The sequence below is a fragment of the Halogranum amylolyticum genome (assembly GCF_900110465.1).
Classification (GTDB): Archaea; Halobacteriota; Halobacteria; order Halobacteriales; family Haloferacaceae; genus Halogranum; species Halogranum amylolyticum.
The window spans coordinates 1-57,671 of the sequence record NZ_FODV01000024.1 but is presented as its reverse complement, the minus strand read 5'-3'; the positions used below and the strand labels follow the sequence as shown (position 1 = coordinate 57,671).

Below are 57,671 nucleotides of genomic sequence, written 5' to 3'. Positions count from 1 at the left end.
AACTGGTACGACCTCTCGTTCGACGAGCGCGCCGAGTTGATGGCCGGCCACGGCGAGGTCGGCAAAGAGTACGCCGGGAAGATCAAGCAGGTGATCGCCTCCTCGGTCGGCTTCGACGACCACGAGTGGGGCGTGACGCTGTTCGCAGACGACCCCGCACACATCAAAGACATCGTCTACGAGATGCGCTTCGACGAGGCCTCCTCGCGGTACGGCGAGTTCGGCCAGTTCTACGTCGGTCGTCGCTTCCCGCCCGAAGACCTCGGTGCGTACCTCGACGGCGAGTCGGTGCCGACCAGCGAACACGGCGGCGGGAGCCACCACGGGCACGGCCACGGCGAGGACAGCCCGCACCCGCACGGCGGCGAGAACGAGCAGCACGGCCACGGCGAGGACGGTCACCACGGCGAGGGTGGCCCCCACGACGACGCGGCGGGTCACCACGGCGGCGAAGACACCGAGAGCGAGTCGGACGACGCCGACATCCGCGGAGAACTCGAAGAGCTGAACATTTACGCGGGGAAGCCGCACGGCGAAGACGTCTACGCGACCGTGCTCTACTCGGAGACCGACCCGGAGGAGCTGTTCGAGGAGGTCGACGGCCTGCGCAAGAACTTCGATCACTACGGGTCGCACGTCAAGACCGCCGTCTACGAGGCCAACGAGCGCGACCGTAGCGCGGTCGTGAGCGTCTGGCAGACGGCGAGCGCCGCCGACACCGCCGCAGGGTTCCTCTCGGAGCTGCCCGGAATCGTCGAGCGCGCGGGCGAGGAGTCCGGCTTCGGCACGATGGGGATGTTCTACACCGTCAAACCCGACTACCGCGAGGAGTTCGTGGAGAAGTTCGACGTCGTCGGCGGACTGCTCGACGACACCGACGGCCACTACGAGACGGACCTGATGGTCAACCGTGAGAACGAGAACGACATGTTCATCGCGAGCCAGTGGCGCTCGAAGGAGGACGCGATGGGGTTCTTCCGGTCGGACGCCTTCCGCGATACGGTCCAGTGGGGCCGCGACGTGCTCGCGGACCGACCGCGACACGTCTTCCTCGCCTAAGCAGTCTCGACACCCCGTGCGTGATTTTTTCGAGACTCACACGTAGCGGGTGAACCGAAAGTAGCGCGACGAAAAAAGCGGGTTTCAGACGGATCTCAGTCGCCGGCGCGGACGTAGCCAGCGACGCCGAACAGCCCACCACAGAGCGTCGCGAGCGCCCACTTCGCGCCGTCGTCGCGGCCGGTGTAGCGGGCGTGTGCGACGAGCAGCGTCGCCAAGACGAGGTGGACGACGAGCGTCAGGGCGGTGAACGCGCCGAGCAGTCGCCGGAGCGTGCGGTCCATCTAGTCGTCGGCGACCTGCTTGTCGACGCCGGCGTTTCGGATGTCGTCGCCGCCAACCGACGAGCGGAGGCTGTCCATCCCGTCGTCGCGGTCGACGCCGAAGTTCGTCTGGTACAGCTCCTCGACGCGCTGGACCTCCTCGTCGGAGAGCGGCGGCGTCTCGGAGGCGGCGGCCCACTCGCGGATGTCGTCGGCGGTGTAGAACGTCGGCGTGACGGAGGCGACGGCGTCGTGGCTGAGTAGCCACTGGATGGCGGCCTGTCCCATCGTTCGTTCACCGTCTCTCTCCAGGAAGCGCAGCGTCTCGAGTTTCTCCCAGCCCGTCTCGTACCACGCGTCGGGGCGGAAGCCGCGGTGGTCGCCGTCCTCGAGTTCGGTGTCGGGACGGACGTGCTCGTTCAGGAGCCCCGAGGAGTGCGGAACGCGGGCGATGACCGAGGTGTCCGCGCCCGTCTGCTCGATGTGGTCGAGGACGTGTCGACCGGGCGTCTGCTCGAAGACGTTGAAGACGGTCTGGACGCCGTCGAACTCGAGGTCGACGGCGCGTTCGTGTTCGGCGAGCCAGCCGATAGAGGGACCCATCGCCCAGCCGAGTGCGTCGACGACGCCCTCCTCCTGGAGTTGTTCGAGCGTCTCCAGCACGTCGGGCGTCACCTCGTCGGCGTTGGCGTTGTGCAGTTGGAGATACTCGACGTGGTCCGTGTCGAGTCGGTCGAGACTACGCTCGACGCAGGTGCGGATCCAGTCGGGGTCGAGGTTCTTCGGGATCTCGCCGTGACCGGCCTGCGGGTTGTTGTAGAAGTCGTAGCCGATCTTCGTCCCGAGCGTGATCTCGTCGCGGTGCTCGCCGAGCGCGCGGGCGAGCAGTTTCTCGCTCTCGCCGTGACCGTAGACGTCACCCGTGTCGAAGTAGGTGATGCCCTGGTCGAGCGCGAGTTGGACCATCTCGATGGTCTCCTCGTCGCTGCGGTCTCCCCACCAGTCGGTTCCGACGACCCACGCACCGAATCCGACTTCGCTCACTTCGACGCCGGAGTCACCGAGAGTGCGGTAGTGCATATGCGGGTGGTGGGGTGCGGCGCACTTAGCCGGACCGGTTCGACCGAGCCGTCGTCACCCGTCGAGAGGGTCACGACGGTCGCGCCGACTGCGAATGAATCACACGCCCGCAGCGGGGTCTGACGCGTTTTTCACACACCCGAATCCATTTGAACGGTCCCGCCGAACGAGGTGTCATGACCAAGCGACACGTCTCCCTGCCGGTAGAGGCCGAGTCCGGCCTGCAGGCGTTTCTCGAAGAGGTCGACGAACGACTCTCCTCAGACGAGAGCACCTGTGATGTGGTTCAGGACACGCTCGTCGACCTGTTCGGCGACCGCGACGCTTACGAACGCTGGCAGGCGGGCGAAGAGGTCACTCCCGCCGAGCGCGTCCGACTCCAGGGGTACGACCCCTGCAACTCGACGCTCGAGTCGGAGTACTACGCCGAGAAAGACGAGGAGAAGTATCGGCGCTCGAAGCATCTCCAGTGGCTGTGGCGGCAGTTCGACGCGACGCCGATGGCCGACAATGTCGAGTTCGCGCTTCGGTTCCGCCAGATGCTCGCCAACCACCTCTTCGAGGAGGCGGGCGACGGCCTCCGCATCTTCAAGGGCGTCAGTTTCTCCTACGGACACAACATCAGCGTCGGCGACAACACCGTCATCCACGACGACGTCCACCTCGACGACCGCGGTCGGCTGACCATCGGTGATCGGGTGTCGATCTCCGACGACGCCCACCTCTACACGCACGACCACGACGTCGTCGACCAGACCGAGGTCCGGAACTTCCATACGGTCGTCGAGGACGACGTCCGCATCACGTACGACGCGGTAGTCCGCGCCGGAACTCACGTCGGCGAGAACTCCATCGTCGGGTCGCGAGCGAACGTCCAGGGCGACGTCCCCGCCCACCACATCGTCGTCGGCGCGCCGGCGAAGAGCGTGAAGATCAAACCCGGCTTCGAAGACGAGGCCGAGGCGATCGACGACGGAAGACTCGAAAACCACCAGGACGAACGCGAAATTCCCTACGACCTCCCCGAGGACCTCGACGTCTTCGACGAGTTCCAGCGCGACGTCGGCGGTCCGATCAAGCCACACAAGCGACCCTGAGACGGCAGTCGGCTTCTCCGTTCGTGTCACGTCCCGTAGCGACGCGTCTCCCGACGTCCAACCGGTGACGCGCAGTATATAAAAGAACTGACCGAAGCAACAAAGTCCCTTGACAACATAGTGCACGATATGGACTGGCTGGCCTGGATATTCCTCTACGCGGTGGCCCTCGTGGTCTTCCAGGTACTCGTCTACCGGTACCTGTGGACGCGGGAGGAGCCGTTCGAGCGGACGACTCCACAGGCCCGACCGAACGGCGACGGCGACGCCGTCGACGACTCCGGTCGACGCGACCACGTGCGGACCGACGCCTCCACGGGCCTCTGGGTCAATCCGCAGTCAGTGTCGACGCTGAGCGAGCGGCACTGCCCCCACTGCGGCGAGGAGAACGAACCCGACCCTGCGTACACGTTCTGCTGGAACTGCGCCGGGCGGTTGGCGTGACCACCACGTAGCGGGAGAGACGACGTTTTTACCCCGGTGGACGTAGCGACTCGCATGTCACGACGACCGCGCAGCATCGCCATCAACGTCGGCGCGAACACGAACCTCCCCGGCATCCGTGGCCCGGTCTATCCGGACGGTCGGTTCGAGTATCTCCCCATCCCGGAGGAACAGCCGACACGACGGCCGGTTCCGACCTACGGTGACCTCGCGGTCGACGTCGACCTCCCCGAAGACGTCCGCGACACGCCCGTCCACCTCGACCCGGAGTTCGCCGAGTATCCGACCTGCGAACGCTACAGCTACGGCGACGACCACGGCGTCAAGGCCGGCCCGCTGTCCGAGCTCGAAGCCGGCGACTTCCTACTGTTCTACGCGACGCTGACGTTCCACGGCGACCCCGACGAGGCCGCCGACTGGATCGCATCCGATTGGGGGGCGTACCTCGTCGGCGAGTTCCGCGTCGCCCGTGCGATCACCGGCGAGACCTACGAGACGCTCTCGGCGGACGAGCGGGCCGCCTTCGACAACAACGCCCACGTGAAGCGCGACCCCGTCGACGCGAAAGTGTTGGTCGAGGGCGACGACTCGTCTCGCCTCTACGAGTACGCGGTTCCCCTGTCGAGTCCCGACGCCGGGGCGACGGCGAACCGCCTCGTCACGGCGTTGTCCAACGATTCGGGGAAGGGACCGTGGTGGCGACGACGACTGTGGTACGACGCCCACGCGACGGCGGAGCTGCGCGATGTCGTCGAGCGGTGGCCGAACTGTTCGCTCGGGTGACAGACGGTGTTATTCCCCTTGCGCGCTACTGTCTAGCTATGTCCGCATCAGGGAGAGACCGATCGACGAACGTCGAGCACCGGACGATTCAGGGTCGGGAGACGCTCGTGCGGGAGCTCCCCGACGAGCTGTACATCGAGTGGCGACCGGGGCGACCGGTGTACTTCGGTGTGAGGGTCGGCGACCGGATCAAGGACGCCGACCGCGACGTCGAGTCCGCCCACATCACCGAATGGGAGGTCGTCGAGATTACGCCAGACCGCGTCGTCGGCGAGAACACGAAGACAGGCGAGCGAATCGAGTGGGACCGCCGCGACCTCGAGGAGGCGCTCGTGCTGCATCGCTACGCGACGAACCTCTCGGAGTTCGCGACGCTGACGATCCACCCCATCGGCAGTTGGACGGAGTACGACTCGGGGAAGATCGCCCACGAACCGTACCTGCACGTCGTCGTCTTCGGTAACAACGGCGAACGCTACGGTCGACGCTACCGCTTCGTCGAACAGGGAGAGACCACCGACGTCGAACTGTCGGATCAGGACGCGAGCGTCGACCGACTCTCGGCGGATCTCCGGCGACGATTCGACGAGCGGGTCCGACGCGCGCTGGAAGAGGACGGCTACGTGGTTCAGTCAGTAACCCACGAGTGAACTCGTGGGCTTGTCAGTGGACTCCCTTTTCCTGCGAGGAGAGAATCCCGCCGTTTACGGCGGGAGTGAATCCGACAACTCCTACACAGACCACCGCCGATTGCAGGCCGGATATTCCACGCCAATACGAATTATTAAGTAGGTTTTCCTACATAGGCTATGTATGGCGATTGAGGTCACTCGCACCTACGTTGGTTCCATCCAGAACCACTAACAGGTCTGCGGTGGCCTCGACTCGCTCGGAGACTCAGCCTCGAAAATCTGGAACGTCGCACGATGGACAGCCGACCGCGTATGGGATAAAATCGGTGAAATCCCAGACGAAGGTCCGCTCAAATCGTACATGAAGAACCAAGCGTGCTGGAAAGACCTGAACGCGCAATCCAGTCAGAAAGTCATCGAAGAACTTTCCGACGCTTTCCAGTCATGGTTCGACCTGCGACACAAAGACTCGAAGGCGAATCCGCCCGGCTACCGCAAACACGGCGACACCCGCCCACGGAGTACGGTCACGTTCAAACAAGACGGGTTCAAACACGACCCTGAGAACAATCGCGTTCGTCTCTCAAAAGGCTCGAACCTCAAGGAGTATTGGTCGGACTTCCTGCTCTGTGAGTACCAAACCCGACCCGACGTTGACCTCTCAGAAGTTAACTCGGTGCAGAACGTCCGCGCCGTCTGGAACGGCGACGAGTGGGAACTGCACTTCGTCTGCAAAGTTGAACTCGAAACCAACGACTCAGCAGGTGATGGAGTGGCAGGCATCGACCTTGGCATCAAGAATATCGCCACGGTCGCGTTCCCCGATGAGTACGTCCTGTATCCCGGCAACTCGCTCAAGCAGGACAAACACTACTTCAAACGTGCCGAGTACGACACGGAAGGTGAGAACGGCCCGTCGGAGAAGTCGATGTGGGCACGGCGAAAACTCGCTGACCGTGAGACGCACTTCTACCACGTTCTCACGGAAATCATCATCACGGAGTGTGTCGAGCGCGGTGTTGGCACGCTCGCGGTGAGTTGGCCCGAAGACGTGCGCGAATCTGATTGGGGCAAGACCGGCAACAAGAAACTCCACACATGGGCGTTCGACCGCATCTACCAGTACCTCGAATACAAAGGTGAGATACGTGGTGTTGAGGTGCTGAAAGAGAACGAGTGGGATACGTCAAAAACCTGCTCGAAGTGTGGTGACGACACGAAGGCGAACCGTGTCGAGCGTGGGTTGTACGTCTGCTCGTCGTGCGGATTGGTCGGGAACGCAGATTGCAACGGGGCGGAGAATATGCGCCAGAAGATAACTCCGAGTCCTCATGGTGAGGATAGGAGTAACGGCTGTGTGGCACAGCCTTCGGCATACTTGTTCGATTCAGAGAGCGGATGCTTTGCACCGCGAGAACAGGTCGTGTCGTAGACCAGCAAATATCCCAACTGCGGTACGGGAAGCCCCGTCGTTCACGACGGGGAGGATGTCACCACTCGTGGGTTCTGATGTGTCGGATCGGATTCCTCCCACCCGTAAACGGGTGGGCTTCCTCCTCGAATCCCTGTGAGTGGGCTACTCGCGGTCCGCGACGGCGGCCGACGATGTAGACCCGCCAGCGAACAGGCCGTCGACCACCGCGAACAGACTACCGACGACCACGCCGGCTACTGTACCGACGAGCAGCGAGACGAGCGCTCCGCCGACGCTTAGCTGGATGACACCCAGTGCGAGCAGCGTCACGGCGAGTGCGAGGAGCGCGACGGTCAGGTCGTCGGTGGTCGGCCGCCCGTGCGTCGCGAGCTGGTGTCGCTGGAGCACGTAGCCTGTCGCGACGCCGACTGTGGTCACGAGGAGCGGGAGCGACGAGAGCGCGCCGAAACCGGCGACGCCGAACGCGAGCAGCCCGGCGACGACCGCCGCGACCACGCGAGCGAGGTCGACGAGGAGTGAGACGATCGCGTCGTCGACGCCCCGTCGCCGTGCGACGGCAGTGACCAGTCGAGGGACGAGAAGACGTCCGAGACCGTAGACGACGGTGAAGACGACGAGCGCGACGACGAACGGGCCGACGAGCCGGAGGAGGGGGTGTACCGCGTTCTGTGCCTGAAGTGGGACCATCTCGTCTCTCGTTCGGACAGCGAGTTGATAAGTGTGGTCGTCGGCTCAGACGACGCGAACGGAGAGCTGTCGCGTCCGCGGCCCGTCGCACTCGACGAACAGGAGCGACTGCCACGTCCCGAGGTCGAGTTCGCCATCGGAGACGGGAACCGTGACGCTGTTGCCGACGAGGAGCGCCCGAAGATGCGAGTCGGCGTTACCGTCGAGTTCGTCGTGGGCCCATCCTTCGTCGGCGACGGTCTCCGAGAGGAACCGTTCGACGTCGTCGACGAGGCGACGCTCGTTCTCCTGGAGACAGATGCCTGCGGTGGTGTGTCGGACGAAGACGGTACAGAGGCCGTCGGCGTCGGCCGGGAGCGCGTCCGCGACGCGGTCGGTGACGTCGACGACGCAGAGACGCCGCTCCGTCTCGACGGTGAGATCGAGGGAAGTCATACCGACGAGAGGCGACGAACGGCCAAAAGGATGGTCTCCCGAGACGCAGAGATAGAGGAAGAAGAGAGTAGCGGACGGCAAGTCCAGTCCGTCGGTTCAGGCCGCCAGGAACTCCTCGTACGCCCGGAGGAGTTCCTCGGTCAGGTCGCTCTTGCTGTGGGTCGTCATCAGGTGGACGCGGAGATCCGTGCGTTCACCGTGTGCCAGTCCACAGAGCGGGCAAGTCGACAGTTCGTCGACCCCCGCTGTTTGGTCGTCGGTCACCACCTCTCGTCTCTCTCTCGCGAGTTCACCACCGAGCATGGTTGTCCGTACCATTGGCGTAGAGCACGATATAATTTCGCACACCACCTCCTGAATTGAGCAGTATTCGAATCGTGAAGCTCTCGCGGTGATTTTGGGAACGAACGGCGAGGAGACCCGCGGACCGGTCGACACGTGAGAAGGAAGCGAACGAAGAACTGTGTCGTCCGGAGAATGCGCCGTCCGGGAATTGAACCACGGTCGCTCACGCTGTTCGCTCTCTGATTCAATTCCCGCTGGCGGTCTCACCTCACCCTGTTCGGCAGAAATGCGCCGTCCGGGAATTGAACCCGGGCTAGTGGCTTGGGAAGCCACTGTCCTACCACTGGACCAACGGCGCTCGCACACGGGACTACTGTGGGACCCTACTTGAACGTTGGCGTTTCGTGTACTGGACGTCTGTCCACCGAACGCAGGCTGAAGGGTGGCTATTAGTCCCCTGGTTCCGTACGACTGTTCGATGAGCAACGAGAGCTCCGTTCTTTCCGACACGGCTCCGTTCGACCTCCGACTCTCGGAGACTGAACTCGAAGCGACTCGCGACCACGTTACGACGTTCATCCGCGAGACCGTCGAGACCGCGGGAGCCGAGGGCGCGGTGCTCGGTCTCTCCGGCGGCATCGACAGCACGCTCACCGCCTATCTGGCGGTCGAGGCGCTAGGCGAGGACGGTCTCCACGGACTCGTGTTACCCAGCGAGGTCAATACGGAGGGCAACATGAGCGACGCCGAGCGCGTCGCGCAGGAGCTCGGGATCAAGTACGACGTCATCGAGATCAACCCCATCGTGGAGTCGTTCTTCGACGCCTACCCGGAAGGGGCGGACGACCAGATGGCCGCCGGCAACGTCCGAGTCCGCGTCCGCGGCGTCCTCAACTACTTCGTCGCCAACCACGAGAACCGCCTCGTCCTCGGCACCGGCAACCGTAGCGAGGCAATGACGGGCTACTTCACGAAGTACGGCGATCAGGCGGTCGACTGCAACCCGATCGGCAACCTCTACAAACAGCAGGTACGCCAACTCGCCGACCACGTCGGCGTCCCCGAAGATCTCGTGACGAAGACGCCCTCCGCCGAGATGTGGCTGGGCCAGACCGACGAGGAGGAGATGGGGCTCACGTACGACACGCTCGACGCCGTCCTCGCGCTGCACGTCGACGGCCCGCTGTCGACGGCCGCGACCGTTCGGTGTCTCGACGTCACTGAAGAACAGATCGCCCGCGTCGTCGAACTCGTCGAGGGAAGCGAACACAAGCGTCACATGCCGCCCGCACCCGCCGCACTCGACCTATAGACGGACCGACCCGTCGGGGTCACTCCCTCTCGCGGTCGGCCGCGATGTCCGCGGCGTGGGCGCGCACCAGACGCTCGAACGCCGCGGCCTCGGCGCGCTCCTGCTGCTCTCGAGGCGCGTCGTCGCGCATCCGGGCTTTGACGACGGCGAGGGCGTCGGGTTCGTTGGCGGCGACTTCTTCGGCGACCTCGCGAGGGTCGGCGACGACGCGTGAGACGAGGCCGATCCGCTTCGCCTCGGCGGCGTCGACGACGCGACCGGAGAGCGCGAAGTCCAGCGCGTCCCCCTCGCAGAGCGCCCGCGGGAGGCGAGCGGTGCCGCCCCAGGCGCCGAACAGGCCGAACTGGACGCCCGGTTCGGCGAACGTCGCCGCCGGCGTCGCGATCCGGAGGTCGCAGGCGAGTGCGAGTTCCACCCCGCCGCCGCGGGCGGCCCCGTTGACGCCGGCGACGACGACGCTCTCGGCGGTCTCGATGGCGTCGGCGACGCGCTGGCCGTGGCGTGCGAACGCCGCCGGATCCTCGAGGTCGGCGACGACGTCGAGGTCCGCCCCCGCACAGAAGGCGTCGCCAGCGCCGTGGAGGTAGACGACGGCTGCGTCGGTGTCGGCGACGGCCGCTTCGAGGTCGTCGAGGTCGACGGGTCGGAGCGCGTTGCGTCGCGACGGGCGGTCGACGGTGACGACCCGGAGCGACCCCGTATCTGTCGTGTGAATCATGGAGCCATCTGTCGCTGGCTTTCCAAAGGTCTTTGCCCTTGCCGTCGCTAGAGCGGGTCAATGGAAGACGCCGTGCGGGTCCGTGATGCCGCGCGCGAGGCACTCGTCGATATCGAACCCACCCAGTTACACGAGGCGCTCGACGACCGGTTGGTCGACGCCTCGATGTCGCCCGGCGTGCTCGTCCTCACGAGCGCCCGGGCGCTCGACCCGGGGGTCGACCTCGACGGGATCGCCGAGCGGGCCGCCGGAGTGCAACTGATCTACGAAGGACTCCGCCTGACGCGAACGCTGGCCCAAGACGAGCCGTGGGTCGGTGAGGCGGACAACGACATCGACGCCGACCTCGACATCCTCGCCGCCGACGTGCTGGTCTCCCGTGGGTTCTATCTTCTGGCACGGACCGAGGCCGCCGACCGCGCCGTCGAGACGGTCCGCGCGTTCGGCCGCGACCAAACGCGCCAGATGACGGCGCAGCGTCCCGCCGAGGGCGACGACCGGAACCTCGAAGCCGACGTGTTCGAACTCGCCGTCGTCGCCGGGACGACCGCCGTCGGCACCGAGGCACCGTCCGCGCTGTTGGAGTTCGTCGCGAGTCTCGCGCACGAACACGACGGCGATCTCCCGCCTGCGACGGTGGCGCTCCCGGAGACGACCGCCGAGCAGATCGCCTCGCTCTCCGGCGACGACCGGGTGACCTCCTCGGCGACCGACCGATAGCGTCCGTCGCCGACCGTCGTTTCTCTCCGCTACTCTCCGGCCGAGTGTGGCCGCGACGTCACGCCATCGTGGTACGCCACCGCACGACATCCAAGACGCGTTTCACCACATATATATACGGTACTGCAGTACGTTTGGATGCAGAAGGCGGTACGCGGGAATAACGCCCGACGTGCCTGGGTAGCTTAGCGGTAAAGCGCGTCCTTGGTAAGGACGAGAGCCCGGGTTCAAATCCCGGCCTAGGCTTACTGTATTTTGGTTAAATCCTGCGTATAAAAAGCCCAAGAGTGGCGATGCGGCCGTTCTGGGGGTGTTTGCATGAGTCGCAAGGTACCGGTCGAGCAGCAATGCTCGATGCCGACTTGCGAGCAGGAAGCGACGACCGCAGTTGGACCCGGAGCGCTCTGTGACTACCACAGCAAACAGCTGAATAGTGATGCGGACCAAGTCGAAGAGAGCGCGTCACAGGGCGCCTCATCCTCCGCACATTCGATTTCGCAGACAGAAGCGACTACGAACGCCAGTCAGGAACTCGACTTCCAGAGCGTTGAGCCCAACACCTACCCCACTGACCTCGTCGAGAACGGTGCTCGGTGGTTGCTCTGGCAGTACAGCGACGACCGGAAAGTCCCCCGAAATCCGACGTGGGGCTACTCGGACCGTGACAGCGGTTACTCATTCGTCGGCGCGAAGAGTCCTGAGGCGTGGTTCAACTTCGAGACCGCCCACAACTGGGTTGAGCATGACGACGAACTCGGACTCGCCTACTATCTCACCAGTCCTGAGAGTAACGACTGGGACAACGACGAGAAGTACTCGTGGGTCGACACTGACGAAGACGTCCCAGACGAGCCACACGTGGGCCTGTTGGACTTCGACGATATCCGAGACCCAGTGTCGGGCGAGGTCGCCCCAGCCGCTGCTGAGTTGTTGGAGCGGGTGGCTGCGACGTTCTGTGAGTGGTCACCTTCGGGAACCGGCGCACACGCCCTTGGCGGGTTTTGTCTTCCTGAGGGCGTGAAGTCGCTCACCATCGACCTCTCTTCACCCGACTGGCCGGATGCAGAACTCGAGATCTACCCTGGCCGTCGCTACACCACCGTCACTGGCGACCATATCCCCGGGACTGCCACAGCTACGAGAGACATCCACGGTATCGTCGAGGAGATCATCGCGACGCGTCCCGGCGTACTCGATGCCGCGCGTGCTTCGACTCCCGAGGGACGCCCAGAGGAACTCACCTCCGAACCGGAGATGTCGAAGGACGACCTGGCGGACATCGAGACCACGGCCGAGATGCAGGATGTGTTCGACGCGATCCAGCATACTGGTCCATCTGATATCACACTCCGGTCGACTGTCACGCACGAACGATGTGATGATAGCAAGGACCTCGACCCGAGTTGGGCACAGTCCACAAGCGGAACTCGGCTTGCGCAGGTTGGCGACGGCTGGGTCTACCGGAAAGGAATGCACGGCCTCGATGCGCTCCAGGTCGTCGCTCTCGAAGAGCGCATCCTCACCTCGGTGACTGAGTACCCGAGTGGTGAAGACTTCTGGGACGCTGTCGACGCACTCCGCGACCGCGGTGCTCACATCCCAGAGTTCGAACCCGAATCAGCCGACCCCGTGAGTACACTTCCGCTCGAGAAGCTTGACGCTCTCAAAGACGACCAACGGCAGCGGGCCGCAGCTGCTCACGATATCGAGTGGCCGTCGACTGGTGAAGCCCGTGACCGTCTACGGGACCGTCTCCTCGATGCTGTCCGCCACCAAGAGCAGGTCGTCATCGACGCTCCGACTGGACTCGGCAAGAGCTACACGACATCGACCGAGCCGTGGCTTCGCCACGCCGATGTCACGGGTGAGCAACCAGTTGTTCATCTCAGCCCAACCCGAGACTCCCGTGATAGCGCAGCCGAGCATAGCAACGAAGCTGAAGGCGTGACCCATGCCGTCCTTCGTGGCCGGAAGGAAGCCTGCCCCGTCGCCCACGGCATCCACGATCCCACGGAGGGAGAGGACGACAACGGCGTCGTTGCCGTCACGATGAACCGAACGCCTGCCTCGGAGTGGTTCGACGCTGTCTGTGACGGTCGTGGTGTCCCGTTCTCGACAGCCCACGCCTACCTTGCCGAGCACAACGACCAGGGTATCGAACTGCCATGCTCGCGAGGAGACGACCCCTGTCCTGCAATCGGTCAGTGGGAAGGCCTTCCTCGAACCGAAGAGGGTAACACCGCGGTCGACGTGATTCATGCGACACACCAGTTCGCGCATGTCCCTGGGCTCACACAGTCGTGTAACGTCATCTTCGACGAGCGTCCGGACTTCGCCGTCGACGGCGAGTATCTCACGAACGACCGCATCCAGCGTGCCGTTGCCGCGTTCTTGCAGGAAGTCGGCGCGCCAGTCACCACGTGGGAATCGTTTGTGGAGACCGCACGGAGAGCCTACGGACAGAGCGTCGAAACCGACCTGCTCCGTGAGGCACAGGCGACACGGGCAATGTTCGACTACGAGCCCGACCGCGAATGGTACCTTGAGAACCCCAACGCCCACATGCTCGCTCCCGCGTTGGTCGAGGCCGTCTGGTTTGCGCTGGCCCAGGGCTTCGACGAGAATGGTCGCGCCGTCGGGACGACGACTCACAGTCCGCCCCGTCTTGATGCCAGTGCTCGTGACGACGACAACTGGTCGCGAACGTGGGTGACCGTTGTCGTTGACGAGGCCAACCGTGTCCGGACGGTTCGAAGCGTCCCCGACCTCTCGGGAGCGCGGTCTGTGGTCGGTCTCGACGCCCACCCCAGCCTTCCGCTGTGGCAACGAAACACGACGACGGACATGGTTCCCGATCACGTCCTCGAGGCCGAGGAGCGCCGTCTCTGGCGGCGGTACGAGCGCGGGCTCAGAGTCGTCCAAGTCGGCGACGCAGTTCGGCCACTCGCCAGTGGTGAATACTTCAACCCCGACGCGACGCGCGTCCTCTTGGATCATCTGCAACACCACTTCGGTGACGCGTTCGATACCTGCATCACCGCTGCGAGTGTCGAGCGCGAGTTAGAGTTCCTGATGCGCGAGGTCGGTGTCGATGACCCCGCGACCATGCACTTCGGTGAGGAACGCTCACGCGACGACTTCGGTGATCGTGACGTTGGACTTGTCCACGGGAGCATCGACCCCGGCGACGACTACGTCATCAATCTGCTCGCCGAGTGTGACCTCCACGCTCAACCCGAGACGGTCGAAACTGAGGACGGAGAACAGCGTCGTGCCCACGGTCGCGAGTTCGTTGGCCCTGACGCTGACACCGCCAGTGACATTCTTGCCTCCGTTCGAGAGAACCACGTCGCTCAGGCCGCTGGCCGATACGCACGGAACGCAGACGACCCAGAGAATCAGGCAACCGTGTTTGTTCACTCGAGTGCGATGCCGGCTGGGTTCGCTGACTATCAGGTCGCTGGAGTCGAGTGGGTTGCAACCGACGCCCAGCGGGCCATCATTAAGGCTCTTCGAGAACAGGAGTCTGCCACGGCCCGTGAGTTGGCCGCGGCAACGGACGTGTCGAAGCGTCACGTTGCGAAGACGCTCTCTCGCCTACTCGATGAGGAACGCGTCACCTGCCGTGAGGATGTCGGAGACCACGGAGCGGATGTCTTTAGTGCCGAAGACGGCCCGATGAGTGGTCTCGTTGACCTTACTCCCGAAGAAATCGCGAACAACTCCGTATGGGGCTCTAATACGTGGTCGTTCGCGATTACCGACGTCGAATTGCCACAGGTCACGCCAGCCCGGTGGGGTGACGAGCCGTCCACGATCCGAGCTGTGTCGCTGGCGGCGTTTCAGGAGGGACCACCACCGAAATAGGTACACGATTCACGTCGCTTTCCTGTCGTCTTGAGCGGTAGCGCTGCAATTCACAGCCATAAATGTATGCTAATTAATTGTCATAGTTAAACGTTGGAAGAAATGCCCCGCGGACATTCGCTAACAAGAGATAACAGTCCTCAAATCGTGCGTTTTTGCCGGCTACTCCTCATTCACAACGTCTATCGTCGGCTCCCGTGTCCTGATAGCGGAATTCTTCCCGAACAGATATTCAATTCCCGAAATCAGGAGTTCGGTTCCAAGTTCGGGTGATTTTTCGCCCTCCATTTTCAAACCTTCCCACTCGTAATTGTTATTATAGGTAACCGTACCGTCTTCCGCAATCGTCTTTTCGCGGGTTATTGTGAAGCCACGAATATCGAAGGATGGCATGCTCTGCAGAAACGTCACCCATCTATATATAATTTTTTATATAATTAATTTGTCCTTTTGTCCTACAGTATCTCCCGAGAGCTCTTCAGTCTTCAAGCTTTATCAACAATCAGTTGTAGTTCCTCTCGTTCGTCTTTCAAAGAGTAGCTAACTCATTCACACGTCTTCCACAGTAATTGTCAACAATGGCTTACGCTCTTGTGTAGGAGTATTGTTGATGGAGAGCCATCTTGCGAGTCTATGATGCAACCGATGAAACGAGCGGGTTGTTGGTAGGTCGATCGGCTAACCTCTATTCTGATTCTGATTCAATTGGAGAAGACGACATCAACAATCTCCTATAGATAAACGATAGCTTATGTTTGATTTTTGAATTATTTGTCTGTATCGAGAGGCGGCGCGTACTCAACTACGCTTTTAATTGTTTCAGGATCAGCCTGGAGATACTCATAGATGTCATAGCAAGCATTTCTCATCAGATCTACGTATCTCTGAGACGTATCTACACTTCGATTGTGGCTTTCGTTACTACTCCAAGTGCTACCCTCACAGTGCTTGTGAATAGTTGAAGCGTCAGTTCCTCGATAAAGCGCAGTTGCATGAATTGCACGAGAATATGCTTCTTGTATGTGATATTTGTCTTCTCGGTGTGCTATAAATCCAGCTACTGTGAGTAGAACACTAGAATGCCTCTTAGCAGAGTCTTTGTGCGCCTCAGGTAGACGACCCTCACATACAGACCGCAGCTCTTCCGGTGCATTGTAGGGCCAGTCAGGGTTTGTACGTAGGCTTTCTCTTACGTCTTTTAACGACATACAAGTAATGATAGACGTGTTAGAAGATGGTTGCTTCGAACTTTGGACCAATACTAGACTAGACGTGATGCTTACTAGCCTTACTAGCCTTACTCACCACTAGCTGCTCGAGGATCAGTACGTATTTCGTAGAGTGCCGTGCTCTCGTGGATATTCTCGATGTAGCCGACCGCGGTGAGGAGCTTCAGTCGCTCGTGAATCTTATATCGGGGTTCACCTGTCGCATCCACGAGAAAGCCCTGGGTACGTGCCCCCTCGTTGAGCTCGTCAAGGATCGCTTCATCGAGGGTTGTGAGTTCCATTCTCCTTTGTCTGGACACGCCCCCCATATCATTCTACACCTTTCGTAACTCTCGTCGTCAAAAATCCGAGCTTCAGATCCTAGTAAAAACCATACAACGATACACGGGATATAAGTCTCTGTGATTCGTACTACGATTCGTTGTAGGAACCATGATGAATAGGAGACTACGTCCGAAACGGGCTGGCTTTGCACAGATGACTATGCGACCGCTAACAACCTACAGTAACGAATCGACGGCAGCGCAGCGGCCCAATGGAGGGCGTCTATGAGCACTCACTGGAGGGCTGTGGTTCAACGAGGTCACAATCACGTGGCAGCCCACGTTGCCGCTGGTGCGCGAGTCCTGACCCCCACTGTGACAGTCATGCTCGGTCTCGCCGCGATGACTGGCATCGCTGCCGCCCAAGGAGACGGTGGCCTGTGTGGCACGCCTGCAATCGACCTGTTCGAGTGGGCGGCCCGAACTGGCGCAGGTGTGTTGTTCCTCGGTGGGCTGCTCTACGGCGGCTTCAAACACGCTCGCGCTGGAATGTCCCGCAACCCCGAACGATCGAGTGAACATCGACAGACAGGCACCATGGCGATGATTTCCGGGCCTATCTTCGGCCTCATCATCGTCCTCGGTGAGCAGGCCGCTGGGGCTGCTGGCTTCAACGTCGCCCAGTGTGCGCAACTCACGCCGTGGTTCTGACTCAGGCAGACCGCTCTCTGGATGGCCCCAGCCGCACCACAACTCACATTTTCACAACTCAGTCTTATGCCACCGACCACAGACGCTGACACCAACTTCAACGTGCGAGTGCGACGGTATGCATTCGTCCTTGTTGCGGTCGCTGTCATCACAGCGGGATTCGTCACACCGGTTCTCGCCTCCCCAGTGACCACCTCTCCGAACGGTCCGAACAGCACCCGGGCAGCAGGCACACCAACACCGTCGACACCGAATGCGACGGTGCTACTCCAGAGTCAGTCCCCACCTACGCCTGACTCGGGCAATGGTTCCGAGAACGCGACTTCGTACGCCGCGTGTACCGGAAAGGGGCCGATCAGAGGTGCGATCTGCAACGTCATTGAGAACGCTAAGCAAAGCATCCTCGGTGGTGCGCTCGACGCAACGCAGGATATCGCCCGAAGCACGCTCGAACTAATCCTCAGACGTCCGGTGCCGAAGCGAGGCGGCGAAATCGTTGTCTTCCGCCCCCCGACAAACCAGCCACTGGCTGGCGCATACGACGGGTGGACGTCGGTCGGGCTGCCGCTCGGGTTCCTCACCTGGATACTCGGTGTCGGCATCGCCCTCACCAGCCGATTCCGTCCTGAAGCGTCATTCGCCACGCAGGGGTTTCAGATCGAGCAGAAGCTCGGGCGGAATCTGTTTCTCACCCTTGGGTCGTGGTGGGTCGGTGCGTTCATCCTCCACGTTGCGAACGGCCTCATCCTCGCCGTCGCCCCACGCGGTGACCAGCTCGTAATGGGGCCGCAGTCCGGCATCGGGACGCTCCTCGGGACTGGCCTCCTCGCTGGGTTGCTGTGGGTCGCCACCGCCGCTATCGTGACCATCCTTCTCATCACGACGCTGCTGGCGTACGTCCTCTGTCTCACGTTCATGGTGTTCCTTCCGGTGTTCTCGGCACTCATGCTGTTCGACACCGGAGGCGTCCTACGAACGATCGGACAGTTCGGACAGAAGGGCTGGGACATCTTCATCCGCGCTGCGTTCTTCCCCCTCCCGGCAGCGCTCGTCTTGGGCTCGGGGACCTACGTCGCCGCGGGGACGATGGGCTTCGTCGAGAGCGCCGTCGCGATTGGTGGCTTCGCTGAAGTGGCTGGCACGCTGGCATTCGCCGCCGTCACGTTCGTGACGCAGCTGGCGGCGCTGGTTGCCACTCTCTGGATGCTACTGGGGTCGCGAGCAGCGAAGACTGCCGGTGGCATCATGGCTGGGCTCGGCGGGGCCGCGATGTACTCACGAGCGAAGGCGGGTGCAAAGACGCTCGCCGGCAAAGCCTCGATGCCAAACGTCGGTGCCACGAGGTCCGCTGCGAGTGCGGCCACTGGCACTAGCATCCCCAGCGATCTGTTTGACCGGGTAACGTCTACTCGTGGCACGAGTGGAAGCGGTGCCGCACTCGGAGCTGAGAGTCAGACCAACGTCGCCGGTGCGCTTGGCCCCGGAACGTCTGGTAACAGTGGCGATGGTCTCGCTTCCGTAGGCACGCCAACCGGTGGTCGCCCAAGCTCTGGTACCATCACGATCGGAAGCAGTGCTGGTGCCAGAACTGACGTGAGTGCTGCTGCAACCGACGGGTTTGACCTCGTCGTTGTCGACGGAGAGGGAGACATGACGGACGGACAACGGTACCAGCCCGGCTATGTCACTGATGGTGAGTTCCAGCCAATCGAGTCTAAAGGACAGACTCGACAGCTCATCGTTCGAGAGCACGACCGATTCGCGACAGCCTATGACTCAGATGGCGACCATCCAGGGGTCCTCCATCGTGGCGAAGCGGATGGATCCTTGTACGACACGAAACCGGTTGCTGGCGAAGACTGGGGCGTGAGTGCCGCTGAGGAAACGAAGATCAGTCGTGATTCGGTATTTGACGCTCGCGGAACAGGCGGGGGGTCGCAATGACGGGCCTCGGTCCCAGAGGCGATGATCCGGAGCGCCGCATTCTCGATGATGTTGGCTCCAACTCCGGGTTCCTCGCGTTCACCGATGTGTCGAACGCCGACCTCCTGTTCCTTGTACCAGTGCTCATCATCGCGATGATCACACTGGAGGCCGTCGTCATTGTGACTGGCCGATTCTTCGTTGGCGTCGCACTCGCGTTAGCTGTTCTCACTATTGCTGGCGTGTACGTGCACGTCTGTCCCGACCACCGAACACCGCTTGGTCTCATCACCTCGTTCGTCACTCACCACCGTCGAGAGAATACTATGACATTCACCAACACAACCACTGAAACAGGTGCCGACACACCGCCGGATGCTCGGGAGCTGACCCACGTTCGCGCGGTTGAACCAGAAGCCGATGCGATTCGACGCCAGGACGAGACACTCGTTGGTGCCGTCCGCATTGACCCCGCAAACCTTGCGCTTGCTGACCAAGCACAATGGGACAGAGCGGCCCGCGGACTCGGTGCCGTCCTGAACACACTCGACTATCCGGTGCAGGTACACTCGTCGGCACGGCGTGTCGATCCCGCTCGAATGACTGCCGCGTACGACGACCGCCGGACCGACCCTGACGTCAGGGCGACGCCGGCACTCACAGAAATCGTCGAAGTGTACCGACGACGTCGGCCACAGGAGTTCCATGAGCGCGGGACGAGCGTTCGCCAGTACCATGCGATTGTCACGGTCGGGATTCAGGAGGTCAGTCTCGAAGACAACGGATGGGTTCGTCGCCTGCAGAGCGTCCCGCTTATTGGCGACCATGTTGGCTCTGTCGTTGCAGATGTGTTACTGCGAGACGAGCGACGCGAGGCTATCGAAGAGCGGCAACGCGCTATCCTTCGGGACCGGCGCACTCACTTCACGGAGCAGTTGACCAGCATCGAAGGCGTTACCGCTCGTCCAGTTACCGCGACCGATCTCGTCACACTCGTCGAAGAGTATTGGTCGGGGAATCGGACCGAGTACCCCGACGCCGGTCCTCACCTTCGTACGACGCCGGTCGTTATGAGCGACCACGATACCGATGTATCGCATTCGCCGACCGACACCACCACTTCCAGTGTAACGCGGGGTGACCGAGCATGAACGTACTCTCTCACCTCACTGCTCTTCTCCCCAGAGACAGGAATGAGACAGAAGCCAGTGACGACACTGGGGGTGAGCCTACTGACGATAGTGCTCACGCTCACCGGGAGTGGACGCACGCGACACGCGTTGCCCCATCGGGCGTTCGTCTCGAGACCGATACGGCACGAACAGAAGACCGATGGGTGAAGGTTCTCTTCGTCACAGGATTTCCAGAGACGGCAACGCCGGGGCTACTCGACCGTATCTGTACGCACCCAAGTGCGGACGTCGACGTGACAATCTATGCAGACCCTGAAGATCCTCGGACGTCGTTGATGCGGTTCGAGAGTGCTATCAAGTCGCTCAAAGTCGATCACATCGAGGCACAGGACCGCGGTTCAGCAAAGGCAACGGTGACGGAACGTCGTATCCGTGACCACGAGGCAGTATACACGCAGTTGCACGAGAACGCTCAGCGCATCCTCGATGTCGGCGTTTATCTGACCATCCGTGGCGACTCGAAGGAACAAGTAGACACCACCGTTTCCAGTATACGTGGCGAGTTGCAACGTCAGCGATTGACGACGAAGACCGCGGCATATCGGCAGGGTGATTCGCTGGTCACGGGCAGCCCAGTCGCAAAAGACAACCTTGGACAGACAACGCCTATGCTTGGGCAGGCCGCCGGTGCGCTGTTCCCGTTCGCCGCGACCACCACGATCGAAGAGAGCGGCGTCCTCTACGGCTATCACGCTACCACGGATGCGCCAGTGTATCTCGACCGGTTCCTCCGGGAGAACGGTCACAACGTATTGGTCGCGGGTGAGATCGGTTCTGGGAAATCATACGACACCAAGCGGCTCCTGCTCCGCCGCGTTGCAAAGGACCGTGACACAGCCATCGTCATGATTGATCCAGTCGGTGGCTTCGCCAGTCTGGCCGCCGGTCTCGACGCTGAACACTACGTCATCGGTGGGACTCGGACGGTGAATCCACTCGAGATACGACCAACACCTGACCACCTGCTTGAACAGGAAAACGTCAGTCCGTTCGTCGAGCGAATCAGCGCCGTGATGGCGTTCTTTGAATCGTTCTTCGCGTTCGTTGGTGCGCCACTCGGTGACCGTCGGCAGGTCCTTGAGCGGTGTGTCCGAGAAGCGTATCTCCAGAACGGTATCACAGCCGACCCGATGACCCACCATCATGAGAGTCCCGTGGTAGGCGACGTGCGAGCTGTTCTTGGCGATGTCGCTGCCAACCCGACCGAGGTTCTCAACGGCGACGATTACTCAGACGGCGAACTCGACAAGTGGCAGAGCCACGCTGAAGACCTCCGCCTGAATCTGGAACCGTTCACTCCTGGCGGTCAGTTCGCGTTCCTGAATGGGCAGACCGAGGTCGACCTCACCGGAAGCCGTGTCATCTATCTCGACTTGAAACAGTTCGGAGGTGGCTCTGATGAGGCACTCGCCGGACTCGTGATGCAACCCATGTACGACGCCGTCTACGAACGTCTCAAGGCTGCGACCGGAAACACCATCGTCGCAATCGACGAAGCACACTATCTGGTCGAGTCGCCGGGGAGTGTCGAGTGGCTCAAACGGACGACCCGGCACTCACGACACCTGAACCTCTCACTGCATTTCGTCACACAGGAACTCGCCGATTTCTACGACACCGACGGAGCCGAGACGTTCATCAACCAGTCGTCGATCAAGCTCCTCCACCGCCAGGGGAACCTCACTCCCGAACACGCCGACGCACTCGGTCTGACCGAACCCCAGGCCTCGTTCGTTCGCAATGCTGTTGTCGGGAAAGAGGGACTCGGGTTCAGTACCGCGCTCCTTGACGTTGATGAGGGCGGAACCTACCCACTTCGCGTTACTGCTCTTCCTGAAGAAGAGACAATCATCGAAGCGCAGAAGGCTTCCTGTGACTCGAACGGAGGGTCAGACAAGTGACCGATTCTGTTCTCTGGGGGATGGTTCTCAGCGACGAGAATTTTGGCATGAGAACCAAGACAGCTCGCACGATATGTTTCCACATGGACCCCGACAAGTACACGCCCATCAAGGAAACACGGCGGACGTCAGACGTCCGCACGCCCCTAACGCTGGAATACGACCTTCCAGCGGTGATGGAAGAAGTACTTGGACGGGAAAGCGCTACTTGTGAAGCTTGTCAGCAGACGGTCCACCATCCCACAGGGGGGGATTTGGAAGGAGGTGAGCCGTTTGTCATTCGAGACATCGTTGACAACGTCTACAATGTCGCGAATCGGGTTCTTCTGTGCCACTCGTGTGCGAACCGCCCCACTGATGAATGGAAGGCTGACGTCTGCGCCAAGCGAGTGCGTGAGCGTGAGCGTTCCCCATCGTGGCGTGATTACGTTGCATACTGGCTCTCAGACCCAACTGCGACGTCGCTCTTTGCACGCCGCATCGCAGGGTGTCTCACCGGACTGGTTGTACTCGTCGCAACCCTGGCTGGCATCGTTGGCGCTCTCAGCGCCACAGTCGCTACCGGGTGGGCTTGGGCCCGAACAGTCGCCATGGCAACCAGCACAGTCATCTCCACAATCGCTACGCATCCGTGGATTGTCGGTAGTTTCGTCGGTATCGCGTACATTTCCCATGCAGTCGAACGCGTTCGATATGACCCCCGCGGATACTGTTCTCGGGGACACCGACCGTGGGCGCTGCTAATCCTTGCTGGAGTAACTGCAGGAATCGGCGCATTTGGACTTTTGTTCCTTGCAATCGGCCTGCTTCCTGCAACACGCCTAGTGCAACTAGTCGTTGCTGTCGTCTGGTTAACCGGGGCTGCTAGCGTTGCCTGGTATATCGACCTCGCAATTCGTCATGACCTCGCCATCGGGATTTGGCGGCCTAATCGCGGGCTGTGGATAATCGCTGGTCGCGTTGGCCTCTTGCCGGGACTCGTCGCCATTGTCGCTGGCGTTCCATTCCCTAGTGTCCTTGCTCCGACCACGACAGGTATCCTCGCCGCGATTCCCGCTGGCGTTGCATTTGCGTTCACTGGTTTGCGACTGCCATACGACTCCCGCGCACGCGACGCCGTCCTCGACGTGATTCCCGAGTGGATACTCACGGCTCTCTCCGATGAGCGGCGCCGAGACTAGCACGCCAACCACCTACGCCCACCACAACGATGTTCCCAACCACCACGACAGCTACGCCGACTAGCATCGAACTCACACCAGACCTACTCGAACGGACTCACGGAGCGGCCGCCGATGAACCGTTGATTCGCGTTCGACCCTATCCCGAGACCGACGGGATTGCAGCTGGTCCACGGTTCCTCCGTGGCTTCCATACCACACCCGCTGGGTCACTTCATCGAGGAAACACACCGATCTACGCTGCTGAGATTTGGTTCACGGACGGCAAGCTCAAGTTCTACCTCCGTGCCCCCGACCCACAGGATGCGATTGCCCTCGTCAACGCACACTATCCCAACAGCGACACACAGCAGGTTACCGGGGCTGGGCTTCCGGACATCTCCCCAGGACAGTACGTCGCTGGCTGCCACCTCGAACTCCGACACGACGCGGTCTACCCGGTCAAACACCTCGACTCCCTGCCGCCACTTGATGACGACCCATACCGGACTATCCTCTCTCGACTCATCGGCGGTGACGACGAGACGGTGATCCTCCAGATTGTGTTCATGCCGGTCGCCCAGACGTGGACGCGTAGAGGGCTCCTTGGCCGGTTCGGAAGTGGCGACGTCGCGCACATCGCAGAATCCCGCCGACAGGGTACGGTTGAGGGATATTTCTATCCCCGAGTGTTCCAGTCGAAACACGATACCCGAGCCGCAGACGATATCGTTGCGCAACTCGGTCGCCCGGCGTTCGCGACGACTATCCGTGTCGTGACCGCTGCACCCAACGCTTCGACAGCTGAGCACCGACTCAGCCGCGTTGCCGACGCGGTCACCACACTTGATCACGAGCACACCAATCAGGGCTTCACCCCTCGATATGCGTCTGCCTCTCACCTTCCGGCGGTCCTCGAGGCCGCAGGGATGCGCGCTCTCACTCCAACCAGTCGACTCAAACGCACCCTATGGGGGCGGCGGAATGTCCTCACACTACGCGAACTCACCGGACTCGTCCACCTCCCGAACGAGGAAGTCGAGAACCCCACCGTAGACTGGTCACGGACCGCTGCCGGTGTTGGCGTACCTGCTGACGTCCCTGCATTCTCTGTGCCCACGTCCGCCGCTGACGGTGTCCGGCTTGATGACCAGACGCGAGCGCACTACGATGACCCTCACCGAGAGCCAACTGACGAGAGCGAGTTCGACCCTTTCGTTTCCAATCCAGACCTCACTGGGAGCGGGGTCGGGCAGAGAGGTGAGGATGATGTTTGAACGGTTCTTCGGGAGTGACGAGTCCTCCGAACCAAAGACAGAACCAGTAGACGTCACTCCAACTGGCGACGGTCCCGTTGTCCCCGAGGTCGACTCCACGGCAATGGGTTCGACCTCCGTGCCAGACGCGACTCTCCGTTCACGACTGGGAGAGTCGTACGATATCTCAGTCACCAATACTGCCTCCGTCGGTGGGAAACCCATCATCACCGACACAGCAACCGAGGGTATCGTCGCGGGCTCACATGTCCGCGACATGTTCGAGGCAAGTGCCGAGACCGCTCGTGCTCCACTCTGGATTGGTTACGACGAGGATGCTCATCGGGGATTCCGCGAGGCCCCACTCCGCTTCGACTCGCTGTTCCGGCACATTTGGATTACGGGCACGACCGGCTACGGGAAGACCACAGCCCTGCTCAACATGATGATCCAGTGGGCGTACGCCGGCTATGGCTTCGTCTACGTTGACCCGAAGGCTCGTGACTCCCGTGAACTCCTGCGGATGCTCCCTGAGCATCGTCTTGACGACGTCGTCTGGATCGAACCCGGTTCAGTCGAACACGACCGCACAGTCGGGCTGAACTTCCTCGAACTGCCCGACTGCACCACCACAACGGAGCGTGAGAACGAGATTGAGAACCGCATCGAGAACCTGAAGGCAATCTTCGACACGGACGAGTACTGGGGGGTGAACATGGAGTCGATTACCGAGTCGATGGCGCGGGCGATGATGCAGTCCGACAAGCCGTTCTCGGTGATCGATATGTACTTCACGCTGTTGAACGCCGAGCGGCGCGAAGAGTTCGCCCTCGACGTCGACGACCCCTACGTGCGTGAGTTCTGTCTCGAAATCGCCCAGATGGACGACGAGACGGTGCGGCCGCTGCTCAAGCGTATCAAATCGTGGGTCGAGAACGCCGTCATCCGGCGGATTATCGCTCACCGTGAGAGCACGATCGACTTCCGCGACATCGTCGCCAATGACCGGATTGTCATCGTCTCCACGCCCGTCGAGAATACGGACATCAAGAAGATGGTCACACTCGGTGTGATGCGGAACCTCTGGAGCGCCATCCAACATCGGTCCTACGGACAGGATGCCGAACCGGACCCGTACTTTGTCCTCTGTGACGAGTTCGACGATATCGCGAGCGAAAACCTCGATATCGAGTCGATGCTCGCTCGCGCTCGCTCGATGCGCCTCTCGGTCACGCTGGCATCCCAGTATCCTTCGCAGTTCGACGAGAGCACGCTCAAATCGATGCAGAACAACTGCGACACGCTCATCTCCTTCTCGGTGAACGACGTTGACGACGCCCAACTCCTGATGAAGCGGTTCCGGGGCTACACGGCAGAGGATCTCATCTCGACCGACCAGTATCAGGCGTGGACGAAGCTACCGCTTGGTGGCGGCCAGTATTCCAACCCCGTTCTGCTTCAGTCGTTCCCGCCGTACCCACCGCTTCGGTCGTCCGATGCCGTCGACGACATCATCGAACAGAGTCTCTCCCAGTACGGGACTGAGCCACTGACCGATGCTGAGATTCTGCAGAATCTCCTCTACAGCGACTCGAACGACGCTGCCAACCCGGACAAGTTGTTGGCCGAAATGATGGCGGAAGCGATTCGCGCCGTTCAGATTCGGAAGGGCGTGCGTGCTGACAATGGGTGGGTCGACGTCACCGCTGTCGACGACGAACTCATCGTGCGGCTTGAGTCAGCTAACGAAGACCACTCCAATCTCGACGTCGATCCGGCCAACCTCCCGGACATCCGTGACACGTCGCGATTGATCGAGGCCGACATCGATCTTCAAACGGACACCGTCGTCACTCGCCTCTCCGATGCTGGTGCGGACGCGGTTCGTCCCGAGACTGGTGCTGTCCGGTCGGCTGGCGACACAGCTCACGACGCACTGCTCGCTGATGCGGAAACAACGCTCACCGAACAGGGGTTCAGCGTCAGTATCATCGAGCAAGACGGGAGTTCCCAACCCGACGCCACCGCGACACACTCCGAGTTTGAGACGGACTTCGTCATCGAGTCTGAGACAACAACGCCCGAGCGCCCGGCGAAAGTTCTGCAGAACCTCAGCCGTGCTCACGAATCAGACCGAGTCCCGATCTTCGTTGTTCGTCCCGGAGACTCGACAACCCAGCGGGCCGCACGCATCGAGAATATCTGTTCACCACCGTTGCGTGAACTTGCAGATGGGAGTGAGCTGTTCTACAACTGCGACGAGATTGTGACGTTCGGCGGTGGCGCAACTTCCCACGGTGGCGTGACTGCCGTCCGTCCCCGGACGTCCGACTCGAATCGAACTGTCTGGATACGCGATGACGGAGACCGGGTTCTCTCGGATGGCGAGACGGAATTCGCTCGAGTCCCAGAGGGGGATGCTCTTTCGAAGGACAGCGTCCCGGCCTACTACAGCTACGACCGAGAAAGCGAACAGTATACCGTCTACACACCCGGTGAAACACAACGGTACGACTCGAAAGACGACTTCGACGCCGAGTGGATTCCAATCAAACGCCCGTTCATTCCACGAGAGCAACTACCCGCCGATCTCTCGCGCGAGGACTACCTCATTTTAATTCTCCCAGACGACGGCTCCCCAGTTCTCTATCAAGAGGAATCGATGTATCTCCTATCAGACTGTCTTGACCACGGTGAACTTTGGTCCACCAGTGTCGACCCGCTCCAGATGGATTCCGAAGCGAGTGACGAACCAGCATCCGACGCCGACGTTTCCCCCTCATTGGATGGTGACCCCGAGGGCGATGCTGTGGAAGTCTTCGCTACTCTGTACGTACGACAGACCGATGGCTCACGCATCTCGGAAGACGCTCTGTTCCAGGCGTACTCCTCTTGGCTCAACGAAAACGATATTGACGGTACTACAAGCAAAGGGTGGTTTACACGAAAGCTTGGGAATGCCGTCGACTTCGACACCAATCGACGCAGAAGAGATGGCGAGCGAGTGCGCTTCTATGTCGGCATCGAGCTCACACCTGACGGTCACACATTCCTCGACCCATGACATCAACCAATATCCTGACACAGAATAGCGACGGTGCAACAGGCTCCACCAATCGATTCGAACCAGTCTACAGCATATCCCGCTACACGCCCTCTATCCGTCTAGATTCGACATTTGAGGTTGCTGTCCCAGCAGTTCGGGTAGCCATCGTAGCTGTCCTTGCAACCATGTCCCGACAAAATCGCATTACGAGAATACTGTCCCATCAGTATCGGCGCTCAAACCAACTAGTACATACTAGATTGCATCCGCAAAAGGACGAGGCGATGCAGCAAGGGGACAACCTCCCTCTTCGACGACGGTTGTCTCAGAAAGTTGATGTCGTCCAACGACTGGGTTCACGAGCCTCCAGCGGAGGGGTTTGATGACGAACGAGGACTTCACTGTCGACGCGGCAGTCATCCCGACGACGCTCCGCGACCGCGACCAGTGGGTCTGCTGGCGAACTGAAGAACGCGATGGGAAGGCAACGAAGATTCCGGTGACACCGGGAACAGGGGTGTTCGCGTCAGCGACGGACCCAGAGACGTGGGACTCGTTCGAGGCAGCACGTGACTACGTTGAGGCTGGCAAGGCCGCTGGTGTGGGCTTCGTCTTCACCGACGACGACCTGTTCGTCGGCGTCGACCTCGACGACTGTCGCGACCCCGAAACCGGCGACGTCGACGACACCGCACGGGACATCATTGAGCGCCTCGACTCCTACACGGAGATCTCACCGTCCGGGACGGGCTACCATGTGCTCATCACCGGTGACCTCCCTGAAGGCCGGAATCGACGAGGAAGCGTCGAGTTGTACGACTCTGCCCGGTTCTTCACTGTCACCGGCAACCACGTTGACGTCACTCCTGGCTGGATTGCCCGTCGACAGGGTGCACTTGTGGCGATTCATCGGGAGTACGTCCAAGACTCCAAGTCTGAATCGTCGACCCAGGCAGACCAGCACAACAATACCGACGACGGCAGAGCTGGATCTGCGGCTGAGGTGACTCTCGCCGACGAGGAACTCCTGCGAAAAGCACGGAACGCCTCGAACGGGGCGAAGTTTGATCGTCTCTGGAACGGCAACACATCTGGGTATGAGAGCCAGTCGGAGGCAGACATGGCGTTGTGTTGTCTGTTGGCGTTCTGGACCGGTGGCGACCAGTCGCAAATGAATCAACTGTTCCAGCAGTCCGGATTAATGCGCGAGAAGTGGGACGCGGTGCACTATACCGATGGCTCAACGTACGGTGAGAAGACTACCGAACGAGCTGTTGCGACGACGTTTGAGTTCTACGAACCAGCGTCGACAACGGAATCCAATTCGGCAGGTACTACAGCGGAAATCCTCCGCGATGGCGTCAGAGACGGGTTTGGGAGCAACAAAGCGTACCTTGTGGAGAAGAACCGAGTGTTGCGAGCGCGAGTTTCTACACTCGAGGCGTCGCTTGAGGCGAAAACTGAACGCATCAACACACTCGAAGCAGCGCTTGAACGTCTGGAAACGTTCCAAGCCACTCGAATTGAGTTTGAGATGTCGGCTGATCAAGCTAACGACTCTTCTCAGACTGATGTCTGTAGTGAGGTCAAATCTGTGAGTTCGTCGCTTTGGACCCAGACGAAGCGATTCTTTAGGGACGTTCCGAAGTAAGAATGTGGTTCCTCAGCATAGAACACCGACTATACACACCCCCTCTTCTCGATTTGCCTCAGTAATGACAAAGATGTTGTAAAAGGGAGCATACTGAACGAAGGGAGTGTATCCAGAAGTAGGCTTCACCGATTCTGGTAACCCGTCTTTGAAACACCTGACGAATAGATTTGCTTGATTGAGAGCAGGCTTTGTACAGTATAAGGTCGATATCTCTAACAATAGCTGGGAAATCCGCTACTCAGGTTCGGTCCACAGAATGTCCCCTATCTCAGATGCGAAATCTTGTCCCCCTGATCCTTGGTGTCTAAGGTCTGCCTGTAAGTCTCTGGTAAATGCGGAATTCAATGCCTGACGATATTCATCACCGCTTGCTCGTCTCTCATGTTCATATTCGATACAACGGACAAATAGTTCAGAATATTGCCATAGCAGTGATCCTTCATCGTGAGTGCGAAGTTCTGCTGCCTTGGTGAAGACCTCTTCTGTGATGTATTCCTTGAATTGTCGTGGAATCTCATCGGTCGTAACGATATGTCTGTGGCAGGAAATCAGACAAATTACGGTCGCTTTAGGGATATTGTTCCTTGTGCGGTCAGCGTCTATTGATTCTAATTTAATGAAGTCCATGTACTTCCCATCAGAACCGTCACCGGAGATGATATCGTGCTCATCGTCTACTCTCATCTTTTCAACTGCGTCCAGCCATCGGGTCATATTGTCAACCATCTCAAATAGAAGGAGAGAGTAATCGTTGGGGTACGTCCTGTCTGACTCGGACTGGGAAGTAATCTTGAAGTTACGGCAGATATGTTTGGTTATTGACTCATAGTAGAATAGCCAGAAGTGCCATGTCATTCGCTGATGGAGGGCTTCTTTTAGCATGATGTCGAAATAGGAAATTGCTACGAAGAGAGGGTCGTTAAACCGGTCAGCATTATCCGACGTTGAGGAGGTGAACCCTCGACCATTGTATCCGTCTTCCTGTTTATTACTCTGTTTGAGGATAATCTCTTCAGCTTTGTCTCCAATGGGTTTATACACGTCTAAATCCTCGGCTCGGTTACAATTAGAAAACAGTGCGTGCATCAATCGGTTCTCAGATTCAATTGAGTACCTTCGGCTAGCTGAGTGATTCCCGAGCTTCTTGACTTCTCGGTAAAGCAGGCTATTTTCTGTTTTCAATAGCGTCTTGAGAAATCGATGTACAATCTGTCGACGATCGATTCCCTCTATTGAGTCGTCTTTGATAACGTCAATTCCAAGTCCGGGGTCAAGAATCGGATATTTAGCCCCAAACTCTGGATCAAGCAGTAGCGACTCTGTGTATTCATTTGCCTGCTCAGCTGTCTCTGCAAATGCGTATCGAAGTTGACTAACCCGATAATCAGCCCGACGTCGCCATGATTCCCACTTGTTTCTAAGCTTTCCAGCTGCTCCATTAGCTCTATATTTAGTGGCTGATATTTGACTGCCAACTTGGTCCAAAAGCACCTGTCCTATTGATTTGGCCCACTTGTGGAGTCTGCTGACTAAATTCTCTAGTTCCTCAGTATCTTCATTCTCGTTGGCTGATTCTGGCCCTTTGGAATCATCGTCTTCGCCCTCCAAACTTTCCGAATCTTCGTTTTCTGGTGTGGGAATTGCACCAGTTTCTCTCAGTGTCTGCATATACCTCTCTTGTGCTTCATCTTCATCGAGATCCAACGCCTCATTCATGACCTCGAAAATACGCCGGCGTTCCGGATCTTGCGGCTTCTCTGGATGATTGATGAGAGGAGTATGATTCTCTCTAATAACGTCAACCAGGGCACCGTACTCTTCTCGGTTGTATAAGTGGCGGAGCTTGGAGAGAAGAACCTCCTCGTTTCGGATGCGAACACTTCCTTTGGCAAATAGACTAACGAAGATGGTGACAATTCCTAGGACGGCAACTAATTGGATGAGGTCTATGCTTACTTGCGTTAGTTCTAATGAGATGGACCTAGCAGAAACAGTTCCAAGAGAGTCCTTGTTCTGTGGTTGTAACAATAGCCCGCCCACATATGTGGATATGATAACCACTGCAAATGCAGAGAGAATCAGAATCGGTAAATGGCTCATGAGTCCATACCCTACTCTGAGCTGGCGGTGTTTTGGAAGAATTCCGTATACCGCTACGAGAGACGCGAGAAGGGTAAAAACGAAGAGTTCTGTCATCGTACTGAAGGTGTTCTCGCTGTGTATAATTCTGTCCGTATTCAACTCCTGATATCTAGTGCCCCGTTATCAGTGAGATTGCCTGTAAAACTACGATTGATGCGCGTCCTGTATTCGGTACATCCAAGCAAACCATAACTAATCAAAAACTTGACAGTATATCTGTGAAGTCAATATATTGTCCGAGAACCCGTGATTCTCACCCAAACTCACCTCAATCAGACCGCTCAAACCACCCCCACTCGAACCATCCTTTAAGTATCATTGTCCGGAAAGCTAGAATAGAGGACAGCCATGCGACTCGACCCCTACCCCACCCGCGACGACGGCATGCGTGTCTGGCTCAGCGCCGACGAGATGCAACAGCTCATCGACGAGGCCGACGGCCCTCAACAGAAGATCGCGTTCTTGCTCGGCGGACACTGTGGTTTGCGGCGGAGTGAGATCACTCAGGTCTGCCCGAAGGACTTCGTCACCGGTCCCACTGGGAAGCACGTCCGCATTTGGGAAGACTACGCCAAGCGCGAGCACTATCGCGAGCCGCCTGTTCCCGACAACCTGTACAGCATCGTCGAGACATTCGCTTGGGACCGCGACGATGATGCACCTGTCGTCGACGTCCCCGACAAGTACGTCTATCGCTGGGTACGACGTGCAGCCGACCGACTCCAGGAGCAAACTGGCGACGAAGGCTGGCAGTTCGTTGGCCCGCATGACCTCCGCCGGACGTGGGGAACGCACCTCCTCGAACAGGGTGTGCTTCCGAGTGTTGTAATGGCCTTCGGTGGTTGGGACGACTGGGATACGTTCCGCCGGCACTATCTCGGCGAGTTCTCACCCGAGGCGATCCGACGCGAGTGCGCCAAAGTCGATTTCCTCGGTGGTGAACCCGAAGCAGATCGGCCACAGCTCGGGACGATGCCACGGTCTGGGACACAATACAGTCAGTGACGTCCAGATACCGTACTCATTCCCGAATGTAGTGCCACCCAGACATTCAACGAGTAGATATGGAGTTCGACCTTCCACGAACGGCAGGGATTTTAGTCGCGATTATCATTCTTGGCGTCGGTGGTCTGGCTGCAAGCGGCGTCATGACCCCTCCAGACGGTCCTTATGAGGTGCTTCCGTCGATGGCTATCTTCGCGGCAGCTGCGTTCTGGCTCGGGATGAGATACGGCGAGCACCGGTCACCTCAGTAATTCCTCGCGCAATTCAAAGAGCCCAGATCGGCAGGGTGAGGGTTACCACATGGCTCCTCGAAGTTGAACAGAAGACGCGGATCTGTAGCACTCTCAGTTATGTCTTCGATTTGTCGAATGCCCATAGTGCCATATCGATTTCCCTCACAGAGAGAGCCTGCTCCTCAGCAATCTCCCGAAGGTGAGTCATGTAGTACTCATATGTCTTCGCCTTCCTGAGATACGTTCGGAAATGCTCTAGAAATTCGGCGTATGTAGCATACTCTTCGGGGGATACTATTTCGGGTTTCGCAGCCGCAAGCCCTCGGAAAGCGCGGTAATCAATGATAGCGAACTCAGTCGGCTTAGCAACTGTAAGAACGGTTGAGGCTACTGGAACACCGACTCCCGAGAGCTGAGTCAAACTCTCAATTGCTTCCGTATCATTTGATGCTTGTAGAGCAATCCGACTCCGACGTTCTACCTCAGATGTCTCGTTTTGCTTTATTTTGGAATCGTTCCTCTTCCCCTGCAATTTCCACTGACTGATCTTTAGTAACTCATCAGCCGAGATTTCACCACGCGATTGAATTGCTGCAGATATGGAACTAAACAGTGGATCTGGGTCTTCTCTCCAACGTCCGGACTTGTCCAAGAACTCAATTGGCTTGTTTTCCCACTGCTCCTTGAATTTGCCCACCCACCTCGGAAAATCGATCCCCATGTGATTGGTATCTATTCAATACAAATAAGTCTCGGTAATTCGCTGGATATGGCCTCTGTATTGCACGCGACTTCTGATAGAACCAGAGTGAGCTTCTGTGGTTGTGCTAGACTGAGCGCACAAATTCAGTAGCGCGACATACCGGATTCAGTTCGGCGCACTAACTGTCATTGGATCATAGCTCGAAATCAGCGATAATAGGGGCGTGATCACTGTGTTCCTTTCCATCGACGTCGTAGTAGCATTGGCTCACATCAAGTGACTTCGTGGCGAAAATATGGTCGAACCGCTTGCTCCTCCAACTTGTGTCTTCGATCTCAAGTCCGCCATATCCGTGTTGGGCCCGAAACACGTCCACCATCCCGAGATGACCGAGCCCTTTCAGTATGTTTAGCTCAGCGTTGACGTAGCGCTGCCGTACCTCACGGTCCTTGTTGTATCCGAACGGAACTGCCTGACCATCAGCGAGTTCCTCATCGGGGGTATTGAAATCGCCCACAAGGATCCGGGTTCGATTGTCAGTGTCGGTGAGCCTGTTGTATACCGTCTCGAATATTTTGATCTTCTCTTCACCCCATGAATTCCCGGGGACTGCCCGAACATTCCAGAGTTCAATTGTTCTGCGGGGTGTTTCAAGCTCCGAGACGAGTATCTTCTCAGGAAAGTTGGTGGAAAAAACGCTCCGGTCGCTTGATTTCAATCGCTCTCGAATCAGTTGGTCGTTCAACTGTAGGTCCCAGGACTGGCTGGCAGCCGTGATGTGTCCATTGTCATGGCCGATATCATCGTGAGGTGGGACCGATGACGAAGCGAGCTCTGCGGCCCAGTCCAAGCTATCCTCAATTGTTCCCAGCCCAATTTTTGCCAACTGTTTTCGCCAGTGTTCCGCCCATTTCATATCTCTCCCGTGGCGGACTTCTTGCAGAAGGAGTATATCCACGTCCTTTGACTCGATGAACGCTATCTGTTCGTCGATCCTTCCTTTCCTGTTGGAGGGCTTGTTCACGTTCCACGACATCACCCGCATAGTTATAGTCGACTTTCCAGGCGTTGTGACACAAGTTTTGGGTCTACGCTCTTCTGTAGGAGATTGTTGATAGCGTTCAGCTGTGGCTCTGAAATCGAAGAGGGCAAGGACACCGCGCTAGCGGTGTCCGACACGAATGATTCCGCTGGATGTGTTTAGCTCGGAATCGCTCGCAGCGGACCTGCTCCAACAGGTTCGCTGGCGTGACGGCGTTTCCTGCCCTCGCTGCCGTTCTGACCTGACGGTCAGAAACGGCAGCTATGGGGCGTTTCAACGCTATCTCTGTAAGAATTGCGACCGCACGTTCAACGATAAGACGGGCACAATTTTCGCCCACTCGAAGGTTGCGCTCCGCAAGTGGTTGTTCTCGATCTACGCGTTTCTGCGGTTCAATACGAGTCTCCGCCAACTTCACCGAGAGATCGGTGTGACCTACAAGACGATGCACCGGCGCGTCGAGCGCTTCACCAGAGCGCTCGACGCGCCTCAACTCGACCTTGTTGGACCAATCGAAATCGACGAGCTGTACGTCTCTGCAGGGTTGAAAGGCCGCGAGCGCGACCAACCGTCGCGCTCGCGTGGCCTGTCCACGCGCGGACGTGGCTCGTATGAGGGAGACAAACCACCCGTCTTCACCATCGTTGATCGTGGAACGGGACAGCGATACGTCGTCCCAGCGAAATCCGCCGACGAATCGAGGGTGCGACTCCTCCTCGCGGATCACGAGGAGGAGTCGTTAACCGTCTACACCGACGGATTTCGGGCATACGACCCACTGGAGGACGACGAGGAGTTCGACCGCGAGTACGTCGTCCACGGTGACGGAGAATACGTGGATGGAGACGTTCACGTCAACACCTGCGAGAGCCACGCGTCGCTGGCGCGACGCTGGCTCTCGCCGCATCGAGGCGTCTCGAAGGACAAGTTGACACAGTATCTTCGCGCCTTTCAGCTACGCAGCGAACTCTTCGAAAAATCTGGGCGAGAAGCACTCAAACACGCTGTCAAAGCGACTCTCTGAAATCAACAATGTGCTACACATGAGCGTTGGGTCTAATAGGGAGTGTCCTCCGATAGAGAGTAAGAGAGACAGCTTCAGGATGAGTGTTTCCGGTCAGATTGTGTGAGAGAATCCGTAGCTTCGGGAGGTCACCGCGATTCGCTGCCTGCATGATCCGATGGCCCGGTTTGTGAAATGAGTCGTTGCGGTTCCGAACCGCGTAGATAATTCCAGAACCCAGAATCGAGGAGCACCGTCGCCACAGTTAGTTCAGCGAGGCTTCTGTCTCCTCAAGTGCGTTCGTCTCCGGCCCATCAACGGGCGTCGGTGGCTTCACATCCTCTCGCGGTCGCCACCACAGAATCACCGATCCGCCTTTCTTCCGTTTCACGAGACCACGATCAGAGAGCGCTTCTAGACGGCGACGTGCGATATCCGTCGAGCACCCAAGGATGTTCGCGATGTTGCTCGTCGTCGCCGCTGGTGGCTCAATCGCATTGAACACCTCCAGAACATCTTCATCTGTGACTTTCACATCACCACTACTTGTATTGGAATCGCACATATGGCGTTCTTAGAGACCACATCGAAAATACGTTCCCTGACACTGTAACTACGTTTCTCCCTATAGAAACAGAGTTGTTTGACGCCTTCACTGACGGAACTACTTCGTTAGGAGCGAGTACCGACCTCGGTCCCGGGTGTGAACTCGGTCAGCTCTTCGATACGTTGTTCGAGTTCCTCTACCTCGTGGCGTAACTGCTCGGCTTCGGGTTCGTCGCTACCTGCAAGTCTGTCTTTGAGTCCTTGCAGCCGGGTTTGTTTGTGTTCTTCGTCGACGTCGGCTTTGCGGACGTATGCACTCTCTTCGATATCGAAGACTGCTGCCTCTGATAGACCGGTCACGTCGAGTGCGTCGTCGACTTTCGCGCGGTCAACTCCCAGCACTTGCTCTCGGGGAACACCTGCCTCTTTGAGCACACGCAGTACCTCCTCGTCGTCCTTAAGGGTGCGATTACGCCGTGTCGTCCGCTGGACGGATCCGTACTGACCGTGGACGGGTTGGTCGTGATGGAGCCGGCTAAGCAGGAGTTCACGGACGGTTTGGCGAAGGTCACCCGCGTTGCGCTGGACATCCGAACAGAGCGTGTAGAGGTTGATGAGCTCCGGCGTCTCGCACTCTTCAAGTGTTGTTGAGTCGTGCCGTTCGAGGGCATCGATGAGAAGCAGCATATCGGCGTAGACATCGAGATCCGGCTCAACGCGATCCTGGTTTTCGGTTGCAGCAGGCCGACTCTCGACCAACTGTGAACTCGTCGGGTCATCGGTTTCGGTAATCGTCTCCGCCCGCTCGTTGCACTCGTAGCGTGGATGCAAACTGAGAACTGTCGCATAGGGCTCGGCGTCCGGTGGAAGTCGGCTCAGATCAAACGTGCCACCGACTTCGGTGATTCGCTCGGTGAGTGTGGCGAATTGCTCACGCTGCAGCGGCTGTGAGTCACCGGACTCGACGAACTCGATAATGATGCGATGTGCTTGGCTGTCGGTAATGTGGAATCGCTTGTCCGTGAGCGGCGTCACGAGTGTTGCCCCATCGGGAAGCGCGTCGCATTCCTCGAGCAGCGTGTGCCAACTCGCGCTGAATGGCATATCCGATACTTGCTGTCTGGCGATAAAACATCTCGGCCTCGATTTCTGGAGGGTGGGTCTGGACGGATTCGTCGACCCGATACCACTCCAAATTTCGCTGCTCTGGCGACGACTGATGCACCGCTCCTCTGCTGGAGCTCCGGAAACGGTGGTGTGTTGCTATCGATGAACGGCAGTGTATTAACCAACAGATCGTGTTGAGGTGGCTTGTGTTGGTTAATACGCCGGCGGATGCTTGCTGTTGCAGAGAGACTGCTCTTCAGACGACAGGCCTGATACCGTACTTCGTCTCGATTCACTTCGTGATTTTGAGCCCGTGTTTGGACTCGTAGAGATACCCTTTCAACAACAGCTGCTCAAGTAAACTCTGCGCCTCTGGCTGCTCAAAGCCACCATCGACGATGTACCCAACTGCTGTCTCCTGTTTGACTGACTCGCTCTCGTCATCGATACCCTGCGTGATCTGTTTGAGTGCCGCCTGTTGGGACGGCGTGAGGGGAGTCGATGGGTTTCGCATTACTACTGATTCGTTGTCGGGTGTGGTCACTGTTGGGATTAGCTCTGCTCTTGGTCTGTCTCCGGTCACTCTAGTGATACCTTTGACGACAGATCTGGGGATGACAGTCTCTTAAACAGTTTCTCCCCTCTTCGGCCAGTATCTATTTTTGCTTGAACGAGAAACGGTCCAGTTGCATCCCATCTCTCCACGAACAGAACCGGGGAGAGGTAGGAGCGCACAAGGCATTCCGGCTCCCACAACGCCCTCTGACCCAGGGCGTTTTACCCGGCAACTCAGCTTCTTCGCATCCCATTATAGGTCTGTCCCATGAATATACTACCTTCATCTTAGTGAGGCTCTCAATATCGACTGGCGGTTATGCTGTCAGGGTAGTTGTTCTCCCGGCATCGGTTGTGGATACTCCTACGTCGCGCGCGCAAAAGCAACAACTGCAACTGCAACAGTAGCGAGATGGAAATTGATGTTTTGTGACAGAGATCAAATAGCTTGTCGCGACCGTGCTGAACTCAGGGCGCAAGTTAGTCACTGGTCAATCTTTATTTGGCGACCGTTCGGGGGGATCGGTTCGGGAAGTCTATTCAGCGCATCGGTCCTCTAACAGCAATCACGAATCTATTCGAGCCAGTCTTCGCCCCACTCATCTATTGCATCGAACACAGGACAGAGCGTACCGCCTTTCTCGGTCAGGGTGTAGTAGCTTGCCACTGGCGATTCGAACTCCTTCCGATTCTCGATGAATCTTTGCTCCTCCAAATCATCGAGCACACGCGAGAGCGTATAGGAACTCGCGCCCGTTGAGCGCTTGAGTTCGTTGAACCGTTTTTCACCGTCGCGCAGGTCGTTGAGGACGATAAGTTTCCACTTCGCCCCCATCTCCTCAATAGCTCCGACGACGTTGCAGACGTCCGCATTTCGCTGTTTGACCTCGGTGTCGTCGTCGGTTTCAGCCGATGGTGGTTGGGTCGCCATTACTTGGTCACACTATTGTTGCCTGAACTATATATGGGTTTGGAAACAAACTAGGTAATGTAATGGAACTACAACACTCGACGGTACTTGTGACCGGTTCGACCGGCAACATGGGCCCGTATGTGACGGATTCGCTCGTCGACAGCGGCGCCAACGTCATCGGCACCTACGTCACCGAAACGGCGAGAGATGAGGTAGAGACCCGCGCTGAGCACGCTGAGGAGATCTCGTACTACCAGGTCGATCTGACCGATCAGGCGGCGGTCGAAGCCTTCGCTGAGACTGTTTCCGACGAACATGGTTCGGTTGATCACATCGTCGGGCTCGCTGGCGGGTTCTCGATGGGCGGCATCGATGATACCGACGGTGATGCCTTCCGGGCTGCACTGGATCGTCACGCGACGACGGCGTTCCTGACAGTCAAGGCCTTCGCGGACCACCTCACCTCCCAGAGCGGCGTTGTCCTGTTCAGTTCCGACCGCGCACTCGATCCGGTAGCGGGAACCCTCGCCTACAACATTGGGAAAGGTGCGGTTCGCACACTGACCGAGTCGCTCGATGTCGAACTCGATACCCGGGTCAATGCAGTCGCCCCGTTCCTCATCGATGTGCCGGGGAACCGTGAGGCGATGCCCGATGCCGACTTCTCGGCGTGGACGGCTCCGGAAGCGATCGTCGATGAAGTAATCCACCTGCTTTCGAACGAGGGTGTGACGGGGCAGATCGTCCAGATGACTGGTGGTCAGCCGGAGCTAGAGGAATAATGGTGCAGACTGTGTCACCTCAACGACTATCCGAGACGACTACGCAGTGGAGCCTGGTCCTTGCTCGACTCGCGCTTGGGATTCCAATGCTTATCGCAGGCGTCGGCAAAGTCTTCGCAATCGGGCCGAAACCGATGGGTATCTCGGGCTTCGCAGGCTTTCTAGCGAGCCTCGGCGTTCCGCTTCCCACGATTGCCGCGTGGGGAGTCGGTCTCATCGAACTTGTGGGCGGCATCTTGCTGCTGGTCGGTTTGGCTGTTCGACTCGCAAGCGCGGTGATCGCCATCGATATGCTCGTCGCAACAATCCTGTACCACCTTCCCAACGGATATCCAGCCTCAGGTGACGGCATCGAACTAACGCTCACGCTAACCTTGATCGCAGTAGCGCTTGTCCTGAGTGGCCCTGGAGCGCTCTCAATCGAACATGCGTTGTTCGACCGAGAGGACTCTTCCCCTGACTCGTCCCAGTCGAGGGGCACAGACGGATAAGCAGCACTCGGTCCATTTTAATGGCATCAATGAATACAGACGTACTCCCGCAGGGGGCACGTATCGGACGGACAGCGATTCGAGTCTCGGACCTTGAGGAGATAACCGAGTTCTACCGGACCGTCGTTGGCCTCAGTGTGCTCGGGGAATCCAATACCCGTTCGGTGCTCGGTGTTGTGGACACTCCGCTGCTCGTCTTGGAGGGCGATACAGACGCGCCCACACGACACCGATCGAGCGCCGGGCTCTACCACACCGCCTTCAGAGTTCCCTCGCGGGCGGCGCTCGGTGATGCTTTGGCCCGGATACGGGACCACTGGCAGCTCGGTGGCGCCTCAGACCACTGGGTGAGCGAGGCTCTGTACCTCACGGACCCGGAAGGGAATGGAATCGAGATCTACCGCGACTTCCCACGCGACGAGTGGCCCCGCAGCGACGACGGCCGTGTTCGGATCAGCACGGAGCCGCTCGATCTCGAGACTATCGAAGCCGCGGCCACAGGGAACACCCAGGCACCTCCCGGAACGGATATCGGGCACATCCATCTTGAGGTCTCTTCGCTGGACGCGTTCAGGGACGTTTACGTGGAGACCCTCGGGTTCGAGGTGCAAACGACCGTACCCGCCGCGTCATTTGTGTCCGCCGGGGGATATCATCATCATATCGGGGCGAATATGTGGCACCATCGAACGGGGCCAGCCAGCGGTCGAGGACTATCCTGGTTTGAGGTGATTCTTCCAGAGACACAAGCACTCGATGCGCTTCGAGACCGACTCGCGGGCAGTCAAGCTACAGTGACTGAGACCGACAAGGGAATCTCAATCACGGATTCAGACGAGATTGAGGTTCGGTTTCTAGTCGAGACCTAGTTCATCGTCCAGACGTAGTCTGCTCGTAAGATCCTCTCAAAGGCAGCTTTCGGTGAGTCCTAGTGTGAGCGATGTCACCCTCTCTATTCATAGGGATTCTCAGACTCGTTCATATCTTCAGGACGCGTAGAGTATCTCATGACAACGTGGGGCGGCAAGCTAGATCGTGTCGATGAGGAGCAGTTGCGCCAGCAACTGCGCACGGAGACGGATGCGAAGGCGGTCAAACGCCTCACGAGCGCTCTGCTGTATCGGCAGGGAAAATCACCGGCAGAGATAGAGAAGTTGCTCGGGTTCCCCGAACAAACGGTGTACGATTGGCTCGACACCGTCGCCCCGGTCAATCGACTCGTCTCACCGACGACCAGTGGACAGATCTGACGGCGACGCTGGCGGCGTCGCCGTCGGAAGTAGGCTACGATGAGCCGGTGTGGACACCAGCTCTCGTTCGTGACTACATCGCTGAAACGTTCAGCGTTGAGTACTCACTCGCGCATATGTATCGGGTGATGAAGCGGGCGGGCCTGTCGTATCAGACAGCCCGCCCGCGCCACCACAAGGCAGATCCCGCCGAACAACAGCGCTGGCGGAGTGAGTTCAAAAAAAGTGGCCGACGCTGAAGGCGGCAGGCTACCGGATCGTCGTGATCGATCAGAATACGCAAGTGATCAAGACCAAGCAAAACCGCGGGTGGTTTCCGGTGAACTCCCGCCCGAGACTGCCGGTCTCGGGCGGTCGTGGCTCGGTTAATCTGTTGGGCGCGGTCACCGTCGTCGGTGACCGCTTCATTTCGTTCGTTGAGGGATCGTTTACCGGAAAGGTTGCAGCCCACTTTCTGCGAGCCCTCCAAGAAGAGTTCGGCAAGGAACTGGTGATTGTCTTAGACAACGCGTCGTATTTCATAGCGAAGCACCTCAAGAAGCAGGCCGGCTTTCGCGGCCTGCTTCTTGAATACCTTCCCTCGTACGCACCAGAAATGAATCCACTCGAACAGTGCTGGCGTCAAGTGAACAAAGGACGTGCCAACAGACTCTATCTCACACTCCCCGAGCTGAAGGCGTATCTCACAAGTAAACTTCCGACTCTCAACTCACCGAATATCTATGAGTATCTCTGCTGATCCCTATCAGCAGCCGATTCTAACAACTCCTGAAGAGTAGATAGAGTGATTGTCTGAATCCTTTTGCTAACCCTATAAGACCGCGCTAATCCACCCCCGCTTCTTCCCTCAATGTCTCTACGAGAAGCTCAAGGATTGCTTCTTTGTCTTCCACAGGCACTTTTCTGCCTTCATATTCGTCGAATTTCTCCTCCCAGTGGTCGATCAACGATGCAAAGGTTTCCTCGAATGCAGCCTCAGAATCACCAGCATTCCGGACCTCTCGAATCTGATCACGGAGAACCACGCCCATGCCGGTGTCACCAAGTTCAGCCTCAAGCACCATCCACCAATCATACTCGAAAGTCGAATCAAGTTCCTGCACGTCCCAGGTTCTATCCGACAGGTCTAGCCGATACTCCGTCAGCACGTGAAACCGAGCGGGTGACGCGTCACTGCCTCGCACTCCCATGTCGGCGAGGTACATCGTCGGATGCCGTTCGATGCGAAACGAGAGTGATTCGTTCGCCTCGAACTGGAAGGCAAACGCCCGTGATCGAATCTTCTCTCTCGTCAGACCATCCTGCGGCAACTTGATATCATGCTGGTCGAGTGTGGTAAGCACCTGTTCCTCGGTGTCGTTTCGCATGGTTCCCTCAGCTCATATTCAACACGAGAACTCATCAAAGAGTTCCTCCAGCAATGGCACCAGCTTGTATTTCCGACTGTGTCGCTCAACGAGGTCCTCGAGATACGCACACCACGCGTCTCCTCTCCCTGCTGAGTGGGCGGCCTTCCCAGCGATTCCCAACCACTGAACTACGTCTCGATATCGCTGGGACTGCCCTTGTTCGATAATCGGTTCGGCCTGGGTTTTGCAAGCGTCGATTGCCCACTGCGAACGGTCCTTCCAGACGGCCTTGACGACCGGCTTAACTACGTCCTCATTCGGGAAGCGGTCTGCAATGTCGATGGCCTCGTCGTACTGGTCCGCATACAGGAAAATCTCGACGTGCTGTCTCGCAGTCCACTGCTCAGTCGCTTGTTCCGACAGATACTCGAGGAGATCCGCTTGCACAGCCGACCAGTCCTCGCCGGCGAGCTCTTCGGTCGCTTGGTACGCCGCGAGCGACGGCGACACTTTGAACGCAGCAATGGCTGCCTCCAGCGCGATTTCGTCCTCATCCACACTGCTGGCCCAGTCGCGGAGCCACGTAGCTAATTCGGCCTTCCCGCTCCCGTCCAGAGTCAACCCCTGCCGAGCGACTTCCAGTGCCGCATCTGGCCACTTGTGGTTCCGAAGCACCGTGGCCAGGGTAAGCGCTTCATCGGGCGAACTCAGATTGGTCCGTCCATACTCGATGGCTTCCTCAACACGCCCTTCTGTGACGAGCATGGTGACGTATGCGTTGGTTAAGTCGGCGGCGGTTGCCAGATTCAGGTACTCCTCGATGCGGTCCTGACGTTCGAGGACATTGAGTCGAGCGCTGATGACATCCTCGGCGTACCAGGGCGGCTCTTCTTCCCAGAGATCAGCGTCGCTGATCTCTCCCTGCATCACCTGTTGAATCGGGTCGGAGTCCCAACCGTGCTTCACCGCCTCGAGGGCGACGTTGTACGGTGGTCGGTTCGTATAGCCCTCCATCTCGTTCGCCCAGGTCTGGAGCTGGTCCTCCCAGTGGTCACGATCGGCCTCAGAGAGATCGGTCGTGAGAAGGGCTTCGGCTAGCGCGTGGTCGAGTTCGTCGAGCAACTCAAAAATCCCTTGAGAATCGTCGTACGAGAGCCCGAGCCACTCCTCGTCCATCAATTCATCTGCCAACGGTTCGAGCACATCCAGTGCTGTCTCGCCGTCACCGGCGTTGATAGCGATCCACGCTTGCTCGAGGAGGTTCTCCAGTTCCTCGACATCGGCTTTGACCGCCACATACGGGTCGCGAGGACTGCCACCCCTCGGAGAACGGAGGATGGTCCGAACCCGGCGACGAATCGCGTCTTGGTTGATGAGTGGACTCCGTTCGCGGGAATCATCGCTTGCGCCTTCTGACCGGGCAGCCTCAAGTCGGGCTTCGATCCACTCTGCGAGTTCAGGCCGACGTTCGACGAGGTCAACGAGGAGGTCCCGAAGTTCTTCGGGGTCTGTGTCGGCGACCAGCTCGGAGATCGATAGGCGCTGGGTGATGCCGTCGGGAGCCCGGATGTACGTCAGCAGAACGGCAACGCGATGCTTACAGATGCCGCCGTGATCGTACGGACAGGAACATTGCGTGCCGACGATACCGGTCTCATCGAGTTCGATTTGCACTTGGTAGGGGTCGTACTGACTGCCCTCAACTGCCGCTTGCAAGAGGTCACCACGGCGTGTGACGTCAAAGACGGCACCCCGCTCGTAGTAGTCCTCACCCCGATCGTAGGACTGTGGCCGTGCAAGGTCGCGGATTGTTGCCTCGGTAAGTGCCGGTGTCCGTTCCATCGATACTACACTCTACGGTAGCTCTCGATGAAATACTGTCTAATTAACCAACAGTGTCGATATATCGTAGAGTCTGTTGGTTAATACTCTCCGGACTCACTTTTCCGTTGATACTCTCTGGCACCCCTGCTTGCTGAACGATAATTCGCACTAAGGAATTTCGTTGTCAGTGAATATTTCAGACGTGAAATCAGAACTGTAACTTCCGCAACCGGGATACTGCCGCCGTTACCTCCTCTGCAGTGTATTGAATCTCTCTCTCGGTCGTATCCTTCCCAATCCCGAACCGAATCGAGGAGTGCCAGCGTGACTCATCGTCCGTAATTGCCTGCAACACGTGTGACGCCTCAACACTCCCAGTGGTACACGCAGACCCTGCAGAGACTGCGATCTCCGGTTGCAACAGCTTCACCAAGGCTTTGTTCTCCACACCGCCGAAGCTGACGTTCAGGTTGTTCGGCAACCCGTCCGTTGGGTGGCCATTCCGTGTGAGGTTGTCAAGCTCGTCGGTCAGCAATTCCCAGAGCAAGTCAGTCAGTTCGCGTGCATGGACCACGCGAGCTTCGCGCTCTGAGTCGGCGAGCCGGACAGCTTCGCCGAGCCCGACGATCCCCGGAACGTTTAGTGTTCCAGACCGCCAACCACGCTCTTGACCGCCCCCTAGAAGTAACGGTTTGAGGTGGACCTTTGGACGGCGACGCCGCACATATAGCGCCCCGATCCCCTTAGGGCCGTAGATTTTGTGGCCAGAGAGCGACAGCAGGTCAACGCCCAACGTGTCAACGTCTAATTCTCGGTAGCCGACTGCCTGGACGGCGTCGGTATGGAACAGTACTTCTTCGGCTTTGCAGAGTTCACCGATTTCCGCAAGCGGGGCATAAGTGCCAATTTCGTTGTTGGCGGCCATGATGCTAACGAGGATCGTCTCCTCGCGAATGGCGTCAGCGACGTCAGCGACGTCAACTCGGCCGTGTTCGTCCACTGGGAGATAAGTAACGTCGAATCCCTCATCTTCTAGATGCTCACAGGGTTCTAAGACCGCATCGTGTTCTGTGACCGTAGTGATGATATGAGATCCGTCGCCCTGGTTAATAGCGTACTCTGCTGCCCCGCGGATGGCGAGATTGTCTGATTCAGTCGCCCCGCTCGTGAAGATGAACTCTTCGGGACGGGTTCCGAAAGCGTTCGCGAGTTGCTTGCGCGCGCGCTTGACTCCCCGCTTGGCTTCCGCGCCAAATGAGTGGTCAACACTTGCGGGATTACCGAACTGTTCGGTAAAGTAAGGCTGAAACGCAGATAGCACCCGTTCATCGACCGGAGTGGTTGCATGATGGTCGAGATAGATCGGCGTCGACAACTCCTCAGGCATGTACTAACCGTTGTTACTGTTCAGCCTTCAGTTCTGCGGGAATCATGCCGTGAAGGTCACTCAGGTCGGTTACACGGCCCTGCAGCGTTTCGACACCACGGTTGAGGTGCGCGAGGAATTGGTCATAGAGCACCTCATTCGGGTCCTCATAGCCCTCCTGGAGGAGACGCTCACGAAGCAGCGCCATATACAGCGCATCATGCTCGCCAAGGAGTGTGAATCGATTGAATACCTGACCGTCATTGTCGTACTCCTCGGGATTCGGAGGCCGTGGCTCGTTAAGCGAGAAACATAGACCAATTCGGGCCAAGTAGTTCGGCGTTAGGCCTGTCGCGCCTTTCAGCATCTTAAGTCGATGCGTGACGTCGCTGTCGATCTGGATTCTGTTGAAGTTGGATTCACTCATCGCTAAACCTCCCTATCTGCCCCTGTGAATTACCCGTTGATGAGGTACTCACGGGGTTGACTTCCTGGACGGCTTCATCTGCATCCTGGTGGAAATATCCAGAGTGGATGTCAGTCGAACCGGTCTCCTCATTGTACTCAAGATAGTACTCCGCTGCCAGGTCATCTGCGAGGAGTTCGTAGTACCTTTCGGAGATTTCGGTGTTTGTCGAGAACAACAACACCTGGTGTGAGGCTTCCGGGAAGAAGTTCTCCACCAGTTTCGAGCGGTGCTCCTCATCAAGCCGACCCAGCGGGGTGTCGATGATGAACGGTAACGGTCGGCCCGAGATGTCTGCAAGCGCCCACAGCATTGCCGTGGCGAATATTTGGCGTTCTCCAGCTGACAGCTGGTCTTGGGCCTTCAGTGTCCCATGGCGGGTCTTCACTGAAATCTCGACCTCTTCTTGATCAATGACGACGCCCTCGTAGAACTCGCTCTTGTTAGATATCGAGAGATAGTGGTCTGTCAGTGTTTCCTCGAGGCGTTCGAGTTTACGCTGTCGCAACCGCTCCTTATATGCTGAGACCGCATTGCGTGTTTTTGACGCAAGGTCGGCACGGTCGGACACGTCCTCGAGGCTGTCGCTTTTTTCTTCGAGCTTCTCGCGTTTGTTCTTTAGGCGACTGAGCGACCCTTCGAGTTCCTCAATGCGATCGTTGCACTCATCGATGGTTTGCTTGATTTTCCCTTTTTCTTCAGTCAGCTCGTTGACATCCTCGAGAATCGGTGAGATGACTGCCTGATTGGGTGCGCGACTGATGTTCTGTTCAACCGCTTGGCGCTCGCGGGTGAGTGTTTCGAGCCGGTTACTAAGCACCCCCATCTTTTGCGGGATCTCTTCGAGCGCTCGATCGACAATATCGAACATCTCTTCGCGCTCATTTTGGGAGAATTCGCGGGAGAGCCGATACCCGTCGTCGTCATCGACAGCAAGTCTTTCAGTCAGCCGCTGACGAAGATGAGCGACCACCGTAGCCGTGGTTTCCCCATCAACGTCGAGGTCGGCAGCGAGCTCGTCGACGTCGTCGACGCTGGCGAGCTCGTCGACAACTCGCTGTTGAGCAGCCTGTTTCGTCTCGGCCTCTGCTTCGGCGGTAAGGCGATCTTGCACGCGTCGGCAGAGGTCGGGAGCTAGCGCGAATGGGTAGGCACCTTGCGCGAGCTCCTGAATCTCCGTTTCAACGTCCTCGATCTCTTCGGTGATTTCTTCGCGGCGCTCTTTGAGATCATCCCGCTTCCGTGCGAACGCCCCTCCTTCCTTGGCGAGTTTTTCTTCGAGTCGCTCAATGTCCTCGTTTAGTTCCCGAAGTTCGGCCTGAGCGTCGGTCTTTTTGACCTTTGTCTTTTTCAGTTCTGTTTCTGTGGCGTCGATCTCCTCGTGCACCTCTTCAAGCTCATCGCCGATTTCCTCGTGGCCGCTTTCGTTTAATTTCTGAGACAGGTAGAGCGATAAGTCGGCATCGAGACGGTCGACCAGGTCCAACCCGAGAAGTGAGAATAGTGATTTGGTGAATTCGTCGCCACTTTCGATAGCGCTTGCGAGTTCTTGGACCTTTTCGCCGTCAAAGAAGAACAGTTGGGAGACACCCGGCGGGATGAGCTCCTTGAGGAAGTCTTCCCACTGGTCTTCATCAAGGTCGGTCAGGCTCCCACCGTTGCGCTTGATTTGTAGGTCCTCGACGATGCTTTTTCCACGATCACGCCACGACCGTGTTACCTCGTAAGAGTTAGTCTCTCCGAGGTTTCCGTACTCGAACCGGAGGGTGATGGCTGCCTCTGTAGCCTGTTCGCCACCAGATTCGTGGAGTTTGCCGCGGATTTTCTCTTTGTACTCTGCTTCGGAGACGCGGTCACCCAGTGCACTCCGTCCATGGAGGCAAATCTGGATCGACTCGAACAGTGTCGTCTTGCCGGCGCCGTTGATCCCTCCAAAGAGGATGATCGGTCGGTCGGGGTCAGTGTGTAGGTCGAGAGAGTTTGTACCCGCATATGGGCCGAAGTCTTCGAGGACGATTTGTTGTAACTTCATGGATCAGGCTAGTTCGTCGTATGAGAGTTCATATTCCCAGCGGTCGGCGTCCTCGCCGTTGACATCGGCAACGATCTCTTCGACGGAACGCCAATCTTCACGGAACACCTTATCAATCTCAGTGTAGATAGACGAGCGCCGCTTCATACCGTGGTGCTGAAGCTCCGTATCGAGCAGTTTCTGTAGCAGTTCAGGTGGGAGGTCATGCTCCGCACAGACTTCACGCAACACTTCCTTCTCTTCGGCACTGAACGACCCGAGGTCGTCCGTCACCCAATCGAGTGACTCGCCAGTTGCTTCTTCGTAGATTTGTGGTACCGAATCCTCCCAGTCGGATTCCTCCGTGCGCCATAGGCGACGAATCTCCTTCAACTCGGGCTTCCTGATGAGGTCGAGATGCTCCATCTCCTCGCCACGCCTTTTGTTGACCTCGACTTCGGTCTCCAGCAGTTTACGCAGAAGGTGCTTACGGAACTCGAGTTTGTACGCCCGGGGGATAATCCCGGTCGACCCATTGTCCTTCTCTCGAACATATCCGTGCCGTCGACCCTTCATTTCCCGATATTTGGGCTTTTCATCGGGATCTTGTGTCGATTTAAGCAGATCACGGAATTCAAGTAACGGCTCCATCCACTCATCACCGCCATCGATCATGTTCTCCATTGCCTTGTCCTCGGAGACTACCGTACACGTCCAACAGCCGAATCGGCTGTTCCCACATGACGGCGTCGACGTGTCAATCACCATCGGACATTCGTCGTCGGCTTCCTGGTAAAGTGCCGCTAGATCCCGGTTGTTCTTACCCCACGGCGATTCGACCGAGAGCAAGTATGACCAGACGTCATCAACTAAGAAGTCCTCAATCGGTGTGTAGACAAATGCATTGGCGAACTTCGAGTGCCGCGAGAGCACACTGCCGTCGATGCTGTGCAGTTCCATTACCTGTTTCCGGGTCGCACTCTCGGACTTCCGGGCACCGAGTACGACAATAACCTCACCGTGCTCCGACACTTTCTCGCGGATGAAGTTGTCTGCCGGGTCGATTTTGAGGCGGTCGGTACACCAGCGGAACGTCTGGTTTGGCGCCGGGTAGCCCCGACCGAGGAGGTTCACCCAAAACGAGTCCGAGACCTCCGGGTAGACCTTGTGTGCCTCGAACGGTAGGTCTTCCTTTTCAGCGTATTCGTTGATATTCGATAACGTGGAGGTTATGTGGTTGACGATTTTCGGCGTTTCGACCAGAGTATCACTCGATATGACGTAAATCGGCTTAGTCTGCTGGTCGTCGTCAAGTTCAGCGATTGCATACCAAATGAGTTGGAGAGCAGTCGTTGAGTCTTTGCCACCGCTGTACCCGATTACCCACGGACGGTCATCTGCAAGGTAAGTTTCCTGTATCTCTTTGTGAATCTCGGATAACTCACGCTGGTCAAACACTGATACCTCATCTGGCTTTTCGTCCCCGGAGTCAGCCTCTGAATCGGGTACCTCATCTGTGCTCGTACCCATAGTAATCTTGGATAGTCCAAGTCATCCTAGCAATAAAAAGTCTCCCCTCTGTCCGTCGAGAATTACCGCCAGATCGAGGCGGGGTGGGGGTGTAGTCTCACTACACGAAGTATTTATAAATAGTCACGACCCAATTCATAGATAACATATGGCCGAATCCAATGGTCAATCTCTGACCTTGGCAAGCCTCAATCTCGAGCGGAGTTACCGTACCGGTAGTGACCCGCTCAATAATTTCTACATTCCCTGCCTGTCTGTAGCAACAAAGTATGACCGTGCGGCCGGATTTTTTGATAGTAAGTCATTAGCCATCGCGGGTCGTGGTGTCGCTGGACTCATTCAGAACGGCGGGCAGATGCGGTTACTGACCAGCCCACGGTTTAGTGACGATGACCTTGAGGCACTTAGGGCCTACACCGGCGACATCAGTGACAGCGACATATTCGAAGCTGCGCTCCAGCGAGGCGTCGGTGGCAATAGTCCCCCCGAGGATATCGAGAAGTATCTTCAAACAGACCGCTTTAGGTGTCTTGCGTGGTTACTCGACGAGGGGAAATTAGAAATCAGAGTTGCCTACATGCCGGACGATAAAGAGAGAGACCCCTTTCGTCTCTATCACGAGAAACTCGGGATTATTGGTGACGATGACGGAAACCGCGTTGCCTTCTCTGGTTCGCTCAACGAGACGCAGGCCGGGTGGACGAAGAACTACGAATCGTTCGACGTATTCCGGTCCTGGATGTCTTCTGAGGATGTCCGAATTCAAGACAAGCAGGACGCCTTCGACCGCTTGTGGAACAATGACGACCCTGAGGTCGACGTCTATCCCCTCCCAGACGCAGTTAAACAGTCGGTGACGGAACGAAGTCCAGAAACAGTCGACGGGCTACCGGCGCTTAATCTCTTTCTGACAGAAGAGGGACGCCAGCAACTTACTGCGGCTACCAGCAACGATGAAGATGATGGAAAGGACCTATGGCCGCACCAACAGGAAGCCATCGACTGGTGGAAGGCCCACAATTACCACGGGCTATTCGCCATGGCGACTGGGACTGGGAAAACATATACGGCCCTTCGGGCCGCCCGCCTTGAGGCCGACACCCGACTCACGATAATCGTCGTCCCAACGAAAGTCCTGGTCGACCAGTGGTTAGAGGATCTGTCCGACGTCTTTGGCCCCGATACTGCGGTGCTCGAGTGCACTGGGCGCGAAGAATGGCGAAGCTCTATCCTCGGCATCGTAGACCCGTATCGGATTGGCGATGTCAGCGAAATCGTCAAAGAAGACCGAACGGTCCTGATAACGACACCACATACCGCCTCCACCGACGCGTTCCGGCGAGCTATTGCCCACACCCCGCCACAACGCTTGCAAATCATCATTGACGAGGTCCATGGTATCGGGTCTGCACAGTTCCGCAAAACATTAGAGATCGATGCTGGGCGGCGAATCGGGCTTTCTGCAACCCCGAACCGCCAGTGGGATGAAGAAGGTACCAGGGCGATTTACGAGTATTTTGGCGGCCACGAACCATTCCGGCTGAGTACCCAGGAGGCTATTGAAAACGGCTATCTCGCTGAGTATGAATATCATCCGCTCCTCTGTGAACTGAGCGCCGAAGAGTTCGATGAGTACCTCGCGTACACGAATGAACTTGGGGCCGTTGAGGCGCAGCTCAAAGCTAGCGAGTCGCCTTCCGACCATCTGTATCGGCGTCGTAAGCAGCTCCTTAGAGAGCGGGCTCGAATCAAGAAGCGGGCAGTCCAGAAGCCTGCTCGATTCGGCCAGTTCCTCGACAGCGAACATCCTACACCAGCGATTGTGTTTTGCGAAGATAATGAACAGATCGACGAACTCGAGGACGAACTCAAACAGCGTAACAAGCGCTACGGTGTCTATGTCTCTGACCGGGAAGACGAACAGGCAAACGCCTTCCACAAGTTCGAAACCGGCGCGATCGAGTATCTGTTGGCAATCAAGTGCCTCGACGAGGGGGTCGATGTCCCTGATTGCCCAACGGCGGTCATCATCTCCAGTTCAACTAACACCCGAGAGTTCATCCAGCGTCGTGGTCGGGTGTTACGAACCTCGGACAGCAAAGACCACGCGGTCATCTACGATATGTTCGTCCTCCCGGGGATCAATGCTCAGCCAGGTGATCACACGGCACAGAAGATCATTACCCAGGAACTTCGGCGTGCCAAGCTGCTGATGGACGCTGCACGGAACAGCGACGAAGCGGAAGTACAACTCGCCGAGGAACTGGAAAGTTACGGCAAGGGATTTAAGACACTCGTCTATGCCATTGAGCCCCCCGACCCGTTCGACCCCGAGAAGTTAGATTTCGCAGAGACAACGTAAGTGCGACCCGACGCACCCCTTTGCCGGCCGCCACATGTGGGGAAGGTTTAGATAAGCACGTTTCCTTGGGTTGGATATGAATTACGGCGACGACGGCGTGGATGACGAAGAGATCCACCGCCTGATTGAAAAGTACGCCGAAGAGCACGGAGTCCCTGCGGGATTACTGATGGAAATCTATGATGAGGAAAGCAAGGTTGTTGGGATGGACCGACGCTCGTCAATCCTCAAAGATGTGAGCAGCGCTCTCGAATCCTACGTTGACGACTTTCAGCTAGAATGAAAATTACTCGAATCACCCTGGAGAATTTCATGCCGTTCTATGACAAGGTCAGCATGGACCCGTTTACCCAGGCCGAGAAACCCCTCGTCCTTGTTAAAGGGGAAAACGACACGGGGAAGACGTCACTGCACACCGCAATCAAGTACTGTTTTCACGGCGTCGATAACCGATCGAAACGCGATAGCTTCATCAACCGCCAGGCGGCGACGGAAGGTGATGGGACCTCCAAAGTAGAGATTTCTTTTGTCGACGACGACGGCGACGTTTACACGATCGAGCGTGGTGTTAAGTTCAAGCAAGTCGACCACGAAGACGATCGTGCTGCAGAGAATTTCTTCCTCCGTGTGAAAGATGCAGAAGGCGACGTGATCGTCGGCGACGACGAACGACGCGATGCATATAGTCGATTTATCAACCAATTTATTCCTGAAAACGTCGCTGACTTCTTCTTCTTCGATGCCGAGCAACTCGAGAAATTTGAGGAAGCGAATGATGAAGAAGTCCGAGAGGCGATCGAAACAGTCCTTGGTATCAAAGAAATAGAAAACGCAGTTAGCGACCTGAAAAGCCGCGGGAAAGAGTACGAACGGAAGTATTCGAAAATCGAGTCGACAGTCTCGGAAGTTGAGAAGCTCCAAACCGAATTGGATGAAGTTCACGATAAGAAAGAGCAACTCGAAGGAACGAAAGGTCAAACAGGCAAAATCGAAGAAACGAAGGCCAAGCTTGAGACGAAGCGTGTCAAACTACAGGACATCCGTGGTGAACTCGAAACAATCGAGGCGGGAGATGACAAACGCGACCAATTAGATACGGTATCTGAACAGTTAGAGTCAGTCAAACGGGACCTGGATGACAAGTTGGCTGAACGGAACACTCTTCGTCGCCGAGCTGGTCCGCTCCTCGGGGCGGTTTGCGCTGGCTGCATTCAACAACTCTACGCAGTCGAAGGGACAGCGAGCGAGGCAGCTGTCATCAACGACATACTGGATAATCGTGAAGAGTGCTTGTGTGGCCTCAAGCTGGAGGAAAACCCTGAGCATAGAGAGACTCTGAAAAAACGGTGGCTCGAGCTCCAGTCGACTGAGCGGCGAAAGATGGCTGAACTCATCGAACAGGCCAAAGATAACCTCAATATTGGTCACCGCAAAGAACTGGACCGATATCAGAGCCTCCAGCGTGACATCCGACAGTACAAACAGCGGCATGAGGAACTGTCCGAAGAGAAGGCCACGCTTGAGTCGGAGCTTGAGTCGATTGAACGCTCACACCTCTCCGAGCTGAAAGAGCAAGAAGACGAACTTGTCGAAGAAATAGAAGAGTTAGAAAGCGAACTCGAACAGTACCAGAAGCGGGTTGGCGAACTCGATAGTAAACTCGAACAGCTCCGGAGCCGCATTCGTTCACAAAAACAGGTCTCTGACGAAGAACAGCGCCTGCAAAAGCTGATCGAACTGACAGACCGTTGCCGGGCGGCCATGGAGGATGTCCGGGCCGAACTCGTTGATACACGCCGCAAAACAGTCGAGAAATATGCCTCGGAGACATTCTTAGAGCTGACTAACCGTCCGAACTATTACCGTGGGCTGAAAATCACTGAGAGTTATGAACTCCGCGTACTAACTGAGGAATCGGAACGCACAATCGCCGAGCAGCGCCCGAGTGAAGGCCAAAAACAGATCATTGCCTATGCTTTCATCGCTGGTCTCAGCGAATATGCAACGCGCAACGCGCCGGTTGTTGTTGACACCCCTATTGGACGCCTTGACCCGACGCACAAGAACAACCTCCTCGATTATTATCATCATTTCAGCGACCAAGTCATGATTCTCTACCAACCGAACGAGCTGGAAGGCAGTGACATTGAACGTATCGCTAATCGGACGTCGAAACATTTCGCCATCGAGCATCGCGATGAGAGCCAGACTAGTTCGACCATCGTCGAAGAACAACTTTCGATCGAATCGCTCGTGGGGGATGACTAATGGTTCGAACACTGAAAACCGCTCGGCAGGATGTTTATAAGCGCTTGGTCGAGAACGATGAGAACGACGACGCCATCTTCAAATACAACTACGAGCTTTTCAGCCTTGGTGCAATTTTCGGCTTCTTCCACGGCGATCGGAAAACGGACTATGAAGGGTGGAGTCAGGACTTTGTCAATACGGCGGACATCAGTAACGATGAACATCGCCAGACGATTGATCTGGTTTACCAGTTGGTAAAAATCGAGACAGGCGAGGTTGAGGAGACAGCAGTTTGGACCGCCGTCCTCGAGTATGCCGACCGTGGTGTCGAACTTATTGACGAGTCGGTCACCACACAGGAGGACTTCGACTTGGTCGGCATCGTCCAGGGTGCCCAGCCTGAAGAGTGGGAAACTCGCCTCATCAATTCGGTTGGTGACCCCAACGAGTTAGAAGGCGTTCGATCACGGTCCTAGGCAACTCAACACTTCATTTTTCAACATACCACAACAGACCTTGTGAACTCCGAAGGACTGGAAGGTCGGACAGTATCGCTGAGACAGCAAGCATGTATATACCAACGCGAGAAGTCCAGAAACATCAGTCTCGTCGGCACCTCATGATATTCAAGGCTGCCTACGAACGAGCGTATCGTAGAGGCTGGCCCGAATCCGGCGACCTGCGCAGGTCAAGAGGGCCATTGTGTACAAGAAGCGGATGGGGTACCACACGATGGAGGATTTAGCAACCCTTGCGCAAATGGTGGCACGGCCGGAATCCATTACTACGTCGTGGGTTCGGTGGACAAACCAGACGTTTTCAGAATTCGAGAACTCCGGACGCTGGAGGAACTCATTGGTCGCGATGCAGTAATCTCTAAAATTTGGGTGGACCAAGGCCAAATAGGGAAAGGAATTCGATCCACGGGCGCTAGAAGGCCTTTCATCGCACAACCTCGTGGCGTCTCGGGATGATTTTCGGCGATACTCCCGACCGAACTGAAGAAAGAGCTCCACTAATGGTGTGTTGAACAGCAAAAAGTGATACAGAAGTAAGCCCGATTGACAATCTTACCAATCGTCCCGATCCGGCTACAGATCCATTCCTGACAGGGATAATTAATAGGGCGACCGGTCGTACCGTTCTTATGAGAGGAATCAGCGGACTCCAGGGCTACACGTCGATAAAAGAAACGAAGCAGTCAGTACCGGAGTGCCCGGACTGCGGCCACGTTCACGAGGAGATCACGTATAACCCTGATTTCGCATGCCCGGACTGCGGGTCGGTGTTCAATGCCGGCGACCACCAGACGCCGACAACGCTGGAATACATCGAATGCGCAGGCTGTCAAAACGGTCAATTTATGTACACTATCTCCGACGACATGCGCGTGATCGAGTGCACGCAATGCCGGAACGTCGTCGCTGTCCAGCACGAGGGGGATTTCCTCGGCCCCGACTCCGTGATGAAAGGCGTCTGTAATGGTGATGAATTCGTCATGCCGGACCACGAACTCGAGCGGATTGCTGCCCGGTTACTGGTCGGGTTAGCACAGAACGATGATTCATCGTTCCGGCAGTCGAACCCGGAGGTCTTCGAGTACCTGATCAAATGCGCCGATGGCCAGCCGTGCGGCTACCTCACATGGAATACGCCGGCAAAGCTCGGGTTTCCGCTCCTCAACCAGATCTGGGTCCATGAAGACTACCGGCACGAGGGACACGCCCGCTCCCTAGTCGAAACATGGTGCACGGATCACATCGACGAGGAGGACATGTTCTTCGTGGAATCACCGTCGACAGCGGGCGGAGCACTGTTCGAATCACTGTCGGACGACGAGGGCGCGATCTTCGGCAAAAACTGGAAAGTCGTCAACACCATGTAACCGTCACTGGCGCACAGTCGCGATTTCAGTAGTGGTCGACGCATCGGGAACCCCCCCAGGTCCGTGCCTCCTACTCGATGCATCCCTCGTCCACGAGATCGTCCAGCAGTTCGCGGAGTTCCTTTTGCTTCATCGTACGTGTTTACCTCGAAGGTTCAACCGCAGGCACAGCGTGAGTTCGTGAAATCATCTCGTTGCTTTTGACGACGCGCTTGAGTTCTTCGTAGGGGTTGCGTCCCTGCTGGCGCCACGTCGCCAGCAGGGACAGCAACGTCTCATGGACGAACATGCCACGCTCATTCCGGAGCGTGCCGATAATTTTCCGAAGGACGACTGGTTCACGAAGCGCGTTCTCTGCGGCGTTGTTCGTTGGCGAGATCGCTGGCTCACCGACGAAGGTGAGCCAGTGATCGATCCCGCCTTCGATCTTTCCGAGCAGTGTTGCCACTGGCTCGTCCGCTACTGATCGCTCAACGAGCGATCTGAGCCCGCTCTCGCTTGATCGGTGCATCTGTGCTCGCTCACGAGTAGTTGGGTCGGTCTCCAGCCAAGCCTGGAGACCGACGTATGTCTGCCTGAGCTTCCGGTAAATCGGTTCTGCGTCCTCAAAATCCTCAGCTGCGTCTTCAGCTTCTCGGAGAATGTGTGCCCAACACCGCTGGAGGTTGCTGCTGAAGGCCGGATAGGCTGTCCAGCCGTCACAGACAACCGTTCCCGGGAAGTCCTCGCCGAGGACTTCCACGGGAACATCATGTCCGCGACTCTCTCTGACCGCATATAGCGTATGATCCTCGGTCCTGAACGTCCAGATCCACGCCTGTTCACCGTCGCGTTTGACGCCCGTTTCGTCCACGTGGACGACGTCAGCGTCTTTGATTTGCTGGCGGATCTGTTCGTACTCGCAGCGACCGGCGCGCGCAGCGCGCTCGGTCGCGTGCCACGCGGATGCCCCCGAGAGTTCGAGTCCATGCAGTTGCTCGAAGCGATCAGCGATCTTTCGGTAGGGAAGACGATAGTCGTACCGAGAAAGTGCTGACTGAGCAATGACGTTCACCCCGAACTGCCCCTCATCGGGGCAGTCGGGGTGTGAAGCAACAGTCTGGGTTCCACAGGAGTGGCACTCGTAGTAATGGCGGTTGTACTGGGTGACTTCGGGAGGCTGTGGATTAGGAACCTCCTCGACGAGTCGGGGGCTGACGCCCGCCGACTCGTCAAAGTGTTCGCCACACTCCGGACAGCAATCACAGGTAACCTCGAGCTTTTGATCTGGGTTCGGTGCGGTTCGCCACTCGGGATCGTGTCCGAGATTTCGACCAGGACTCCCACCGTCAGTACGCGGTTGTTCGTCGTCCTCGTCCCCATCGGACGAGGACGACTTCTCTTGATCTGATTGTTCCTTGCTCGGTGGTGTGTGTGGCCCTTCGTACCACCGGAGTTTGGCTCTCAACCGCTTGTTCTCCTGTCGCAGCTGTTCGTTTTCTTCTCGGAGCTGTTCAACTTCTTCCTCGAGTGAGACAAGGCGGGCAAGGATCTTCTCCTTGGTAGGATCAGAGGAGGTCATGAGCAGGCAGGACGGGATGGTCTCCTGTCCGGAGACCATCCCTTGGTAGTGGACTCATTTGCCTGCTGCATTGATCTACTACACCAGTTGGGTGGCCTCTCCGAGAGACTAACGAAATCGATCCGGGGCTAAACACATACGC

51 protein-coding genes, 2 tRNA genes and 1 pseudogene (1 of these 54 running past the window's edge) are annotated in these 57,671 nt (G+C 57.7%); 30 read left to right on the top strand and 24 right to left on the bottom strand.

Going from position 1 to position 57,671, the window contains the following annotated elements; translation table 11 throughout:
• Positions 1-1,059 carry the 3' portion of a heme-binding protein gene (locus BSG17_RS22505; RefSeq protein ID WP_089827635.1) on the top strand. 483 nt of this gene lie to the left of the window's left edge, so the window shows 1,059 of its 1,542 coding nt (coding positions 484-1,542); its start codon lies beyond the left edge, outside the window; its stop codon occupies positions 1,057-1,059.
• A 95-nt stretch (positions 1,060-1,154) separates the two neighbouring features.
• Here the strand turns inward: BSG17_RS22505 and BSG17_RS22500 are convergent, their stop codons facing one another.
• The gene (locus tag BSG17_RS22500) at positions 1,155-1,343 is read right to left on the bottom strand and encodes a hypothetical protein (protein ID WP_089827634.1); all 189 of its coding nucleotides are present in this window, start codon (positions 1,341-1,343) and stop codon (positions 1,155-1,157) included.
• Positions 1,344-2,402, bottom strand: a complete 1,059-nt coding sequence (locus BSG17_RS22495) for an aldo/keto reductase (RefSeq protein WP_089827633.1) — start codon at positions 2,400-2,402, stop codon at positions 1,344-1,346.
• Between the two features lie 176 nt (positions 2,403-2,578).
• On the opposite strand from BSG17_RS22495, the gene BSG17_RS22490 reads away from it, so the two are divergent.
• The 5 genes from BSG17_RS22490 to BSG17_RS22470 all read left to right on the top strand — a co-directional run bounded on the left by BSG17_RS22490 (position 2,579) and on the right by BSG17_RS22470 (position 6,790).
• Positions 2,579-3,499: an acyltransferase gene (locus tag BSG17_RS22490; protein ID WP_089827632.1), complete on the top strand. Its 921-nt coding sequence runs from the start codon at positions 2,579-2,581 to the stop codon at positions 3,497-3,499.
• Positions 3,500-3,628: 129 nt separating this feature from the next.
• Positions 3,629-3,943, top strand: a complete 315-nt coding sequence (locus BSG17_RS22485) for a DUF7577 domain-containing protein (RefSeq protein WP_089827631.1) — start codon at positions 3,629-3,631, stop codon at positions 3,941-3,943.
• 54 nt (positions 3,944-3,997) lie between these two features.
• Positions 3,998-4,726, top strand: a complete 729-nt coding sequence (locus tag BSG17_RS22480; protein WP_089827630.1) for an Nmad3 family putative nucleotide modification protein — start codon at positions 3,998-4,000, stop codon at positions 4,724-4,726.
• A gap of 38 nt (positions 4,727-4,764) precedes the next feature.
• The gene (locus BSG17_RS22475) at positions 4,765-5,376 is read left to right on the top strand and encodes a hypothetical protein (protein WP_089827629.1); all 612 of its coding nucleotides are present in this window, start codon (positions 4,765-4,767) and stop codon (positions 5,374-5,376) included.
• Positions 5,377-5,635: 259 nt separating this feature from the next.
• Positions 5,636-6,790, top strand: a complete 1,155-nt coding sequence (locus BSG17_RS22470) for an RNA-guided endonuclease InsQ/TnpB family protein (RefSeq protein WP_244531675.1) — start codon at positions 5,636-5,638, stop codon at positions 6,788-6,790.
• 144 nt (positions 6,791-6,934) lie between these two features.
• Here BSG17_RS22470 and BSG17_RS22465 read toward each other — a convergent pair whose 3' ends face one another.
• The 4 genes from BSG17_RS22465 to BSG17_RS22450 all read right to left on the bottom strand — a co-directional run bounded on the left by BSG17_RS22465 (position 6,935) and on the right by BSG17_RS22450 (position 8,558).
• Entirely contained in the window at positions 6,935-7,480 is a 546-nt protein-coding gene (locus tag BSG17_RS22465) for a hypothetical protein (protein ID WP_089827627.1), read from the bottom strand.
• Between the two features lie 45 nt (positions 7,481-7,525).
• Positions 7,526-7,915 (bottom strand): secondary thiamine-phosphate synthase enzyme YjbQ, encoded by a 390-nt coding sequence (locus BSG17_RS22460; protein ID WP_089827626.1) that lies wholly within the window; start codon positions 7,913-7,915, stop codon positions 7,526-7,528.
• A 96-nt stretch (positions 7,916-8,011) separates the two neighbouring features.
• Positions 8,012-8,233: a hypothetical protein gene (locus BSG17_RS22455; RefSeq protein ID WP_139246768.1), complete on the bottom strand. Its 222-nt coding sequence runs from the start codon at positions 8,231-8,233 to the stop codon at positions 8,012-8,014.
• Between the two features lie 254 nt (positions 8,234-8,487).
• Positions 8,488-8,558, bottom strand: a tRNA-Gly gene (locus BSG17_RS22450).
• Between the two features lie 120 nt (positions 8,559-8,678).
• Here BSG17_RS22450 and BSG17_RS22445 point away from each other — a divergent pair.
• The gene (locus tag BSG17_RS22445; RefSeq protein ID WP_089827624.1) at positions 8,679-9,512 is read left to right on the top strand and encodes an NAD+ synthase; all 834 of its coding nucleotides are present in this window, start codon (positions 8,679-8,681) and stop codon (positions 9,510-9,512) included.
• Between the two features lie 19 nt (positions 9,513-9,531).
• On the opposite strand, the gene BSG17_RS22440 is transcribed toward BSG17_RS22445, so the two are convergent.
• Entirely contained in the window at positions 9,532-10,230 is a 699-nt protein-coding gene (locus BSG17_RS22440) for an enoyl-CoA hydratase/isomerase family protein (protein WP_089827623.1), read from the bottom strand.
• A 60-nt stretch (positions 10,231-10,290) separates the two neighbouring features.
• Here BSG17_RS22440 and BSG17_RS22435 point away from each other — a divergent pair, with 60 nt between their 5' ends.
• The 3 genes from BSG17_RS22435 to BSG17_RS22425 all read left to right on the top strand — a co-directional run bounded on the left by BSG17_RS22435 (position 10,291) and on the right by BSG17_RS22425 (position 14,817).
• Entirely contained in the window at positions 10,291-10,950 is a 660-nt protein-coding gene (locus tag BSG17_RS22435) for a DUF7114 family protein (protein WP_089827622.1), read from the top strand.
• Positions 10,951-11,124: 174 nt separating this feature from the next.
• Positions 11,125-11,196, top strand: a tRNA-Thr gene (locus BSG17_RS22430).
• A 72-nt stretch (positions 11,197-11,268) separates the two neighbouring features.
• Positions 11,269-14,817, top strand: coding sequence for a hypothetical protein (locus BSG17_RS22425; protein WP_139246767.1), 3,549 nt, complete (start codon positions 11,269-11,271; stop codon positions 14,815-14,817).
• Positions 14,818-14,979: 162 nt separating this feature from the next.
• On the opposite strand, the gene BSG17_RS22420 is transcribed toward BSG17_RS22425, so the two are convergent.
• Together BSG17_RS22420 and BSG17_RS22415 are read right to left on the bottom strand one after the other, a co-directional pair.
• Complete coding sequence (locus BSG17_RS22420; protein ID WP_139246766.1) at positions 14,980-15,210, bottom strand: hypothetical protein; 231 nt, start codon at positions 15,208-15,210, stop codon at positions 14,980-14,982.
• A gap of 904 nt (positions 15,211-16,114) precedes the next feature.
• On the bottom strand, positions 16,115-16,327 hold the full coding sequence (locus tag BSG17_RS22415) for a MarR family transcriptional regulator (RefSeq protein ID WP_139246765.1): 213 nt from the start codon (positions 16,325-16,327) through the stop codon (positions 16,115-16,117).
• A gap of 312 nt (positions 16,328-16,639) precedes the next feature.
• Between BSG17_RS22415 and BSG17_RS22410 the strand changes: the two genes are divergently transcribed.
• From BSG17_RS22410 to BSG17_RS22395, 4 genes are all read left to right on the top strand, one after another.
• Positions 16,640-17,020 carry a hypothetical protein gene (locus BSG17_RS22410; RefSeq protein ID WP_139246764.1) on the top strand — a complete coding sequence of 127 codons (381 nt, stop codon included), beginning with the start codon at positions 16,640-16,642 and terminating at the stop codon, positions 17,018-17,020.
• 186 nt (positions 17,021-17,206) lie between these two features.
• On the top strand, positions 17,207-18,964 hold the full coding sequence (locus tag BSG17_RS22405) for a TrbL/VirB6 family protein (protein WP_211609296.1): 1,758 nt from the start codon (positions 17,207-17,209) through the stop codon (positions 18,962-18,964).
• Positions 18,961-20,094 carry a TraC-like domain-containing protein gene (locus BSG17_RS22400; protein WP_089827616.1) on the top strand — a complete coding sequence of 378 codons (1,134 nt, stop codon included), beginning with the start codon at positions 18,961-18,963 and terminating at the stop codon, positions 20,092-20,094. The genes BSG17_RS22405 and BSG17_RS22400 overlap by 4 nt, the downstream gene beginning before the upstream one ends.
• Before the next feature lie 317 nt (positions 20,095-20,411).
• The gene (locus BSG17_RS22395) at positions 20,412-22,037 is read left to right on the top strand and encodes a VirB4 family type IV secretion system protein (protein ID WP_211609294.1); all 1,626 of its coding nucleotides are present in this window, start codon (positions 20,412-20,414) and stop codon (positions 22,035-22,037) included.
• A gap of 1,390 nt (positions 22,038-23,427) precedes the next feature.
• On the opposite strand, the gene BSG17_RS26445 is transcribed toward BSG17_RS22395, so the two are convergent.
• Positions 23,428-24,057 (bottom strand): hypothetical protein, encoded by a 630-nt coding sequence (locus tag BSG17_RS26445; protein ID WP_139246763.1) that lies wholly within the window; start codon positions 24,055-24,057, stop codon positions 23,428-23,430.
• 409 nt (positions 24,058-24,466) lie between these two features.
• Between BSG17_RS26445 and BSG17_RS22380 the strand changes: the two genes are divergently transcribed.
• Together BSG17_RS22380 and BSG17_RS28995 are read left to right on the top strand one after the other, a co-directional pair.
• Positions 24,467-27,517, top strand: a complete 3,051-nt coding sequence (locus BSG17_RS22380; protein ID WP_394327984.1) for a type IV secretory system conjugative DNA transfer family protein — start codon at positions 24,467-24,469, stop codon at positions 27,515-27,517.
• Between the two features lie 985 nt (positions 27,518-28,502).
• A pseudogene (locus BSG17_RS28995) lies at positions 28,503-29,000 on the top strand (phage NrS-1 polymerase family protein); the annotation flags it as partial.
• A gap of 387 nt (positions 29,001-29,387) precedes the next feature.
• Here BSG17_RS28995 and BSG17_RS26440 read toward each other — a convergent pair.
• Entirely contained in the window at positions 29,388-31,349 is a 1,962-nt protein-coding gene (locus BSG17_RS26440) for a hypothetical protein (protein ID WP_139246762.1), read from the bottom strand.
• Positions 31,350-31,643: 294 nt separating this feature from the next.
• Here BSG17_RS26440 and BSG17_RS22360 point away from each other — a divergent pair, with 294 nt between their 5' ends.
• Positions 31,644-32,300, top strand: coding sequence for a site-specific integrase (locus BSG17_RS22360; protein WP_089827609.1), 657 nt, complete (start codon positions 31,644-31,646; stop codon positions 32,298-32,300).
• Between the two features lie 59 nt (positions 32,301-32,359).
• Positions 32,360-32,551: a DUF7333 family protein gene (locus BSG17_RS22355; protein WP_089827608.1), complete on the top strand. Its 192-nt coding sequence runs from the start codon at positions 32,360-32,362 to the stop codon at positions 32,549-32,551.
• A 97-nt stretch (positions 32,552-32,648) separates the two neighbouring features.
• On the opposite strand, the gene BSG17_RS22350 is transcribed toward BSG17_RS22355, so the two are convergent.
• Both BSG17_RS22350 and BSG17_RS22345 read right to left on the bottom strand, forming a co-directional pair.
• On the bottom strand, positions 32,649-33,254 hold the full coding sequence (locus tag BSG17_RS22350) for a hypothetical protein (protein ID WP_089827607.1): 606 nt from the start codon (positions 33,252-33,254) through the stop codon (positions 32,649-32,651).
• A gap of 175 nt (positions 33,255-33,429) precedes the next feature.
• Complete coding sequence (locus tag BSG17_RS22345) at positions 33,430-34,260, bottom strand: endonuclease/exonuclease/phosphatase family protein (protein WP_170864918.1); 831 nt, start codon at positions 34,258-34,260, stop codon at positions 33,430-33,432.
• Positions 34,261-34,417: 157 nt separating this feature from the next.
• On the opposite strand from BSG17_RS22345, the gene BSG17_RS22340 reads away from it, so the two are divergent.
• Positions 34,418-35,302, top strand: a complete 885-nt coding sequence (locus BSG17_RS22340) for an IS1595 family transposase (RefSeq protein ID WP_089827605.1) — start codon at positions 34,418-34,420, stop codon at positions 35,300-35,302.
• 244 nt (positions 35,303-35,546) lie between these two features.
• Here the strand turns inward: BSG17_RS22340 and BSG17_RS26435 are convergent, their stop codons facing one another.
• From BSG17_RS26435 to BSG17_RS22325, 4 genes are all read right to left on the bottom strand, one after another.
• Positions 35,547-35,846: a helix-turn-helix domain-containing protein gene (locus BSG17_RS26435; RefSeq protein ID WP_139246761.1), complete on the bottom strand. Its 300-nt coding sequence runs from the start codon at positions 35,844-35,846 to the stop codon at positions 35,547-35,549.
• Between the two features lie 107 nt (positions 35,847-35,953).
• The gene (locus tag BSG17_RS22335) at positions 35,954-36,931 is read right to left on the bottom strand and encodes a DUF7983 family protein (protein ID WP_089827604.1); all 978 of its coding nucleotides are present in this window, start codon (positions 36,929-36,931) and stop codon (positions 35,954-35,956) included.
• Between the two features lie 295 nt (positions 36,932-37,226).
• Complete coding sequence (locus tag BSG17_RS22330; RefSeq protein WP_089827603.1) at positions 37,227-37,448, bottom strand: hypothetical protein; 222 nt, start codon at positions 37,446-37,448, stop codon at positions 37,227-37,229.
• Positions 37,449-38,063: 615 nt separating this feature from the next.
• Positions 38,064-38,420: a winged helix-turn-helix transcriptional regulator gene (locus BSG17_RS22325; protein WP_089827602.1), complete on the bottom strand. Its 357-nt coding sequence runs from the start codon at positions 38,418-38,420 to the stop codon at positions 38,064-38,066.
• Between the two features lie 62 nt (positions 38,421-38,482).
• Here BSG17_RS22325 and BSG17_RS22320 point away from each other — a divergent pair, with 62 nt between their 5' ends.
• The 6 genes from BSG17_RS22320 (at position 38,483) to BSG17_RS22300 (ending at position 41,664) form a co-directional block, all read left to right on the top strand.
• Positions 38,483-39,184: an SDR family NAD(P)-dependent oxidoreductase gene (locus BSG17_RS22320; protein WP_089827601.1), complete on the top strand. Its 702-nt coding sequence runs from the start codon at positions 38,483-38,485 to the stop codon at positions 39,182-39,184.
• A complete protein-coding gene (locus BSG17_RS22315; protein WP_089827600.1) occupies positions 39,184-39,675 on the top strand; it encodes a DoxX family protein in 492 nt (163 codons plus the stop codon). Before BSG17_RS22320 ends, BSG17_RS22315 begins: the two co-directional genes overlap by 1 nt.
• 29 nt (positions 39,676-39,704) lie before the next feature.
• Positions 39,705-40,544, top strand: coding sequence for a VOC family protein (locus BSG17_RS22310; protein ID WP_089827599.1), 840 nt, complete (start codon positions 39,705-39,707; stop codon positions 40,542-40,544).
• Between the two features lie 138 nt (positions 40,545-40,682).
• The gene (locus BSG17_RS27665; RefSeq protein ID WP_211609288.1) at positions 40,683-40,925 is read left to right on the top strand and encodes a helix-turn-helix domain-containing protein; all 243 of its coding nucleotides are present in this window, start codon (positions 40,683-40,685) and stop codon (positions 40,923-40,925) included.
• 47 nt (positions 40,926-40,972) lie between these two features.
• Complete coding sequence (locus BSG17_RS28785) at positions 40,973-41,164, top strand: helix-turn-helix domain-containing protein (RefSeq protein WP_211609286.1); 192 nt, start codon at positions 40,973-40,975, stop codon at positions 41,162-41,164.
• On the top strand, positions 41,161-41,664 hold the full coding sequence (locus BSG17_RS22300; RefSeq protein WP_089827598.1) for an IS630 family transposase: 504 nt from the start codon (positions 41,161-41,163) through the stop codon (positions 41,662-41,664). Before BSG17_RS28785 ends, BSG17_RS22300 begins: the two co-directional genes overlap by 4 nt.
• An 85-nt stretch (positions 41,665-41,749) precedes the next feature.
• Here BSG17_RS22300 and BSG17_RS22295 read toward each other — a convergent pair whose 3' ends face one another.
• From BSG17_RS22295 to dndC, 6 genes are all read right to left on the bottom strand, one after another.
• Positions 41,750-42,292 carry a hypothetical protein gene (locus BSG17_RS22295; RefSeq protein ID WP_089827597.1) on the bottom strand — a complete coding sequence of 181 codons (543 nt, stop codon included), beginning with the start codon at positions 42,290-42,292 and terminating at the stop codon, positions 41,750-41,752.
• An 18-nt stretch (positions 42,293-42,310) separates the two neighbouring features.
• Positions 42,311-44,116: an SWIM zinc finger family protein gene (locus BSG17_RS22290; RefSeq protein WP_089827596.1), complete on the bottom strand. Its 1,806-nt coding sequence runs from the start codon at positions 44,114-44,116 to the stop codon at positions 42,311-42,313.
• A 190-nt stretch (positions 44,117-44,306) separates the two neighbouring features.
• Positions 44,307-45,485 (bottom strand): cysteine desulfurase family protein, encoded by a 1,179-nt coding sequence (locus tag BSG17_RS22285; protein ID WP_089827595.1) that lies wholly within the window; start codon positions 45,483-45,485, stop codon positions 44,307-44,309.
• 13 nt (positions 45,486-45,498) lie between these two features.
• Positions 45,499-45,891, bottom strand: coding sequence for a DNA sulfur modification protein DndE (dndE, locus tag BSG17_RS22280; protein ID WP_089827594.1), 393 nt, complete (start codon positions 45,889-45,891; stop codon positions 45,499-45,501).
• Positions 45,884-47,962: a DNA sulfur modification protein DndD gene (gene dndD / locus BSG17_RS22275; RefSeq protein WP_089827593.1), complete on the bottom strand. Its 2,079-nt coding sequence runs from the start codon at positions 47,960-47,962 to the stop codon at positions 45,884-45,886. Before dndD ends, dndE begins: the two co-directional genes overlap by 8 nt.
• Positions 47,963-47,965: 3 nt before the next feature.
• Positions 47,966-49,471, bottom strand: coding sequence for a DNA phosphorothioation system sulfurtransferase DndC (gene dndC / locus BSG17_RS22270; RefSeq protein WP_211609285.1), 1,506 nt, complete (start codon positions 49,469-49,471; stop codon positions 47,966-47,968).
• A gap of 148 nt (positions 49,472-49,619) precedes the next feature.
• Here dndC and BSG17_RS22265 point away from each other — a divergent pair, with 148 nt between their 5' ends.
• From BSG17_RS22265 to BSG17_RS22245, 5 genes are all read left to right on the top strand, one after another.
• Positions 49,620-51,833: a DEAD/DEAH box helicase family protein gene (locus BSG17_RS22265; RefSeq protein ID WP_089827592.1), complete on the top strand. Its 2,214-nt coding sequence runs from the start codon at positions 49,620-49,622 to the stop codon at positions 51,831-51,833.
• A gap of 76 nt (positions 51,834-51,909) precedes the next feature.
• Positions 51,910-52,116 (top strand): DNA modification system-associated small protein, encoded by a 207-nt coding sequence (locus tag BSG17_RS22260; RefSeq protein ID WP_089827591.1) that lies wholly within the window; start codon positions 51,910-51,912, stop codon positions 52,114-52,116.
• Positions 52,113-54,101 carry an AAA family ATPase gene (locus BSG17_RS22255; protein ID WP_089827590.1) on the top strand — a complete coding sequence of 663 codons (1,989 nt, stop codon included), beginning with the start codon at positions 52,113-52,115 and terminating at the stop codon, positions 54,099-54,101. The genes BSG17_RS22260 and BSG17_RS22255 overlap by 4 nt, the downstream gene beginning before the upstream one ends.
• Positions 54,101-54,559 (top strand): hypothetical protein, encoded by a 459-nt coding sequence (locus BSG17_RS22250; protein WP_089827589.1) that lies wholly within the window; start codon positions 54,101-54,103, stop codon positions 54,557-54,559. Before BSG17_RS22255 ends, BSG17_RS22250 begins: the two co-directional genes overlap by 1 nt.
• Positions 54,560-55,230: 671 nt before the next feature.
• Complete coding sequence (locus BSG17_RS22245; protein WP_089827588.1) at positions 55,231-55,968, top strand: hypothetical protein; 738 nt, start codon at positions 55,231-55,233, stop codon at positions 55,966-55,968.
• A gap of 142 nt (positions 55,969-56,110) precedes the next feature.
• Here the strand turns inward: BSG17_RS22245 and tnpC are convergent, their stop codons facing one another.
• Entirely contained in the window at positions 56,111-57,529 is a 1,419-nt protein-coding gene (tnpC, locus tag BSG17_RS22240) for an IS66 family transposase (RefSeq protein WP_089827638.1), read from the bottom strand.
• Positions 57,530-57,671 lie beyond the last annotated feature (142 nt).

Coding starts and splice junctions, on each gene's coding strand:
- BSG17_RS22395 (WP_211609294.1), top strand. CDS start 20,412: ATGCGGTTCGAGAGTGCTATCAAGTCGCTCAAAGTCGATCACATCGAG.
- BSG17_RS22465 (WP_089827627.1), bottom strand. CDS start 7,480: ATGGTCCCACTTCAGGCACAGAACGCGGTACACCCCCTCCTCCGGCTC.
- BSG17_RS22355 (WP_089827608.1), top strand. CDS start 32,360: ATGGAGTTCGACCTTCCACGAACGGCAGGGATTTTAGTCGCGATTATC.
- BSG17_RS22260 (WP_089827591.1), top strand. CDS start 51,910: ATGAATTACGGCGACGACGGCGTGGATGACGAAGAGATCCACCGCCTG.
- BSG17_RS22325 (WP_089827602.1), bottom strand. CDS start 38,420: ATGGCGACCCAACCACCATCGGCTGAAACCGACGACGACACCGAGGTC.
- BSG17_RS22255 (WP_089827590.1), top strand. CDS start 52,113: ATGAAAATTACTCGAATCACCCTGGAGAATTTCATGCCGTTCTATGAC.
- BSG17_RS22265 (WP_089827592.1), top strand. CDS start 49,620: ATGGCCGAATCCAATGGTCAATCTCTGACCTTGGCAAGCCTCAATCTC.
- BSG17_RS26440 (WP_139246762.1), bottom strand. CDS start 31,349: ATGACAGAACTCTTCGTTTTTACCCTTCTCGCGTCTCTCGTAGCGGTA.
- BSG17_RS22440 (WP_089827623.1), bottom strand. CDS start 10,230: ATGATTCACACGACAGATACGGGGTCGCTCCGGGTCGTCACCGTCGAC.
- tnpC (WP_089827638.1), bottom strand. CDS start 57,529: ATGACCTCCTCTGATCCTACCAAGGAGAAGATCCTTGCCCGCCTTGTC.
- BSG17_RS22285 (WP_089827595.1), bottom strand. CDS start 45,485: ATGCCTGAGGAGTTGTCGACGCCGATCTATCTCGACCATCATGCAACC.
- BSG17_RS26435 (WP_139246761.1), bottom strand. CDS start 35,846: ATGTGCGATTCCAATACAAGTAGTGGTGATGTGAAAGTCACAGATGAA.
- BSG17_RS22320 (WP_089827601.1), top strand. CDS start 38,483: ATGGAACTACAACACTCGACGGTACTTGTGACCGGTTCGACCGGCAAC.
- BSG17_RS22480 (WP_089827630.1), top strand. CDS start 3,998: ATGTCACGACGACCGCGCAGCATCGCCATCAACGTCGGCGCGAACACG.
- BSG17_RS22460 (WP_089827626.1), bottom strand. CDS start 7,915: ATGACTTCCCTCGATCTCACCGTCGAGACGGAGCGGCGTCTCTGCGTC.
- BSG17_RS22495 (WP_089827633.1), bottom strand. CDS start 2,402: ATGCACTACCGCACTCTCGGTGACTCCGGCGTCGAAGTGAGCGAAGTC.
- BSG17_RS22360 (WP_089827609.1), top strand. CDS start 31,644: ATGCGACTCGACCCCTACCCCACCCGCGACGACGGCATGCGTGTCTGG.
- BSG17_RS22445 (WP_089827624.1), top strand. CDS start 8,679: ATGAGCAACGAGAGCTCCGTTCTTTCCGACACGGCTCCGTTCGACCTC.
- BSG17_RS22310 (WP_089827599.1), top strand. CDS start 39,705: ATGAATACAGACGTACTCCCGCAGGGGGCACGTATCGGACGGACAGCG.
- BSG17_RS22295 (WP_089827597.1), bottom strand. CDS start 42,292: ATGCGAAACGACACCGAGGAACAGGTGCTTACCACACTCGACCAGCAT.
- BSG17_RS22245 (WP_089827588.1), top strand. CDS start 55,231: ATGAGAGGAATCAGCGGACTCCAGGGCTACACGTCGATAAAAGAAACG.
- BSG17_RS22350 (WP_089827607.1), bottom strand. CDS start 33,254: ATGGGGATCGATTTTCCGAGGTGGGTGGGCAAATTCAAGGAGCAGTGG.
- BSG17_RS22420 (WP_139246766.1), bottom strand. CDS start 15,210: ATGCCATCCTTCGATATTCGTGGCTTCACAATAACCCGCGAAAAGACG.
- BSG17_RS22475 (WP_089827629.1), top strand. CDS start 4,765: ATGTCCGCATCAGGGAGAGACCGATCGACGAACGTCGAGCACCGGACG.
- BSG17_RS22455 (WP_139246768.1), bottom strand. CDS start 8,233: ATGGTACGGACAACCATGCTCGGTGGTGAACTCGCGAGAGAGAGACGA.
- BSG17_RS22500 (WP_089827634.1), bottom strand. CDS start 1,343: ATGGACCGCACGCTCCGGCGACTGCTCGGCGCGTTCACCGCCCTGACG.
- BSG17_RS22340 (WP_089827605.1), top strand. CDS start 34,418: ATGATTCCGCTGGATGTGTTTAGCTCGGAATCGCTCGCAGCGGACCTG.
- BSG17_RS22490 (WP_089827632.1), top strand. CDS start 2,579: ATGACCAAGCGACACGTCTCCCTGCCGGTAGAGGCCGAGTCCGGCCTG.
- BSG17_RS22415 (WP_139246765.1), bottom strand. CDS start 16,327: ATGGAACTCACAACCCTCGATGAAGCGATCCTTGACGAGCTCAACGAG.
- BSG17_RS22250 (WP_089827589.1), top strand. CDS start 54,101: ATGGTTCGAACACTGAAAACCGCTCGGCAGGATGTTTATAAGCGCTTG.
- BSG17_RS22400 (WP_089827616.1), top strand. CDS start 18,961: ATGACGGGCCTCGGTCCCAGAGGCGATGATCCGGAGCGCCGCATTCTC.
- BSG17_RS22425 (WP_139246767.1), top strand. CDS start 11,269: ATGAGTCGCAAGGTACCGGTCGAGCAGCAATGCTCGATGCCGACTTGC.
- BSG17_RS27665 (WP_211609288.1), top strand. CDS start 40,683: ATGACAACGTGGGGCGGCAAGCTAGATCGTGTCGATGAGGAGCAGTTG.
- dndE (WP_089827594.1), bottom strand. CDS start 45,891: ATGAGTGAATCCAACTTCAACAGAATCCAGATCGACAGCGACGTCACG.
- BSG17_RS22330 (WP_089827603.1), bottom strand. CDS start 37,448: ATGCGAAACCCATCGACTCCCCTCACGCCGTCCCAACAGGCGGCACTC.
- BSG17_RS22380 (WP_394327984.1), top strand. CDS start 24,467: ATGTTTGAACGGTTCTTCGGGAGTGACGAGTCCTCCGAACCAAAGACA.
- BSG17_RS22485 (WP_089827631.1), top strand. CDS start 3,629: ATGGACTGGCTGGCCTGGATATTCCTCTACGCGGTGGCCCTCGTGGTC.
- BSG17_RS22435 (WP_089827622.1), top strand. CDS start 10,291: ATGGAAGACGCCGTGCGGGTCCGTGATGCCGCGCGCGAGGCACTCGTC.
- dndC (WP_211609285.1), bottom strand. CDS start 49,471: ATGGGTACGAGCACAGATGAGGTACCCGATTCAGAGGCTGACTCCGGG.
- dndD (WP_089827593.1), bottom strand. CDS start 47,962: ATGAAGTTACAACAAATCGTCCTCGAAGACTTCGGCCCATATGCGGGT.
- BSG17_RS22315 (WP_089827600.1), top strand. CDS start 39,184: ATGGTGCAGACTGTGTCACCTCAACGACTATCCGAGACGACTACGCAG.
- BSG17_RS22290 (WP_089827596.1), bottom strand. CDS start 44,116: ATGGAACGGACACCGGCACTTACCGAGGCAACAATCCGCGACCTTGCA.
- BSG17_RS22335 (WP_089827604.1), bottom strand. CDS start 36,931: ATGCCATTCAGCGCGAGTTGGCACACGCTGCTCGAGGAATGCGACGCG.